A 42,928-nucleotide genomic window follows, 5' to 3' on the forward strand; every position below is an offset into this window, starting at 1 on the left:
CATACCATCTGCTGAGTTTTACCTCTAAGATGGACTTTTCGCTTGGAGATTCAGCGGCATTGACCGCTTCCGTGAACGTAAATAATTTATTCGATACATCTTTCAGGGACTATTTAAACAGACAACGATTTTTTGCCAATGGAATGGGCAGAAACATTCAATTACAATTAATATTCAACTATTAAAATAAATCATGGCTATGAAAAACATTAAATTTTTTACACTCGTACTACTTACAGGATTTCTTTTTACTTCATGTTCTGACAACGACAATCCAATTCCGGTAAATGAAGAAGAGATCATTACGACCATAACAGTTACCCTGGTCCCTAATGGAGGGGGTGACACCATAACCTTGCAAAGCCGGGATCTTGACGGTGACGGGCCAGACGCCCCCGTGGTGACTGTTTCAGGCAATTTTGTGGCGAATACGGTATACGGAGGAGCGATAGTTATACTCAATGAAACGGAGTCACCTGCAGAGAATATTACGGATGAAGTGGAAGCGGAAGACGAAGAACACCAGTTTTTTTATACGGTTAGTGGCGGACTTGATGCGACTACCGATTACGCCAATTTTGATGACGATGGAAATCCTTTGGGAACGTTATTTACTCTGAGTACAGGAGCAGCCAGTACGGGAACCCTTGGTTTTACCCTGCGCCATGAGCCTACTAAGCCAAATACAGGTCTGGCAGATGCTGGAGGAGAAACCGATTTAGCCGTTACATTTTCCGTAACCATAGACTAGTCGGTTCAAGGGCGTTTATTATCAAGGGTAAAAACCTGAATTAGCTAAACCCTTTAAATAATCGGATTTATATATCCGGTTGATTAAGAGGTTTTTAATGAGGTTTGCCTTCTTTGAGGGAAGGGGATGAGACTGTCTTTGTGTTCGCTTTTATTTTTTTCAGGATTTCTGCTATTATTATCTTGGCGTGTATCCTGGAGTTTTCTATAAACCATTTATGAGTCTCCATCCCGCCACAGATTACCCCGGCAAGATAGAGGCCTTTTATATTGGTCTCCATGGTTTCCGGATTGTAATCAGGTAGTCTTTTCTCATCTTCGGATAATTGGATGCCCATGGTCTCTAAGAACTCAAAATTTGGCATGTATCCTGTAAGTGCTAGGACAAAATCATTAGGAAGTTCAACCTCCCCTTTCGGGGTGTTGAGGATGATCACATCGGGTCTTATCTCTGAAACGGTAGTATTATAATAGGCCTTAATACTTCCTTCTTCTATTCGGTTAATGATATCGGGTCTTACCCAGTATTTTACTCTTTGACCTACCTCAGGGCCTCTAATGATCATGGTAACATCAGCACCTTTACGCCAGCATTCGAGGGCGGCATCCACTGCAGAATTACTGGCCCCTACTACGGCCAGTTTCTGGTTGGCGTAAAAGTGAGGGTCTTTGTAATAATGTGATACCTTCGGCAGTTCTTCACCGGGAACATTAAGTTTGTTGGGCAGGTCATAAAATCCTGTTGAAATGATCACTTGCCTGGAACTATACGTTTCTTTCTCAGTTTTTACCTGAAATACTTCGTTGTATGTCTTTACTGAGCTAACCTTTTCAAAGAGATGGATATTCAGCTTATTTGAGGTTACAATTCTCCTGTAATATTCCAGGGCTTCATTTCTCTTTGGCTTGGCTTCTTTGCTGATAAAAGGAATCTCATCTATCTCCAATTTTTCGGAAGATGAAAAAAACTGCATGTTCACGGGATAGTTAAAAAGGGAATTTACAATAGGTCCTTTTTCAATGATCAGGTACGACAATCCCTTTTTTTGAGCTTCCAGTCCGCATGCAATTCCAATAGGTCCTCCCCCTACGATAATCAGATCAAAATCCTTCTCCATTTTTTCTTTCGTAATCAGATAAATTATTTCAACATCACAAAACTAGGCATATTCTTATTAAAATTTCTTAATTCTGGGTAGGAGGCTTAAACCTGACAATTATCATTCTTTTCCGGAGTATTGAATCGGATATTTAGGTAATAAAACTAAAACAATTCATCATGACCATTTCTATAGACATACCCATCTCAACTATAATGACCAAGAATATTATTTCGGTTGATATAAAGGACGGACTAGACAGAGCGGAACATTTGTTCAAGAAAAACAACATCAGACATATGCCCGTCACGGACAACAAAAAGATTGTCGGGATGCTCAGTATGAACGATCTGCTGCGATTGAGTTTTGCAGACGGTGCCTTTCGGGAAGAAGACAATGTAAAGTCGGAGATATACGAAATGTTTTCCATTAACCAACTAATGGTTCGCACCCCTGAATCGATCAGTTCTAAAGAAACAGTGCGGGATGCCACGGAATTACTGGTGAAGCGCAAATATCACTCCTTACCCGTAGTTGATGATGGAGAGGTAGTTGGAATAGTGACTACAACGGACCTTTTGAAATATTATCTTTCCATGTTTTAGGAAAAGGTGGTAGCTGCCAGTTCTGCGATTGTCTTTTTGGGATCTTCGGACTTAAATACCGAACTCCCTGCTACAAGAACATCGGCCCCGGCCTCAATGAGTTTGGGGGCATTTTCAAGATTTACCCCGCCATCCACTTCAATAAGAGCCGACGCTTCCTGCTGTTTGATCATCTTCCGAAGTCTTCTGATCTTTTCATAGGTCCTGTGAATAAAAGACTGACCTCCAAAACCGGGATTTACACTCATCACAAGTACCAGGTCAAGATCATTCAACACATTTTCCAGTAATGAGACATCGGTATGGGGATTTAGCGCAACACCGCTTTTCATTCCTGCGGCCTTTATGGCCTGGATTGTCCTGTGCAGATGAGGACAAGCTTCATAATGTACCGTTAGCATATACACCCCGAGATCTGCAAAAGTTTGGATATATCGGTCAGGATCAACAATCATGAGATGGGTGTCCAGAGGCTTTGTAGCGTGTTCAGCGATTGTTTTAATTACAGGCATTCCGTAAGATATATTGGGGACAAAAAGTCCGTCCATGATATCGAGGTGATGCCATGCGGCTTCACTCTCATTGACCAATTCAACATCCCTCTGCAGATTTCCGAAGTCTGCGGCCAGGAGGGAAGGGGCAATTTTAACATCATTCATCGATCAACAGATTTTTATAAGTGTAAAAGTAAACAAACCCTTGTTATTCGGAGATAATGTGGTCTCATTTTCTGATGGTGATATTACTGAGATCGCTTTCAGCAGCAATGTAACCAAAGGAAGTCCAGCTGTCACGTTCGGTGATATCTAGCCATATTTCAATGGCTTCTTCTCCCATCCCCTCATGATAATACCAATTTGCAAGGCCGTAGGACACAGCATCTGAGGCAGCAGACATTTCTTTGGCTTTTGTGAGGGAATCTACGGGGATCAGGCCCTTGTAAAACTTGCAGAGATCATAATAATTTGTGTTTTCAATCACCTCCAATCCAGTTTTAATTGGGATTAAAAGACTATCTGCCAGAGTTTTGTTTCCGAGACGGCGCTGTATCATATACAACCAGTGGGTACTCGATACGAGGTTATCAGGGTTGGATCCGCTTTCACGGCAATTGAGATATGCCCTGTAGGCATTATTATAATCGTGTTTGAGGTAATAGGCAAGCCCCAGGTGGTACCAAATGTTGCCGTGAAGTGTGCTAACGGGGATATTCATTGCATTGGGCATCCCGTCGGGTTCTATTACATTTTCGGTGCCATGAATAAGTTCTGCTCCCTTTTCCAGGTCGGCGATGGCTTTATCAAATTCCCTTATTGAGATATATCTGTGGCCTCTATGCCTGTAGAGTCGGGCATCTTCAGGAAACCTCCTGATACCATTTGAATAGACGGCTATGGCATCTTCGTAGTTTCCCAGATAGGCGGTCCTTCTGCCATACCATATGAGAAGGTCTACATCGGTGGTATCTTTTAAATAGGCAATTCTTGCTTGCTGGAAATCTTCCAGTGCCTTACCACTGGCTATATTTCGTTGATAAACCTTGCCTAGAGGAGTAATGAAGGGGGGAGGTGTTGCCGGGATATATGCGTTTTCCTGCTTACAGGATGTAATCAGGTGCATAGATAAAATACCACCACAAACTAGCAGAAGTCGCTTCATAAGGGTTGGGATTGCAATTATTTTCTCCTTTTTAATGGAATTTACAGACATTTAAATCGGTATTAGGTTGGCGAATGTATGAAATGAAAAACTCCGGTAATCAGCCGGAGTTTATTCATCAATCAAAAAACGAACAGTCATGATACACTGTTGTTATCTTTTGCAAAATACACTAAAATCTCCAGTATTCCAATTTAAGGACTGGACATCCGTGTTCTTGCCCCCGGGGAATATTACCCCAGGTAGGTCTTCAGTATCTTACTTCTGGAGGTGTGTTTCAACCTTCGAATTGCCTTTTCTTTGATCTGTCTGACACGTTCCCTGGTGAGGTCAAAGGTCTCACCAATCTCCTCGAGGGTCATAGAATGTTGCCCTGCCAGGCCAAAGTATAGTCTGATAACATCAGCTTCTCTGGGCGTTAGTGTTTCCAGGGCTCTTTCGATTTCCGTTCTCAAAGATTCATGCAATAAATCCTTATCGGGATTTGGCGACTCTCCGCTGCGCAATACATCGTAGAGGTTAGAATCTTCCCCGTCAATCAGAGGAGCATCCATGGAGACGTGCCTTCCTGAATTCTTCAGAGATTGCTTTACATCCTCCACAGTCATATCGAGTTCCTTTGCAATTTCTTCGGCAGATGGCACTCTTTCGTGTGCCTGCTCGAGAAATGCGAAGGTTTTATTAATCTTATTTATAGAGCCGATCTTATTCAAAGGAAGGCGTACAATCCGCGATTGTTCAGCCAAAGCCTGAAGGATCGACTGGCGAATCCACCAAACGGCGTAGGAAATAAACTTAAAACCACGGGTTTCATCAAAACGTTGTGCTGCTTTGATCAGGCCCAGGTTCCCCTCGTTGATCAAATCAGGGAGTGTAAGACCCTGGTTCTGGTATTGTTTTGCCACAGAAACGACAAACCTGAGGTTGGCCTTTGTCAGTTTCTCAAGGGCGGTTTGATCGCCTGCCTTGATACGTTGTGCCAACTCCACTTCTTCATCAGCCGTGATCAAATCTACCTTACCAATTTCCTGTAAGTATTTGTCAAGTGAGGCCGTTTCACGGTTGGTCACCTGTTTTGTAATCTTTAACTGTCTCATCTAATAGGTTCCTTTCAATTTAGGGTTTATTGCATGTACTGCATATACTTATACGTATAAAAAGAGAGAATGTTACAATTAGGTAAGAAAATTTTCAATAAAATGTTAAAAAAATCAAAAAACCCCGACAAAATGCCGGGGTTTAAGCTTCTTAGGGCGAAAGATTAGTCTCTTCGCTGTCTTGAGGGTCTTCTTTGTCCTCTGTCATTTCGGTCACCGCGATCTCTCCTGTCATTTCTTGGAGGTCTTTCTACGTAACCTTCAGGTTTGGGAAGTAATGCTTTCCTGGAAACCTTATCTTTTTTGGTACGCGGATCTATACCGAGGTATTTAATGTCGAACACATCGCCCATATTTACCACATCGGAAACGTTTTCTGTCCGTTCCCATGCCAGTTCTGATACATGTAAAAGGACTTCGTTCCCCGGAGCTTCTGCATATTCTACTACGGCCCCAAAATCGAGCATTTTGATTACTTTAACCTCGTAAACGCTTCCTACTTTCGGTTTAAACGTTATAGAATCAATTTTTGCTAAAACAGCGTCTATTCCGGCCTGGTCAGTTCCAAGGATTTCAACTAAGCCTTCTTCGGTAACAGGGTCTTCATTAATTACAATGGTGGTCCCTGTACTTTTCTGTAATTCCTGGATCACTTTTCCTCCTGGCCCTATCAAAGCACCGATATATTCTCCAGGAATAGTAGCGGTAACCATTTTTGGGGCATGAGGTTTTACATCACTATTAGGTGCTGCAATGGTCTCAGTTAATTTAGATAGTATATGTAACCTTCCATCTCTGGCTTGTTTCAATGCTTTTACGAGAATCTCGTAAGAAAGACCTTTTACCTTTATATCCATCTGACATGCGGTAATACCATCCTCAGTTCCGGTTACTTTAAAGTCCATATCTCCCAGGTGATCCTCGTCTCCCAGAATATCAGACAGTACTGCGTATTTTCCAGATTCTGTATCAGTGATCAGACCCATGGCGATCCCTGATACTGGTTTTTTCAACTGTACCCCGGCATCCATAAGTGCCATGGTCCCGGAACAAACGGTCGCCATAGAAGACGAACCGTTACTTTCCAACACCTCTGAAACCACACGTACAGTATAAGGACAATCCAGAGGGATCATTCTCTTTAGTGCACGTTGTGCGAGGTTACCATGTCCTACTTCCCTTCTTGAGGTACCTCTGATTGGCCTGGCTTCTCCTGTAGAGAAAGGCGGGAAGTTATAATGAAGGTAGAATGTTTCTTCGCCTTCATAGGAGGGCATATCAATTTGATTCGCCTCCCTTGAAGTTCCCAGGGTTACAGTAGCGAGAGCCTGAGTTTCTCCTCGTGTGAAAATGGCAGAACCATGAGTTGAAGGCAGGTAATCCACCTCACACCAAATGGGTCTGATTTCGTCCGTCTTACGTCCGTCTAACCGAAGTCCCTCGTTAAGGGTAAGATCCCTGACGGCTGCTTTTTCCGCTTTGTAATAGTATTTTTTGATCAAATCACCTTTTTCCTCCTGTTCTTCTTCGGAAAAGGATGATTTTATCTCTTCTTTGATCTCAGAGAATGCGGTACTTCGTTCGTGTTTAGAAGAACCTGCTTTGGCGATGGCATATACTTTGTCATAAGCCATGTCATGGATTTTCTTAGCCAGCGCTTCATCTTCATCTTCCTGATCGTATTCTCTTACTTCTTTCCTGCCAAAAGCGTCGGCAAGTCGCTTCTGAGCAGCAACTTGTTCCTTTATCGCTTCATGGGCAAATTTAATGGCCTCAACCATTTCCTCTTCGGAGATTTCTCCCATTTCTCCTTCTACCATCATCACAGAATCTTCTGAAGCCCCGATGACCATGTCTAAGTCGGATTCTTCGAGCTGTGCTCTGGTAGGGTTGATAATGAATTTCCCGTCAACTCTTCCTACGCGTACTTCTGAGATGGCGCATTCAAAAGGGAAGTCGGATAACTGTATTGCAGCAGAAGCGGCCAATCCGGCCATAGCGTCGGGCATAACATCATCATCATGAGACATCAGCTGGATCATTACCTGCGTTTCCGCATGGTAGTCTTTGGGAAACAAGGGTCTTAATACCCTGTCTACCAGGCGCATGGTGAGAACTTCTCCATCGCTGGGTCTGGCTTCTCTTTTAAAGAACCCCCCAGGATATCGTCCGGAGGCTGCGAATTTTTCGCGATAATCAACTGTAAGAGGCAGAAAGTCTACGTCAGACGCTTTGTAATTGGATACTACGGTGCACAATAACATGCATTTACCCGATTGAACGACAACAGAACCGTGTGCCTGTTTTGCAAGTTTTCCGGTTTCGATAGAAATAGTTCTGCCGTCACCAAGGTCAATGACCTCTTTAAATGTCTTTGGAATCATAGTTTTTAGTTAATCCTGTTTCTTCAGGAATGTTAAACAATGGTCTCTGCCGCCCTCATGGTCGGCCGAAGTTGTGTTGTTGTGTTGTGGACCAATGAAAAACCGAGTGTAAGCTTTTTAATGTAGCCCTTTTCAGGACCCTGAAAATGAAAAAATGGGAAAGCTTAACTTCCCCATTTCCATTATTTTCTGATATTCAGATCTTTGATTAATTCGCGATATTTTTCAATATCTTTCTTTTTGAGGTAATCGAGAAGGCTTCTTCTTTTTCCCACTAATCTCACCAGAGATCTTTCTGTATTAAAATCTTTCTGGTTGTTTTTTAAATGCCCGGTAAGGTGATTTATCCTATGGGTAAATAAGGCGATCTGAGCCTCTGTTGCACCCGTGTTACTTTCGTCCCCTCCGTACTTTTTGAAGATGTCTTTCTTCACTTCTTTGGTTAAATACATGCCAATATTTTATTTAATGATTTTTATGTATCTGATTGATTTTCAATCGAGGCGCAAAGATAGTAATAATTTAATAATAAGAGCTGTGTGGAAATATTTTTTGGTCATACGTTAAACCTTTCTTAAAGAAATTGGTCTTAGATGGGTAATCTTTAAAAACTACATTATGAAAAAGAGTCTCAAAACATTGAACTATGCAGGTGTTGTGCTACTGGCAACAACCTTATTGATTTCCTGTGACAAGGAGGAATCAACTCCATTTGTGGAACAAGAAACCTTTGAAGTGGCCGAACTGAAGGTCAGTGATGAAACAGAAATGATCTCAGAAGAAGTTATGAATATTGCGGAAGACGTGTATATGGCTGATGAAGTCCTTGCCACTTCCAAATTTTCGTATAATTCAGATTTTCTTCCAGACTGTGTGACCATTACCACTGTAATTACTTCAACTACAAAAGAACGCACCATTGATTTCGGGGAAGGGTGTGAATTGCCTAATGGAAATGTGCTGAGTGGGATCATTTACCTCAGTTATGCCAAGGACATGGAAATGGCTACAAAGACCCTGAGTCTGTCACTGGAGAATTTTACCTTTAACAGTGTTGCCATTGAAGGCTCGGCATCTATTCTTAGAATGAGAGCCAATGAGGAGGGAAATCCTCAGTCTGATGCCGACGCCAGTTTCTCTGCAACCTGGCCTAATGGCGATACCGCTAGTTTTACAGGTGAAAGAACCAGAGAATGGATTGAAGGATACGGTACTGGCTTCTGGGGAGATAATGTTTACCTGATTTCCGGAAAAGGTACTTTTACCGGACCTATGGGGAATGTCTTTGTAAAAGAGACTGTTACTCCTCTGAGAAGAGAATTGGCATGCCGATTCATTGTAAGCGGAATATTGAATATTTCAAGAAATGATGCAACGGCTAGTCTCGACTTTGGAGATGGAAGCTGTGATGCTAAGGGACTACTTACCTATCCTGATGGAAGCAGCAAAGAGATCTTCCTCCGAAGATTCTTAAACTAAGATCAACGAAAGAAAAAGCCCTGATGATTCAGGGCTTTTTTTTATCGTACCGGATTATTTTGTATCAGGTCAAGATAGAGATTGATCTTATCTTTTAGTTCGCTGCGGTGGACAATAAAATCCAGGAAGCCGTGTTCCTTGACGAATTCGGCTGTCTGGAAATCCTTGGGCAGGTCTTTTCCCGTTGCTTCTTTCACAACCCGAGGGCCTGCAAACCCTATCAGTGCGCCAGGTTCTGAAATATTGATGTCCCCCAACATGGCATAGGAAGCTGTAGTTCCTCCTGTTGTAGGATCAGTACAAAGAGAAACATAAGGGAGCTTTGCTTCCGCTAGCTGTGCGAGTTTTGCAGAAGTTTTGGCAAGTTGCATTAATGAAAGAGCGGCTTCCATCATCCGTGCTCCCCCCGATTTGGAAATCATCACAAAAGGTACTTTCTTCTTAATGGCCATATCGATACCCCTTGCAATCTTTTCTCCAACAACACTTCCCATAGAACCTCCTATAAAACTGAAATCCATACAAGCCACAACCAGGTCTTTTCCTTTGGATTTTCCGATGGCTGTTCGTACAGCATCTTTTAAACCGGTTTTTTTCTGTGCAGCTTTGAGGCGATCTGCGTATTTCTTTGTGTCTTCAAATTTCAGGGGATCCTTGGAGCTCAATTTGGAATCGAGTTCAGTGAACTTATTGTCATCAAACAATATCTCGAAGTATTCTTTACTTCCTATCCTTACGTGGTAGTCGTCTTCCGGACTCACATAAAAATTCTTTGCGAGCTCTTCGTACTCAACGATCTTTCCCGTAGGTGATTTATACCAAAGTCCTTTGGGAGTGTCTTTCTTCTGCTCCGTAGCGGTCTGTATCCCTTTCTCTTTCCGTTTAAACCAAGCCGTCATAGTCGCTTCTTTTTTAATATCAGAACTACCTTAAAGTTATAGAGTATTCACATTGTTGAGATCTTCGAAAGCCTTTTTCAGACGCTCTACAAATGTCTTTTCACCTTCGCGAAGCCACACCCGTGGATCGTAATACTTTTTATTAGGTTGATCATCTCCGTCCGGATTTCCAATCTGAGATTGTAGATACCCTTCTTTCCCCTTGAAGTAATCACGAATCCCTTCCATAAAGGCGTACTGAAGGTCGGTATCAATATTCATTTTGATTACACCATAACCAATAGCTTCTCTGATTTCCTCCACTGTAGATCCCGATCCACCATGGAAGACAAAGTCGATATGGTTGTGTTCCACATTGTATTTTTTTGTGATGTATTCCTGAGAATTCTTTAAGATCTTAGGAGTGAGTTTTACGTTGCCTGGTTTGTAAACGCCATGTACATTTCCAAAGGCCGCTGCAACCGTAAATCTATGGCTCACTTTAGACAATTCTTCGTATGCGTAAGCCACTTCTTCGGGTTGTGTATAGAGTTTGGAGTCATCAACGTCGGTGTTGTCTACTCCATCTTCTTCTCCACCTGTTATCCCGAGTTCAATCTCCAGAGTCATATTCATCTTGCTCATTCGGGCAAGATATTCCTTGCAAATGGCAATATTCTCTTCGAGGGGCTCCTCTGATAGGTCGATCATATGCGAACTGAAGAGAGATTTTCCTGTTGCCTTAAAGTGAACCTCGCTGGCATCCAGAAGACCATCAATCCAGGGGAGTAATTTTTTTGCGCAGTGATCGGTATGAAGGATTACCGTAGCACCATAAGCTTCTGCCAGTTCGTGAATATGTCTGGCTCCTGCAATTGCACCTTTGATGGCTGCTTGCTGACCATCATTGGAAAGTCCTTTCCCTGCATTAAATTGTGAGCCTCCATTCGAGAACTGTATAATCACAGGAGAATTAAGGGCTGCAGCAGTTTCCAGAACAGCATTTACGGTGTTTGAACCGGTTACATTGACGGCGGGTAGCGCAAATCCTTTTTCTTTTGCATATGCAAAGATTTTCTGAACTTCATCGCCCGTGGCGACACCCGGTTTTATATTGTGGGACATAGTTTTTAGTTTGATTTATCTGTTAACCTACTCGGGCAAAAGTAATAAAATAATTAGGTCTAAAAGGGATAATTGATTCCTATTTGTATGACCGCATTACCAAAATTATAATCCCTGAACCATCTTTTTGATTGCACTTCAGCGGGATTGTAAGTTTTAAATCCGGTGTCGACCCGGAATACAAAATAGGTAAAATCGTACCGAAGACCAAAACCTGTCCCCAGGGCAATATCGGCAAGGGATTCGAATCCGCTGAAAGTCTTCGCGGGATCATCAACATTGTCCCATACATTCCAGATATTACCAGCATCTGCAAACAGTGCGCCCTTTATATTTCCCACGATCGGAAAACGGTATTCCAGATTAAAGGCCATTTTCAGATTTGCTTCATTAAAGTCGTTTATGTCACTTGAACTGCCAGGACCCAGGGAATACGGAAACCATGCCCGGTTGTCATTTGAGCCACCTGCGAAGTAACTTCGCACAAAAGGAACACTTTCAGAGTTGCCATATGGAATGGCGACCCCAAGGAAACTTCGGAATGCGAGAACGTTCGACCTGCTGAGATCCCAATGCTTGATAAAATCAAATTCAGTTTTTACATACTGGGAATAGGGAACGCCAAAAACCAGCAGATTGTCATTGTCATTTTGATTGAAGGGAATCACATATGACAAGCCAGACAGGAGGTTTCCAGCACTTTCCAGATTCATTCTGAACTGGTAGAAACTATTATCGTTGATTCCCCCCTTATTATTCTTTGTAAAGGTGTAATTGCTCGAAAATATCAGGTTGTTTTCTGTGAGTCGGTCTCTGCGTTCTTCAATCCGGCTCACATCGATGAAATCATCGGTATCCGTCGTTATGGTCCCGTCGAGGACTGCCTGGGTAAAACCGGTTGTTCCTTCAGGGATGATCAGGTTAGGATCATCCGGATCATTTGAAGATTCGAAGAATTCGGCCAAAGTTGGATCGTCCTCATAATTGTCGGCGATGTCATCGAGTGACTCATATGTACTGGTATAAACATTAAAAAATCGATCCGGGTTAACATTCCTCACATAGAGGATATTTAACAATTCAAGTGAATTCCTTTTAAAGGTATTCGGAACCCAGCCATACCTTAGAATAGAATTAAGAGTCTGCTTGTCCAAACCTATATTTTTCTGGAAGCTGGTACCCGCAGAAATACTGGTTTTTGGAAGCATAAAATTAGGGATAATTCGCTTGGTATTCAGCAAGGGGAACCAAATCCTGGGAAAGGTAAGGTTGATATCAGCTCCGACTTCCGAGAAAAAATCCTCGGGAAGGGAAGTGTCACTTAAAAGACCAAAAGTCCCCCGTGCAGACAGACTTAAAGTTTCTGCACCCCCGAATACATTTCTGGTAATAAGGGAACTGCTAAACCCGATTCCCAGGCGTTGAATGTTGGAGTGCGTAATATCCAGGTTAAGGCTCAGGGAATATTTTGGTCTTGCTGTTAAAAAAATATTAGAAATGAGTTTGGTCTGTGTACTGTCTTCGAGAATCTGGATATTGGGATATTTAAAGGTGTTGAGGTTGGTGATCTGCCTATAGGTTCTGAGCCTGTCCAGATCTCTGTATAAACTGTCCTTCTCAAAAAAAATGGCATCGGTGAGAGCCTTGGGTTTGTACCTTAATTTTTCTTTAAAGTAAATTGTGTAATTCTCAAATTCGGTAGATTGCAGCGTTTCTGTCTCATCTCCAAATTCGTAATCGGCATAAATATTAATTTTTTCGAAAGAAAATACCTTATATTCTGAAGTGGTTATCGCCGTATCACTTCGTTTTCGCAGGTTATCTATATTGAGTTCTACGTTCATCTGCTGATCGTCCCTTATCTCAGTAGTATCGCGAAGAATATCATAGGTGATGGAGCTCTCCTGGAAATTATATACACCCGAATTCCGGAACAACTCGGTAAGCCTTTGTCTTTCGTTGTTAAAATCGGTCAGATCGAATTGCTTCTTTTCCTTGATAAAGGAATTCTCCCTGGTGCGCTGATATAAAGAATCGATTGCCGGAGAGGCAATATTTCGGGATAACGAATCGATATAAAAGGGTTTTCCCAGTGTAACTTCATAATCGATTGCTGCCCTTTGCTCTCTTTTTTCTTCCCTGATTTTAAAGGTTGTTGAATTGTTGAAATATCCCTTACTCCCATAATAAGAATTCAATCTCTGAAGCGTTTTTCTTACTCTGGAAGTATCGATAACCACCGGTGCCTCTCCAATTTTCTTTAACCATTCGCTGTAACCTTTGACGAAAAATGATTCCCCCAAAGCGTCGACCTGTTTTTGAGACAAGAGATTGGCTAGTCGATCTTCCCTTCCGGGTTTTTTGTGCAGCCATGCCTGGAAGGTGGAATCTGGGTCCTTTTTAGCCAAATTGTAGAGATTAAGGCGCAGTGGATACCCCAAAACACGGGTATTGGGTTTCTGAACGATAAGACTTTTAATATCTTCGTCCAGGACCTTTACACCATCGACGAGAATCGTATTTTTTGTGAGTAAAAGTTCGTCTTCCCCAACCCTTTTTAATGTATTACAGGAGGAAAGCAGCGCGATAAGCAGGAAGATACCTATTTTAGCGGCGATGCCTTTAAGAGGAAAGGGGGTATTCATAAGTACCAAAAATACATTATTTGGATGGTTGGTAAAAGTCAATTAAAGTTTATAAAAAGCTTACAACTAAAAAAGTACCGAAAGGCAAATGGCCTGTTCGTGGCCGAGGGAGTTAAACTGGTTAATGAGTTATTAAAAACCGATCTGGAGTCTGAAGGGGTCTATACTACTCAGCCGGAACTGCTGCCTTCCGAATTCTCCTCATTTGAGAGAATCGGTGAATCGGATCTCAAAAGGATGAGCGGACTCAAAACGCCTAACAAGGTACTGGCAGTTTTTCGGATTCCTAGAGCTCCTGAAGCGGTCATGGAGGAATGGACAATCGCTCTGGACGGAGTAAAAGATCCGGGGAACCTGGGAACCATTATTCGACTTTGCGATTGGTTCGGAATTCGGCAACTGTTGTGTTCGGAAGATACTGTAGATTGCTATAATCCTAAAGTTCTGCAGGCAACTATGGGGTCCATCGCCCGTGTAAATATTATTTATACACCCCTGGAACCCCTGTTAATAAAATCAGGTTTACCGGTTTATGGAGCGGATATGGAAGGAGAAAATGTCTATGGACTCAACTGGCCGACAAGTGGGATTCTGGTTATGGGGAATGAGGCCCATGGAATTTCAGACGAAGTGTGTGAAGTAATGGAGAAAAAGGTAAGTATCCCTCAATTTGGGAAAAGTACAACTGAAAGTCTTAATGTGGCTACGGCAACTGCCGTATTTTTAAGTGAATTGCGAAGAAAGGATAGCTGATCTACTCAAAAGTGAAGTTTACGAAAACTCCGCGTGTGCGTAAGGCATCGATATTAGCCGTCCAGGGACTCGATGGATCATTATCGGGAACCAGTTCATCGGTTATGGCAAATACACCCCGTATGGAGGGTGAGAATTTAAAATATTCGGTGTAAAAATCGATCCCAAATCCAAGTTCGTAATTAAAAACCTGACTTTTCATTCTAAACGTTCCGCTGCTATTGTCATCAAGGCTGTCCTCATTGCTGCCCAGGTTGAGAGAGGCCGAAAATCCTCCTACGAGGAAGGGTTTCCAGTTTCCGATTCTCTTGGTACTTGCTTTCAGTAAAAGGGGAAAGTTAATGTAGGTCGATTTCACCTCTCTGATAGCATCATTTTCTTCTGAAAAACCAGGGAATCCAAGCGTTCTTGTGCCGTAGTAAAGGCCCGGTTCAAAACGAAGATCAAGGTGTTCGTGCAAGCGTAATTCACCGATGAGGCCAACATTAAAACCTATGGTCTTATTAACCAGTATGTCCTGGAGGTCATTGGTGTATTCAAACTTAAAATCATATTGATTAAAGCCGAGGAAATACCCCCAGTTCAACAAGGCCTTATCTTCATTTTCCAGGTTGAGGATGGGTCTTTCATTGAACTGTGCAAATACTCCGTAACCCGATGTACAAAGGAATAGTGCCAGTAGAATGGTGAATCTTCTCATAAATTTACTTCGAGGCGATATAAATAGAGGCTACCCCAAATGTCTGGGGCTTATTCTCCATACCTATAAACCCGATTTTCCCTAAAATATTGTTGAATTCGCGGCCATGGGGAAATACCGAAGCAGAATCACTTAAATACTGATATGCCGATCTGTCTTTGGAGAAGATTTTACCGATAGTTGGCAGAACATATTTGGAATAGAACTTGTAACCTTGTTTAAACGGTGTTTTCGTTGGCACCGAAGTTTCCAGGATCACCAGAGTGCCCTCTGGTTTCAGGACCCTGTAGATCTCGGCCAGGCCCTTCTCCAGATTTTCAAAATTGCGAACCCCGAAAGCTACTGTAACGGCATCAAAACTATTATCTTCAAATTGGAGATTTTCACTGTCACCAACTATCATTTCTACTTTTCCTTCTAATTTTTTGCGAACAACTTTTGTTTTTCCAACCTCCAGCATTCCTTTTGAAATGTCGAGACCAACAATTCTGGAAGCTCCGGTTTCCACCAGATTGATAGCGAGGTCTCCAGTACCGGTGGCAATGTCCAGGATTTTATCGGGAGATTTTGTCTTTAATATCCCGACAACCTTTTTACGCCATTTCACGTCGATCCCGAAGGAAATAACCCTGTTCAAACCGTCGTATTCACCAGAAATGGCATCGAACATAGTGGTTACCTGCTCCTTCTTGCCCTGTGATGAATCTTTGTATGGTGTTACATTCCTTGGCATTACAGCAATTTTCCTGCAAAGATAGCATATAGTTGAAGTATAACAGCTGGCAATGAGAAGAAGTATGCCTTCATATCAGAATCTCAACTCCCTATATACAGGTTTGCAATAAAAATGTGTAATTTTGCCTCGCAAACCATGCAACTCTTCCTTAGGTAAGTGCCGTGGATTATAGATCAAAATAGAACTTCCTAGACGATCTGTATAATATGTTTAAAGATCTTATTTTCTTATGAAGATTATCATTGCTGGAGCTGGCGAAGTAGGGTTCCATTTAGCGAAGCTACTTTCCTATGAATCACAGGATATCACCTTAATCGATACTCATAAGGAAAGCCTTATATATGCCGACAACCACTTGGATATTAGGGTGTTAAGAGGGGATGCTACTTCCGTATCTATTCTCCAGGAGGCTAGGGTTGAGGGCTCAGATCTCGTAATTGGGGTCACTTCTTCGGAAACGACCAACATTACACTCTGTATGTTAGCCAAGCAAATGGGGTGTAAAAAGACCATAGCCAGAATTTCGAATACTGAATTTCTGGATCATCGGGAAATGATCAAATTCTCTGAACTGGGGATAGATGAACTCATTTCTCCCGAGGAATTAGCTGCTTCAGAAATACAACTTCTTTTACATCAGTCGGCTTTCCACGACACTTACGAGTTTGAGGATGGTGCCTTGATCATGGTGGGGGTTTCCCTGCCCAAAAGCGCACCCTTTGTGGGAAAATCGGTGAAGGAAGCGGCTTCTATTTTCCCTGAACTGCATTTTATGCCCATCGCCATGCAGCGTAGTGGAACACAATTTACCCTGATCCCCAGGGGGGATTCGGTGTTTAAAGCCGATGATCAGGTATATTTCATTACCGACCGAAAGGGAGTTGATGAATTGTACAAGCTTACCGGGAAGAAGAAGGAGGCGATGAAAAATGTCATGATCCTGGGGGGTAGCAAGGTTGGTTTTAAAGCAGCCCGCGATCTTTGTGGGAAGAAATTCAATGTAAAACTAATCGAGAAGAACAAGGAAAAAGCATTCGATCTTGCCGATATTCTGCCCAACGCCCTGGTCATCAACGGGGATGGCAGGAATGTGGAATTGCTGGAAGAGGAAAGCCTGGAATCGATGGATGCCTTTATAGCGGTGACCGGTAATTCAGAGACCAATATTATGTCTTGTCTGGTGGCTAAATCTAAGAATATAAAAAAGACGATAGCCCTGGTTGAAAATATGGACTACTTTCAGTTGTCGCAATCAATAGGTATCGATACACTGATCAATAAAAAACTTCTGGCAGCCAACAATATCTTTCGGTATGTAAGAAAGGGGGAAGTAGTGGCACTTACACGACTAAACAACCTCAATGCCGAAATACTTGAATTTGAGGTAAAACCAGAATCGAGAATGAACGGGCAAGTCATTCGCGACCTCGATTTTCCAAGAAATGCCATCATCGGCGGGGTTATAAGAAACGGTCTGGGTATGATCGCCCTGGGGGATTTTGAAATTACAGCCGGTGACCGGGTTGTGGTTGGTTGCCTGCCCCAGGCGATCCAGAAAATTGAACGCTTATTTCTATAAAATGGGGTTCAACACGAAAATCATCCTTCACCTCATGGGCCTCCTATTACTTTGCAACGGAGGATTTATGCTCCTGGCGGCCCTCGTAAGTGGCATCTATCAGGACGGTGTAACCCTGGATATTACCCTGGCGGCGATTGTTACCATGATGCTTGGAGTAATGGCCATGTTTCTCACCAGAGGCCATGAAAAAGAAGTGAGCCGGAAAGAAGGGTATATTATCGTAACCTTTGGGTGGATCATAATGGCAGCCTCCGGCGTTTTACCCTACTTATTTTCAGGTGCCATACCGGGTATTACCAATGCCTTTTTTGAAACCATGTCGGGTTATACAACCACAGGAGCATCTATTATTGATGATATAGAGGCCTTGCCGGAAGGAATTCTATTCTGGAGGAGTCTTACTCACTGGATTGGGGGCATGGGAATTATTGTCCTTGCTATTGCCATATTGCCTTTATTGGGAATAGGGGGGATGCAGCTCTTCGCCGCCGAGGCACCTGGGCCAAACGCAGACAAACTACATCCAAGGATTACGGATACCGCTAAACGTCTGTGGTTGATTTATTTTGGCTACACAATGGCCGAAACCCTCTTATTGAAACTGGCAGGAATGTCGTTCTTCGATGCGATCAACCACTCCCTAGCCACTTTATCCACCGGGGGTTTTTCAACCAAAAATGCGAGTCTGGCCTACTGGAATAACCAGCCTCTGATTCAATACATCGTTATCTTTTTTATGTTCCTGGCCGGAAGTAATTTTGTCCTGAGTTATTTTGCTTTCAAGGGGAAAGTCCAGAAGGTCCTCAGGGATGAAGAATTTAAATTCTACGCCATACTTATGGGGATCTTTGTCCTAGCGGTTGGCCTTGTAATTTATTTTAAGGCTGAAGTGCCAGTCTCGGATTATCATCCCATGGTTATGGGTAATGTAGAAAGCTCATTCAGGCATGCCCTCTTTCAGGTGGTAGCTGTAATAACAACTACGGGTTTTGTTACGGCCGATTTTACAGCCTGGACACCTTTTGTTACAGTTTTCTTCTTCGGACTGATGTTTATTGGAGGTTCTGCCGGATCTACTGCAGGAGGTATTAAAATCATGCGGCATATCCTGATCATCAAGAACGGTCTGCTCGAATTTAAAAGGACCTTGCATCCCAATGCGATTATCCCTGTGCGTTTCAATCAAAAGACGGTCACCGAGCATGTGGTCTATAACGTCATCGGGTTCTTTGTACTTTATATGTTGTTGTTTATTATAGGCGCGCTGGTGTTGGGCTTTTTAGGCCTTGATTTTGAATCTTCCATTGGAGGGGCTGCTTCTTCCCTGGGTAATGTTGGTCCTGCTTTTGGCACCCTTAGTCCGTTGAATAATTTTAACAGCTTGCCCCAACTTGGAAAATGGTGGTGTGGATTTCTGATGCTGGCAGGAAGGTTGGAGCTCTTCACGGTCCTTATCCTCATGACTCCCTATTTCTGGAAGAAAACCTAATTAGGCTTAAAGTACTTTCTTTATCCTGTCTACGGCTTCGCGAATCTCAGCTTCAGAGGCAGCATAGGATATCCGGATGCAATCAGGGTTGCCAAAGGCTTCACCGGTAACTGTTGCCACATTGGCGTGCTCCAGCAGGTACATGGCAAAATCTGAAGCATTATTGATTTTGACTCCTTTCAACTCCTTTCCAAAATAACTTGAAATATTCGGGAAGACATAAAAGGCTCCTTCCGGTACGTTCAGTTTAAATCCGTCAATCGTACCCAGAAGGCCCAGAATAAGGTCGCGCCTCTCCCGGAATTTGTCAATCATGAATTGTATCTTGCTTACGGGAGCTTCTAATGCGGCGATAGTGGCGCGTTGACCTATTGCGTTGGCACCACTTGTAATTTGCCCCTGAAATTTAGTACATGCTTTCGCTATCCAATTAGCGGCTCCGATATAGCCAATCCTCCATCCTGTCATGGCAAAGGCCTTGGAAACTCCATTTACGGTGATAGTCCTGTCATACATTCCTTCAATGGTGGCAATACTGGAGTGTTTTCCCCTGAAATTGATGTGTTCATAGATCTCATCTGATACAACGAAAATTCCCGGGTGCTTTTTCAACACTTTCGCAAGCCCTTTCAGTTCTTCTTCGCTGTAAACAGAACCACTGGGATTACAGGGAGAGCTAAACCAAAGCATCTTTGTCTTTGGCGTAATCGCAGCTTCTAGCTGTTCAGGCGTCATTTTGAAATCGGTTTCTATAGAAGTCGGTACCTCAACCGGAGTCCCTTCTGCAAGTTGGACTATATCGCTATAGCTTACCCAGTAAGGAGCTGGGAGGATCACTTCATCCCCTTTGTTGAGCATAACCATGGCTACATTGGCCAGGGATTGTTTTGCACCGGTAGAGACAACAATCTGATTAGGAGAGTAGGTGAGGGCATTATCTCGTTTAAACTTTTCTGAAATGGCCTTTTTAAGATCCGCATATCCGTCTACCGGAGAATAGCTGCTGTAATTTTCGTCTATAGCCTTTTTGGCAGCATCCTTTATAAAATCAGGAATATTAAAGTCGGGTTCCCCCAGGCTAAGACCAATGATATCCTTGCCTTCGTTTCTGAGTTCGCGAGCCTTGGCGGCCATAGCAAGGGTGGCCGAAGTAGATAATTTGTTGATTCTATCGGATAGTGGGTTGCTCATTGCGGATAAAATTTACTGAAACTGCAACTGAGGATTCTTCCCCAGTTCTTTTAAATGTCTGAAGTGCGAAATTATGGCTTTTCTGGTAGTTTTATACTCATTGTAAGGCAAATTAAACTCCTTAGCCGTTTCTTTCACAATTTTGGAGATTTTTGTGTAATGGATATGACTGATGTTAGGGAAGATATGATGTTCAACCTGATGGTTGAGTCCGCCGGTAAACCAGTTGACAATCTTATTTTTGGTTCCAAAGTTTACTGTGGTAAACAACTGGTGAATAGCCCAGGTGTTTTTCATTGATCCGTCTTTCTCAGGTAAGGGGGTCTCTGCTTCATCCACCACATGTGCCAGTTGGAATACAACACTGAGAATAACACCTGCTACGTAATGCATAATAAAAAACCCGAGAAGGATTTTCCACCATGCAATATTCAGAAATATCATTGGGAGGACGATCCAGATGGTGACATATATTGCTTTTGTGGCAAGTAGTACACTCCAGTTCAGGAACGGGTTTGGAAACTTGCCATATGACAACTTCCTTTTAGTGTATCTATACATCTGCATAAAATCGGTTGTAATGGCCCAGTTGAAGGTAAGTAAGCCGTATAGCAATACAGAATAGAAATGTTGAAATCTGTGAAATCGGTGCCATTTGGCATGTTTGGAAAAGCGTAATACCCGTCCTGCTTCGAGGTCTTCATCATGGTTGTGGATATTCGTATAGGTATGGTGCAATACATTGTGTTGTACCTGCCAGTTATATACATTTCCGGCAAGGATGTATATACTGCTGCCCATGAGTTTATTTACCCATTTTTTGGTTGAGTAGGAACCGTGATTGCCATCGTGCATCACATTCATCCCTACGCCGGCCATACCAACTCCCATAGTAATGGTAAGTAATAGGTTAGCCCAGTTGGGCAGGTTTAATGTCAGGATTAGAAAATAAGGTGCGAGAAAAAGGGAAAACATAACAGCGGTTTTAAGGTGCAGCCGCCAGTTCCCGGTCTTTTTTATATTGTTCTCTGCGAAATAATCATTGACCCGTTTATTGAGGGTCCTGAAGAATTTGGCTGAGTCCTTTCTTGAAAATTTAATTGTTTGATTCTCCATAAATAGTACTAAAAGCCGTAAAGATAACGTAATATGTTACTATTTAATGCCCGTCATGTCATAAAATTAGATTAAAAAGTGATTTGAATTGTGGTATTTTTGGTCAGGAAATCACCTTATATGGATGCGACTTTAATTAGAAAATACTTCCCTGATCTTACGGCTTTACAGCAACAACAATTCGAGAAGTTAGGTGAACTTTACCAGGACTGGAATAAAAAAATCAATGTGGTATCACGTAAAGACATCGATGAGCTTTACCTGAGACATGTGTTGCATTCACTGGGGATTACCAAAGTGATGTCTTTCCTTCCCGGAGCGCAGGTCCTCGATGTGGGAACGGGTGGTGGATTTCCGGGAATACCACTGGCAATTCTCTTCCCTGAAACTCAGTTTACCCTGGTAGATTCCATTGGAAAGAAAGTTAAAGTAGTTGGGGAAGTGGCAGATGGATTGGGATTACAAAACGTCACGGTAAAAAATATGCGTGTCGAAGGACTTCAGCTTCAGTTTGATTTTATTGTGAGTAGAGCTGTAGCCGCCATGCCAACATTTGTGCATTGGGTGAGAGGAAAAATAAAAAAGGAATCGAGTCACTCTCTAAAGAATGGCATTCTGTATTTAAAAGGGGGGGATTTAGCTGAGGAATTAAAGACCTACAGAAATGCCCAGATCTTTAATCTTTCCGATTATTTTATAGAGGACTTTTTTATATCAAAGAAGGTTGTTTACTTGCCTTTGAAATATAAAGGATAACTACATAGTTAGCATAGACAGATAACAATATCTGCACTTTCGGGCGTACTTTTTTATAGCCTGGTAGTGGCGATTGAATTTCGACATAATCATTCCCTGAGAATTGTTAATGGCAACTGAATTCTTCATATGAATTGATTTTATATTACTAATTTACAAAAAAATTACCTTAAATTAACGTTAACTTTACATTAAAAGTATTCCAGCTTTATACATATTTCAAATTTTTAAATAAAAAACCCCTAAGAATCAACGCCTTAGGGGTTTAGGTATAAGAGGATTCTGTTTTTATCCCATAAATGGATAACGGTAATCTTCCGGACTAACAAAGGTTTCTTTAATCAGTCTGGGACTAACCCATCTTAGTAAGTTTTGAGCAGAACCTGCCTTGTCGTTGGTTCCTGAGGCCCTGGCTCCACCAAAGGGTTGCTGTCCTACAACAGCTCCTGTAGGTTTATCATTGATGTAGAAGTTTCCGGCGCAATTTTGCAAGGCCTTGGTTGCCTGGTCAATGGCATAACGATCCGTAGCCATCACCGCCCCGGTAAGGGCGTATGGAGATGTTGTATCAACCAGATCCATTGTCTCATTCCAGTCTTCATCCTTGTATACATATACGGTAACTACAGGCCCGAATAATTCTGTTTCCATAGTGACATAATGCGGGTCGGTAGTTAAAATAACTGTAGGTTCTATAAAATAACCCTTCGACTTATCGTATCCGCCACCGGCAAAAATGGATGCTTCCTTATCCTTTTTTGCCCTATCGATATAGGATGCCAGTTTGTCAAATGCCCCTTCGTGAATAACAGCAGTAATAAAGTTCTTCATGTCTTCAGGTGAGCCCGGAGCATTAAAAGAAGCAAGGTCTTTCTTCACTTCTGCAAGAATAGTCTCCGCGGTGGATTCGGGCAGATATACCCTTGAAGCTGCGCTACATTTCTGTCCCTGAAATTCAAAAGCCCCGCGGACGATAGCTGTCGCAACCTGTTTTGGTTTCGCTGTCGGGTGCGCCAGGATAAAGTCTTTCCCTCCGGTTTCACCAACAATTCGGGGATAGGTTTTATAAGTATTAATGTTGTTTCCTATTTGCGTCCATAAACTTTTAAAGACATCAGTAGATCCGGTAAAATGAAGTCCGGAAAAGTCTGGATGAGACAGGATGGTCTCTGTGATCATTACCGGATCTCCGTAGATTACATTGATCACCCCGTCAGGCAAGCCTGCTTCCTTAAAAACATCTACGAGTATTTTTGCTGAGAAGATCTGACTGTCACTGGGTTTCCAGACCACTACATTGCCCATCATCGCCGCACTTGCAGGGAGATTTCCGGCGATGGCCGTAAAATTGAATGGTGTAATGGCATAGACAAATCCTTCCAAAGGACGATATTCTACCCGGTTCCAGATCCCTTCCGCAGAGTCGGGTTGCTCCTGATAGATCTGAGACATATACTCCACATTAAAACGAAGGAAGTCGATAAACTCACAGGCCGCATCAATTTCAGCCTGATGTATCGTCTTCGACTGGGCAATCATTGTTGCGGCATTGATCTTAGCCCTGTAAGGTCCCGCAACTAATTCAGCTGCCTTAAGGAAAATTGCTGCACGTTGCTCCCAGCTAAGGTTGGCCCATCCTTCTCTTGCTTCCAATGCTGTTTCAATAGCCTGAGTTACATGCTTTTTTTCGGCAAGATGGTACACACCTACCTGTTTTTTATGATCATGGGGAGGAGAGAGGGGTTTGGTATTTCCCGTCCTGATTTCTCCGGATCCAATGTAAAGAGGAATGTCTTCGTTTCCGTTGTAATATGTTCTGTATCGCACAAGAACCGCTTCCCTTTCCGGAGTTCCGGGAGCATAGCTTTTTATCGGTTCATTAATAGCTATTGGTACCTGAAAAAATCCTTTACCCATGATTTAGATAGTTTAGTTTAAAATCATGCAAAGGTACTAAAAGAAGGAAGCTTTATAAAATACTTATAGAGGGAAAAATGACTTAATTTAATGCAAATGGAGCACTGAATTTAAATACGGGAACGTAGACCCTGAATTTCTCTGTGGTTGTAAAATTAACCATGTTAAAATAGCCCTTCATTGAGCCGATAGGAGATGATAGCAGACACCCGGAACTATAGGTGTGAGACTGCCCTGGTTTGATTACCGGTTTTTTGCCTATTACACCTTCTCCATCGAGAATTTCCATCTCGTTCAGGGCATCAAAGATCTGCCAATGACGAGAAGTGAGTTGTACAGAGTGTTTACTCTGATTTTCTATACTTATAGTGTATCCAAAAGCGAAATGCGTTTTATAGTTTTTAAAGAAAGTACCTTCAAAACTTGTCGCAACAGAAATTTTTATCCCTTTGGTAACCTGTGTAATCATCTTCACGTCTTCTATAGTTCTTCTGTTTGTTTCTTTAGCGATTGGTTTCCTGAGTTACACCTTTTGTAAGGTGGCAAAAGATATGGTTTTCAATCGACATAGAAATATCCTGTTAATCAGAAATCTTGTACCAGGCAAGATAATAAATATGCCCAATGGCCGGTAGATTTATAAAAAATATTCGGTGTAGCGGTAATTTTCCCTGCTCAACCTGAATATCCTAGTTTGTAATAGTGCTCGAATTTGCGGTACCTATCCCGATGATTCCGTCGTAAAGGTCTCCAAAATCCCTGTAGTATACCAGGATCAGATAACTGTTTTCGGTAAAGTGAAAATTACCGACTACCGCATTGAGATCTACCTGTCCATCTGCTCCTTTTAAAGCATAAGAGTAGTTGTAGAAACCCTGCTTAAGGAGAAGGGTGGCTTCCATATTTCCGGTGGTGTCATTATAGCTCATTTTATTTTCCTCTTCCAGGGCATAATTATTAAACTTCCCATAGATAAAAACCTCGTCAAGGCCAAGGCGTTCTGTATACGGTAGCGTAAAGTGAACTTCCGTGTATTCTGCTTCGCGTGAAACTTCTTCCCCCTGCAGGGTTCTGATGAGAAAGTCGCCATTGATATCAGGGAAATAGGTATACTCCCGATCGTACCTGAAAATATCTGGGAAGAGGTAATGCTGGTACAGATCCTCAAATTCGATCCTCGAAATGGCCGCCGTTGGAGCTCTCAGATCACTGGTATCAAAATTTAGGAATTCGTTCCCCCCTAAAAAGCTCGTCTCCTTATCATATTTATATACCAAAGAATTGCCCAGAACATACTGTGGCCTGATATTCTGTAACATCGAATGCCACTGGTAATTCTGAATAATGGCTACTTTAATCTCTTTTATAGGATTGACCCAGGGAAAGCCTGCTGAATTGATCTCAAATTGAACCGATTGACGCTCGTCAAGAAAATTGAAATCCCGCGATCTTTTGACCACAGCACCTACATTTACCAGGTCCCGATATACGACAAATCGTCTCGAAAACTGTAATTGGTATGAACTGTTATATACCTCAAGTATATAGTTCCCACTTACTTTTAGCTTGACGTTAGCATTTGGAATGGTGAGCTGGTAGTTGGAGTAGGGTTGAAGGGTGTTGTAACTATTTTCGTAATTGATGATACGTTGGTTATCCATCCCGCTCAGGTACTGGGACTTTAAAAGTTGTGACTTTGTCCAGTCATAATTACAATGCACAATAGAATAATAGTAGTCCTGTTCTGTTGCCAGAAGATCGTCGAATTCCAGGAATAACTGATCCCCTAACTGAATCACAGGAAATTGTTCTTCGGTTGCCCCTTTGAAAATAATCGTTTTTATATTTTCAGGAGGATTCACTTCCTCTTGAACCTGGGTAAAACCCTGAACTACAACCAAGCAGAAAATAAATTGTTTAAGATTTAGGCGCATTATCAGGCTAAATTTGAACCAAAGGTAAACAAAAACCATGCCCACGAAAGTCACATCGGTGTAATGCCCAAATTTATAGGCAATAATTATGAAAACTTTCTTTTAAGTGGTATTTTTGGGCAAATTTTTATAACCATAAAAGGGTTCTGTTTCATGTCAAAAGACATTCGAATTAAAAAGGGGTTAAATATCAACCTGGTAGGTGCCGCGGAACCTACGACTTCCAAAGCCGCACTGAGTAATGTATACGCCATAAACCTTTCTGACTTTCACGGCATGACGCCAAAAATGATAGTAAAAGAAGGTGCAGAAGTGAAAGCCGGCGAACCCCTGTTTTACAATAAGAAAGTTGAATCCATGAAATTCGTCTCCCCTGTCAGTGGAGAGCTTATTGAAATTGAACGCGGGGCAAGAAGAAGAATCCTGAGATTAAAAATACTTGCTGATAAAGAACAGGAAAGTATAACCCATAAAACACCTGAGCTGCATACAGTTTCAGGAGCCGAATTAAAAAGCTTTTTGTTGCAATCAGGATGCTGGCCTTTTATCAAGCAAAGACCATATGATCTGATTGCAGATCCTGAAACGACACCAAAGGCGGTTTTCATCTCCGGCTTCAACACCGGTCCCCTGGCTGCGGATATGGAATATGTACTTGCTGGACGGGAAAAAGAAATTCAGGCGGCACTTACGGCCCTCGGGAAACTAACACCCGGGTCGGTTCATGTTTCCGTAAAAGCTTCCGGTAATTCTATTTTCGCTGCTATGGATGGAATAGAATTGCATAAGGTATCTGGTCCACATCCGGCAGGACTGGTGGGGACTCAGATCAATAAAATAGATCCGATAAACAAAGGGGAACGAGTCTGGACTGTAGGTGCAGCAGACCTGGTCATCATCGGTGAGGCCCTGCTCACAGGGAAGTTTAATGCCGAACGCCTGATTGCCCTGGCAGGATCGTCGATAAAGAAGCCACAGTATTATAAAACCAGAATAGGAGCGGAGGTAGCTACTTTCCTTTATGCAAGCGGAGTCAACGATAAGAATTTCAGAGTTATTAACGGAGATGTTCTCACGGGATCTAAAACCCGGCAGGACGGTCATCTTGGTTTTTACAATTCGACGGTATCAGCCATCCCTGAGGGCGATGATTATGAATTGTTTGGATGGAATAAACCTGTGTTTGACAAAATTTCAACTACCAGAGCACTGACATTCTCCTGGTTGCAGCCAAAGAAAAAATACGACCTTGATACCAATACCAACGGAGAGCACAGGGCTTTTGTGGTAACTGGGCAATACGAAGAGGTATTTCCTATGGATATCTACCCTCTGCAGCTTTTAAAAGCCTGTATGGTTAAAGACCTGGATGAAATGGAGCAACTGGGCTTGTACGAAGTGATCCCGGAAGACTTTTCCCTGACTGAATTTATTTGTATTTCAAAACAACCACACCAGCAGATCATTAGAGAAGGATTGGACTTATTACATAAAGAAATTGGATAAGAATGAGAGACAAGAGACTGACGTTTAAAAAGAGATTGCACATCCTGAAACATCATTTCCGGGATAAAAAGATGGCACCGGCTTTTAACGCCTTCCACACCTTTTTATTTACCCCGGATGAAACTACACATTCCGGTGGGCATATCAGGGCGGCGGATGATTTGAAACGAACCATGAATACTGTGATCATGGCATTGATTCCGGTTCTGTTATTTTCCATGTTCAATGCAGGTTACCAGCATTATTCAGCTGTCAATGGATTTCCGGAAAACTTTTCAGTTTGGAACGACTTTATCACCTGGGATAACTTCTGGATCGGAATTATTAAGGTTTTACCCCTTGTAGTAGTCTCCTACGGGGTAGGACTATTGGTTGAATTTATTTTTGCTGTGATAAAAGGTCATGAGGTGGAAGAAGGATATCTGGTGACAGGTATGCTTGTGCCGCTCATTGTCCCTATCGACACTCCACTATGGATGCTGGCGGTTGCCGTAGTATTTGGTGTGGTTATTGGAAAAGAGGTTTTTGGTGGTACAGGGATGAATATCCTCAATCCGGCCTTAACCATTCGTGCCTTCCTTTTCTTTGCCTATCCTACCTGGATGAGTGGAGACAAGGTATGGGTCTATGAGGGAATGGAAAGGGCAGGAACGCCCGATGCGATTTCCGGAGAAACTATTTTAGGGTATCTGGCCCAGAATGGAGGAGACCAGTTTTCCTACACGGTTTCTGATATGTTCTTTGGTTTTATTCCGGGTTCAGTAGGTGAAACTTCTGCCTTCCTCATCTTACTGGGAGGACTATTTCTGATCTTTAGTAAGATCGCTAGTTGGAGGATCATGGTAAGTGCTGTGGCAGGTGCCCTGGCAATGGGTCTTATTTTCAATGGCGTAGTTGATGCGGGCTGGATCACGGAAACAAGTAAATTCTACGGACTGATGAGTTTTGATTTCTGGAAACATCTGATTGTGGGCGGATTAGCTTTCGGGATTGTGTACATGGCTACCGACCCGGTAACTGGTTCACAGACAAACAGGGGTAAATGGATTTACGGTTTTCTGATCGGATTTATTTCGGTTATGATCCGCGTATTTAATCCGGCTTACCCTGAAGGTGTATTCCTTGCCATTTTATTGATGAACGTATTTGCACCAACCATAGATCATTACGTGGTTCGAGGCAATGTCAGAAGGAGATTAAAACGATTTAAGAATGCAGTGATCCTGCCAAAGGATACAGAAGAAAAAGAGGCTGCACTTAAAGTTGAAACCATATAGCTCATGAATAAGGAAAATAATTTATACACTGTACTTTTTGCCTGTGCAATGGTTATTGTAGTGGGTACTATTCTGGCTTATCTGGCCTCTGCCCTTAGTGGGAAGATAAAAGAGAATGAGCGCTTCGAAAAGCAACAGAATATACTTTACGCAATGGGCGTCAATGAAAATGAAGATGAAGGCAGCGTAAATTTTGTACCGGCAGATGTGGTAGAACAGGAGTTCAAGACTTATATCACCAAACAATTAGTAATTGAAGGGGATAAGATCACGGAAAACGATGAGGCATATTTGATCGATCTCAAAAAAGAACTGGATAAATTAAAGAATGGAGCAACTCCTCAGTTGCCTGTTTATGTTGGAGATAAAGACGGAGAAACCTTCTACATCGTTCCGATGTACGGCAAAGGACTGTGGGATGCGATCTGGGGATTTATGGCTCTGGATAAAAATATGGTCGTACAAGGCGTGTATTTTGATCATAAGGCTGAAACTCCCGGTCTGGGTGCCAATATCAAGCAGCGTTATTTCATGGACGATTTTACAGGAGAAAGTATCCTGAACGGCTCAAATTATGCAGGCATTAAGGTGATTAAAGGGAATAATGATCCTGTGAATAATATTAAAGACGACAATGAGGTAGATGCTCTTGCAGGAGCGACTATAACCGGGAATGGAGTTTCCGCGATGATCTCTAAGACAGTGACACTATACAAGGACTATTTTGAATCAATAAGAACTCAATAAGATGGCAATACTTTCCAAAAAAGATTCCAAACTAATATTAGATCCTCTGGCGGATAATAATCCTATTACTATTCAGGTACTTGGTATCTGTTCTGCCCTGGCGATCACAGCGGAACTCAAAGCGTCCATTGTTATGGCCCTGTCGGTTGTATTTGTAATGGGCCTTGGGAACGTGGTCATCTCTCTGTTGCGGAATGTGATTCCATCCAAAATCAGGATTATCGTGCAATTGGTCGTTGTTGCCGCTTTGGTGATTGTCGTGGATCAGGTGCTGAAAGCTTATGCCTATACGTTAAGTAAAACCCTGGCGGTGTTTGTCGGACTTATCATTACCAATTGTATCATCATGGGTAGGTTTGAAGCCTTTGCTCTTGGAAACGGAGTAAAGAGATCCTTCCTTGACGGGATAGGGAATGCTGCCGGCTACGGTATCATTTTAATTATCGTTGGTTTTTTCAGGGAACTACTGGGTTCAGGTACCTTACTCGGATACGCCGTTTTGGGTAACCCAATTGAAAAGACCGGCCTTTATGCAATTGGATACGAAAACAACGGTTTTATGCTATTGTCCCCTATGGCCCTTATCGTAGTGGGAATTTTAATTTGGGTACAACGATCGCGTAACCCGGCCTTGATAGAAGAAAATTAAACCAGCTTTTAAACACGAAATATGTTAGAGCATACAGAATTATTTTTTAAGTCGATTTTTATTGACAACATGGTATTCGCAACCTTCCTCGGGATGTGTTCCTATCTGGCCGTATCCAAAAAGGTGACTACGGCAGTAGGTCTTGGTGCCGCCGTAATTTTTGTCCTTGCCGTTACAGTTCCTTTGAACTGGCTCCTGGATCAATATTTACTCAGAGATGGTGCCCTTGCCTGGTTAGGACCTGAATATGCAGATTACAACCTGAGCTTTCTCTCCTTTATACTCTTTATTGCTACCATAGCTACTATGGTTCAATTGGTGGAAATTGTCGTGGAAAAATTTTCTCCGGCACTTTATAATTCCCTTGGAATATTTTTGCCACTTATTGCAGTGAACTGTGCAATTCTTGGGGGGTCATTATTTATGCAGGCCAGGGAAATCTCCTCTCTCGGTCTGGCCTTTAACTACGGACTTAGTTCTGGGATCGGTTGGTTTTTAGCCATCCTCGCTATTGCCGCTATCCGTGAAAAAATCAGATACTCCAATGTACCACCACCCTTAAGAGGCCTGGGGATTACTTTTATAATTACAGGCCTTATGGCGATTGGTTTTATGAGTTTTGGAGGGATGCTAACCGGGGGCGATGAGGTTCCTGTTGCGGCTGAAGATACTACTGCACAGCAGGAGGAAAAGGAAAAGAAAAAATTGGAAGAGGAAACGGCTCAGAATACCGTTACCTATAACGCTATAGAAAAAGAATAAGCATGATTTTAGCTACAAGTACTTTAGGTACCATATTGATCACGGTAATAGCCTTCCTGGTGCTGTTATTACTTTTGGTTGCCCTTTTACTTTTTACTAAAGAAAAATTATCCCCATCAGGTCCTGTTACCATTACTATTAATGGGGAAAAACAAGTTGAAGTGGCATCGGGGAATTCACTTTTGTCCACCCTGGGGAATCAGAAAATTTTCCTTCCCTCGGCCTGTGGCGGAGGTGGAACCTGTATCCAATGTGAATGTCACGTTTTGTCGGGAGGAGGAGAAGCCCTGCCTACGGAAACGCCTCATTTTTCAAAGAGAGAACTCAATGAAGGAGCAAGACTCGCCTGCCAGGTGAAGGTAAAGCAGGATATGAATATTACCATTCCTGAAGAGGTTTTTGGGATAAAGAAATGGGAAGGAACGGTCGTTCGAAATTACAACGTGGCTTCCTTCATCAAGGAATTCGTAGTGGAAATTCCGGAGGATATGAATTACAAGGCTGGGGGATATATCCAGATTGAAATACCTCCCTGCGAGATTAAGTATTCCGATATCGATATTACCGCACATCCCGAAGAGCATGAAACACCTGATAAATTTCAGACTGAATGGGATAAATTCAATCTCTGGCCTTTGGTGATGAAGAATACAGAAGTGGTAGAACGGGCCTATTCCATGGCATCCTATCCAGCTGAGGGAAGGGAGATCATGTTGAATGTCCGGATTGCAACCCCACCCTGGGATCGGGCCAAGAATGGCTGGATGGATGTAAATCCCGGAGTAGCTTCATCTTATATCTTTGCTCAGAAAGAAGGTGATAAGGTTACGATTTCCGGACCTTACGGGGAGTTCTTTATCAATGAATCCGACGCAGAAATGCTTTACGTTGGAGGAGGAGCAGGGATGGCGCCAATGCGATCGCATTTATATCACCTTTTCAAAACGCTTAAAACCAATAGGAAAGTAACCTATTGGTACGGGGGACGCTCTAAAAGAGAACTGTTCTACATAGACCATTTTAAAAGACTGGAAGAAGAATTTCCAAACTTCAAATTCTATATGGCTCTATCCGAGCCTCTGGAAGAAGATAACTGGAAGGTAAAAGAAGACCTGGATGCTCCCGGTGATGGCTTTGTCGGTTTTATTCACAATTGTGTGATCGATAATTACCTGAGCAAGCACGAAACCCCGGAAGATATTGAACTGTATTTTTGTGGTCCTCCACTGATGAACAAGGCAGTTCAAAAAATGGGAGAGGATTTTGGAATACCTGATGAAAATATCAGATTCGACGACTTCGGAGGATAAGGTATTATTCAATGTTTACAACAAAACCGATATCCCACGATATCGGTTTTTTTATCCTGTACAAGATGAAAGAACTTACGGAACAAGAACTGCATAACCTCGCCATGAACATAGTGGGGAAGGAACTGGAGGCCGAGGGTTTTGAATTTATGGGGATTAACAGCAAACTCCGGAAAAACCCGCAATTTGTGTGCCTGAAGGATAAAGAATTGCATTTTATTGTGGTGCGTAATATACCTTATCCGGAAAACCCTTCTGAATACGATACAGATCTCATGGCTACAGTAAAAGAACACGCCCTGAAATTTGAAGCACGTACCTATTATGCAGGTGTTGGTATTTCCAATGCGGCCAACAGGAATCATCCGGTTTTGCTGAATCAAGAATACATGGTACACTATGAAGGTCTCATTGAAATATAATTCCCTTCTGTTTCTCCTTCTCGGGATAGCCCTTACCCTGATCGGCTGCGGTAAGGAGGAAAGATGGATTAAAAACACCGAATTAGGAGAGGCTTTGGGAACTACCTACTCCATTATTTATATATCAAAAGACACTCTGAATCTCCAGGGACAGATCGATTCGGTTTTTCGGGAGGTGAATCAGTCCATGTCGACCTATATTCGCGATTCTGATATTTCAAGGATCAACAGAGGAGATTCCACTGTGGTCGTGGATGAGATGTTCAGGGAAGTCCTGGCCTTATCTCGTGAAGTGTACCATACCACAAACGGGTATTTTGATCCAACGGTAGGTATCCTGGTCAATGCATGGGGATTCGGGCCGGGGCAGGCAATGAAAATGGACAGCGCCGAAGTAAACAGGCTTAAGATGTTTGTAGGCTTAGATAAGATTGAACTTACCGGAGACAATCAAATCAGGAAAAAATATCCGGAGATGCAACTCGACTTTAATGCGATTGCAAAGGGATATGCTATAGACAGGTTAGCGGTGATGCTGGATCAAAACCAGATTGAAAATTATCTCGTTGAAGTAGGGGGGGAGATCGTTTCAAAAGGTATTAACCAGCTTAAAGCGCAACCATGGGTGGTTGGCATAGATGATCCTCAGGTGGAACAGGGACGCCGACTAAAGATTACGCTCAACCTAAGGGATGAAGCCCTGGCTTCATCAGGTAATTACCGGAAGTTCAGGGTAGATTCCCTAACAGGGGAGAAATTCGTTCATACGATCGATCCTAAAACCGGATTTACAAGAAATTCAAACGTCCTCGCAGCCAGCGTGATCGCTTCCAATTGTGCTCTTGCCGATGCCTATGCAACGGCATTTATGACAATGGAACTCGACAGTTCTATGGTATATCTTGAAGGAAAGAAGGAACTTGAGGCCTATCTTATTTATATCGACCCACAAGGAGAAGTACAAGAATATTTTACCCCCGGATTTCTGGAACGCGTGAGGAAGTGATCAGGGTTTATGTACCAGGGGTACGACTTCATTGTTCGCAAGGCGGAATCGCTCCACCTCCTCGTTTGACATCTGAGAGGCGTATGGCACAGCTTCTACCTTGAATCCTGCCTCTGTAAGTTTTTGAAAATAATCCCGGCCGTAGATTCTCACATGGTCGTACTGGCCAAAAATCTCGGCTCTTTTTTTCTTATCGGTAATACTGTCATCTTCAAAAGTAACTTCCCGATCGAGGTCCTGCGGAATTTGAAAAATTCCCCATCCTCCCTTCTTCATTACGCGGAAGAGCTCTGACATGGCCTTTTTGTCATCAGGGATATGTTCAAGGACATGATTACAGAGGATGATATCAAAACTATTATCTTCAAAGGGAAGCTCACAAATGTCTGCTTTTACATCCGCCAGGGGAGAATTGAGATCTGTAGTTGTGTAATTTAGGTTCTGAAGCTTACGAAATCTCTGATAGAATGCCTGTTCAGGGGCAAAATGCAGCACCTTGTAGGCTTTGCTGAAGAAATCCGTTTCTCTACTCAGGTAAAGCCATAGTAGTCGGTGTCTTTCCAGGGAAAGCGTAGACGGAGAGAGGACATTCTCACGTGGCTTTTCATAGCCGTAGGGAAGAAATTTCCGGAAACTTTTCCCGTCAATAGGATCAGTAAAACGGTTTCCCTTAAGCGCAAATGCCAGCAAGGGCCTGACCCAGTAACTCATTCTGATCAGAAGAGGGCGGGGAAATAGTTTTAATATGTATTTAAAGACTTTTTTCACCCTTTTCCAATAGCATTAGAGCTGCAGTTTAGTGGCACGATAAGCATCTTCTTCATCATTGACGATTCCGAGGGCATCGTAGATGTATTGGAAGGTGGAAAGGAGTTCGGGTTTACCGTTTACAAGGGCAACGTCATGCTCAAAATGAGCACTTGGTTTTCCATCGGCGGTCAAAATGGTCCAGCCATCCCGGAGTTGTTTTATCCTTCGTGTTCCCATATTGACCATAGGCTCGATAGCAACGACCATTCCTTCAACAAATTTTTTCCCTCTTCCCCGTTTACCGTAATTAGGCATTTCTGGTGATTCGTGTAAATCCCTGCCCAGGCCATGGCCTACTAATTCTCTTACAATTCCATAGCCTTCGGCTTCACAATGCTGCTGGATGGCATAGGCCACATCACCAACCCGGTTTCCTATTCTGAATTGTTCAATTCCCTTGTAGAGCGATTCCTTGGATATCCTAAGTAATTTTTTTGTTGCCTCATCTACAGAACCCACTTCGAAAGTGTAGGCATGGTCTCCATAAAATCCGTTTTTCAAAGCGCCACAATCAACGGATAGAATATCCCCGTCTTTTAGCGCTTCTTTATTGGGAATTCCATGTACTACCTGGGCATTCGGACTTAGATTGAGTGTATTTGGGAAATCGTACATCCCCAGAAAACCAGGTTCGGCACCGTGGTCCCGAATAAATTCTTCTGCCCGTTTATCGAGGTCTAGACCGGTTACACCCGGTTTGATTTCCTTGGCCAGCATGCCAAGTGTTCTGGAGACAATTAAGGCGCTCTCACGCATTAATTCAATTTCTTCTGCCGTCTTTACTTGAATCATAAGCTTCTGGGGTCACAAAATGCGTTATAGTAGTGAATTCTGAGTCATCGTCTCGGGTTTTGCAATACCCATCATATGTAGAATTGTAGGTGCAATATCACCAAGAACGCCGTCTTTTACTTCTTTTATGTCTTTGTCTACTACGATTAGCGGTACCGGGTTTGTGGTGTGTGCAGTATTAGGACTACCATCCGGATTGATCATCGTATCGCAATTTCCGTGATCCGCAATAATGAGTGAGCTATATCCGTGTTTTAGTCCCTTTTTTACTACCGCTTCGGCACAACTATCTACTGTTTCCACCGCTTTGATTGCAGCTTCCATAATACCGGTATGTCCTACCATATCGGGGTTTGCAAAATTCAGACATACAAAGTCGGCTTCTCCCTTTTCTAATTCAGGAAGAATAGCATCCCTGATTTCATAAGCACTCATCTCGGGCTTAAGATCGTAGGTAGCTACTTTCGGCGAAGGGCACATAATGCGTTTTTCACCTTCAAATGGGACTTCCCGTCCACCATTAAAGAAAAAGGTAACATGGGGGTACTTTTCGGTCTCTGCTATGCGGATTTGTTTTTTTCCAGCCTTGGAGAGCACTTCGCCCAGGGTGTCCTGGAGATTCTCTTTCCCATAAACTACTTTGATGCCTTTAAAAGAATCATCGTAATTAGTAAGGGTAACATAATACAGATTCAGGGTCTTCATCTGATGGTCTGGGTGATCTTTTTGTGATAGGACTTCAGTAAGCTCTCGCCCTCGATCGGTCCGGAAATTAAAAAATATCACAACATCATTTTCTTTAATGGTTGTGAGCGCCTGGCCACCCTTGCCTGTAACCACAATGGGTTTGAGGAATTCGTCTGTAAGGCCATCGTCGTAGCTTTTTTGAATTGCAAGCGAAGGATCGGCAGTTTTTTCGCCTTTCCCATGTACCATCAGATCGTAAGCCAGTTTTATGCGTTCCCAGCGCTTATCACGGTCCATGGCATAGTAACGCCCGATCACAGTGGCCAGTTGAGTATTTTTTTCTTTGCAATAATCCCGCAGGTCCTGTATAAATCCTTTTCCACTTCTGGGATCTACATCACGTCCGTCAGTAAAGGCATGGATATAAACGTTTTTCAAATCATGGCCTTCTGCTGCGTCGATTAGGCCTTTTAAGTGATCCGTGTGGCTATGAACCCCACCATCGCTGACAAGTCCAAGGAAATGGACACATTTTCCGTTCTTTTTGGCATAATCAAAAGCTTCTCTGATTACAGGTTCATCCTTCATACGGTCTTCTTTCACCGCCTTGTTGATCTTGGCCAGGTCCTGATAGACAATTCGACCAGCTCCTAGATTCATGTGCCCAACTTCACTGTTTCCCATTTGTCCGTCGGGCAATCCAACATTCATTCCATCCGTCAATAGATTACTATTGGGATATTTTTTGTAGAGGGAACTGACAAATGGGGTATTGGCCTGATCCACTGCCGAAACTTTGGGATCAGGGGATTTACCCCAGCCGTCCAGGATCATTAGGATAACCTTTTTTTGCATTTTCATGGAGATACTTCAATTATGTGGCAAAAATAGCATGATTTAGCGGGGATTACCACATTTACGCGTCCTTTTTCCTTGAAGCTCTTGCATTTGAGGTTTTAACAATGCATCTTATCACAACTGAGCAATAAAAAAAGAAACCCCCGAAAGAATACGGAGGTTTCCCATAGAAAATAATAATACCCTAGTGTTCTCGAAAAAGGGTTTAGAATTCAAAGCCTGTAAAAGCTCTGTATAAGAATGCATAAACTGCCATCAGCAGCATTAATGCGCAAAATGCCGAATACACCTTTAAAAGTAAGACCACATATTCTGGTTTACAGTCATCAAAGGCTTGCTGGTATAAGTTTTTAAAGTGTATTAGTGTTCCCATATAGTTTTAGTGTTCTTAAAGTTATAAGGGGTTAAATCGGGGGCAAATTATGACTTGGGAGAAATCCAAAGATAGAAAAAAAAGGACAGGAACCTAATTTTGGCCGATTAATTACCTCAATTATCCGCCTTCGTATTTTCTGATCGATTCTTTAATCTTTGCGATGCGATTGTCGGGATCTGGATGGGTACTCTGAAATTCCGGTGCCCGGTTAGGTCCGGCAGCTCCTTTTAAAATTTCCATTACCCTGATCATTTCTTCGGGCTCATATCCGGATCGTATCATAAAAAGTACGCCCAGATCATCACTTTCCAATTCGTCTCCCCGGCCATTCTTAAGCAGTGTATTCTGTCCGATACTTCCAACGATATTTCCTGCATCGGCACCTACCTGGGCTCCCATGCTTACCGTTTTCCAGAAATTACTTTCCGCTATGCGTTCTGCTGAATGCCTGCCGATAACATGACCTATTTCATGTCCAAGGACCCCGGCTAACTGGGCTTCATTAAGTTGAGAAAAGAGGGCATAGGTAATAAAGATCTGCCCGCCCGGCAGGGCAAAGGCATTGATAGTTTTATTGTCGGCAAGGAGGTGGAATTCGTATTCGTAAGGGGTTTCCCTGGCGATGCTATTTCGCACGAGCTTATCGCCAACCGCATCTACATAGGCCTGCATGCGGTCGTCTCCGTATAGTCCGCCGTATTGCTGAGCTATCTGAGGGGTGCTTTGCAAGCCAATAGCAATTTCCTGTTCGGCAGTCATGTTGATGTTCTGAACCCTGCCTGTATAAGGATTTTTCTCTTTGTTACTACAGCGTTGAACCATTGCAAAGGCAACGATGGCCAGGCCGATGAATATTCTTAATTTCCAGTTTGCCCTTCTCATGTTCTGTAATTAAGCCATCCTTTTATCTCATTATAAGAGTGTCGGGTTGATGTCGAGAATATTGTCCCGGATATAGGTTTTGATAAACCCGGTGGTCAGGAATTCATTTCCTATAAATTCCTCTTCAATGAGAAGTTGAAGGATGTTCTTCTTTCGAAAGACCTCTAACATGGGAACGGAAAGAGGCGCATAGCTGTAGTGCCAGGGTTCATATTTAAAACCTCTGCGTTTGGGTTCTTTAGTGTAAACGAGGTAAAAACCATATTCACTTGCGTGTTCGTCCATCCAGAGTTTAAGATCTTCAAAAGGTCCTCCCTCTTCAAATTTCGAAGGGACAAGAACATCGCCTTCGGTGGGTTTACTTCTGTCGATGATATCGATATCCGTACCCCAGTGGTGCCTGCTGGTACCCGGGATGGTGGAGTATTCTATGATCTTATCGATGGCCTGCAAAGGCTCCATCCCTTCATCTTCGGAAAACTGCAAATACTTCCGTTCGTAAATTGCGAGTTGCCTGTCAAAACTCCTGAAGCTTGATACAATTTCTATGTCAATGCCATCCTGATAGGCCGCTTTTTTCATGGCGAGGAAAGCATCGTGGGCTTCTTTTCGAAGATTAATGCCTTCGCCGAACAATTCAATATCTGCTTTCCCCATCAACTCTTCTATGGAGTATTTTTCATCCTGTGCAAAGGTTTGGTGATAAGCGGAAAACAACAAGCAGATACTGATGATGAAGCGTATATTAGAAGTGAGTTTTTTCATAAATTTAAAATCAAAAACAATTTGAAAGAGCTTAATCTACTCCTTTATTATTATTCCCTAAATTAAAACAAATTCGACAGTTTTCAGCTGATATCACTCTTGAAAAATTCCTGAGCGACTCATCTGTCGTACTATTTCGTTATCAACTAAAGGTCCTTGATGGCCAATTTTTTAGTTTGATATATATAAATAGCCCTGGTGTTTCTGGCGAAGGTCGTGCATGGTGATGATGTAAAAGTAGATGCCTGATGCCAGGCCTGTTCCCCTTTTAACCACACTTTCGCGATTCGACTGCCCGTCAAAATCATTTTGATAATTGGCTTGTGAATAGACCAGCACCCCGTATCTGTTAAAGATTTCCAGTACGTTGTTGGGCGAATTTTCAATTCCGTCGAGTATCAGTATATCATTGGCGCCGTCTCCATTGGGGGTCATGAAATAATTATCGAGATCAATTGTAGCGTAGGTTTCGAGACGGTCATCATTTCCGCCAATGGTAAGGATCTCATAGTCGCTGGGGACAAATACTTCAGAGGTCACAGAACCGTATGCCATACCCCCTTCAACCTCTGAGTTACCTAGGTTAACCCATTGGTTTTCAGTTTTGCTCCAGCCCACCACTTTTAGGTCGCTAAGGTACTCTCCCAGGCTACGAACATCGCTGTACATATCCCAGGTCAGGGTCACTTTGGAAGGGACGTCGCTTTCCAGACGCCAGAATTCGGTGTCACTTATGGAAATAAACTCAGTTGCTTTATTCGTAGTATTAAAATCCGCGTTAAGCGTTTTGGAATTATTTGGGTCTTCAAAGAAATAAGCACATTTTGCCATGGCGTTGATAGCCACAGATTCTATCATCAGGGGTCTCAACCGATCTTCATTCCCCACCGGGAAAACAAAAGACGCTTTGTTGGTCATGGCCCCATATCCGTCAATTTTGGATACGCTGCTCTCCCCGATATAGAAGGCATCATCCAGGAAGTTGGAATATATAGCTGTACCCGATTTTGAGGTTTTTATATCTCCTGTAATTAGGTTTACATTGTTGAGTACGTTAACCGTGGTCTCCAGCACCAAACCGCCACCTACATCCACTTCAGTATCAAATAGATTGGGCATATAGGCTCCGGAAATTGTTAAAGCGTCCTGATCGCTGTAAAAACCAACGAGGCCGGTGTTCTGATCAAAAGTACCATCGTTTACAAGATCCATATGGAAGCCAACATTGGTGTCGCCGTGAATTTGTATGCTACCGAAATTATGTACCGCTTCCTGGCCCTGTATCAGGGCAGTAAAGAGTAAGAAAGAAAGAAGATAGTAGTATCTCATCTTTTTATTTCAGTTTATTGATCATAAAACTGGATTCACCACTTCCGCTAAAATGGACAGCACCACTATTGGCTTCCCTGAATGTAACAATGGTAACTACATCATTCGCGTTGAGTTGCAGGATTTCACTAATGTGGATACTTGAATGATTGTGATTGCTTGCCCACCTTATATATCCTGAAGCTCCTATTGCACCAACGACCGTTCCATTAACGGCTATTCTGGCATTTACATTCGTCCTTTGTTTACTGTTGCCACTAATATTTATGCCTTCTAAAGACAAATTGGCCCTTATGTCGTAACGTCCTGTTTCCTTTACAATCATCAGATTCCCAATTACTTCGTAAAAGGTATTTCCTCCATCCTTATAATCTTGATTTCCGAAAATAGGAGCTATAGTATTATTGTTGTTAAGATTGGTACTCGTATCAGTATTCGTCCATCTTCCACCAAGATTTATTTTTAGAAAGGAACCTCCATCTGATCCAACGGTTATGCTGTTATTACTATCCGTGGATATCACATTGGCAGTCTGAATTGTAGTATCCTCATTTGTGTAAGAAATAATACCTGATGTTGTGTTCTGACTTAAATTAGTTACGGTATCTGGTCCTTGCGGTCCTTGCGGTCCTTGCGGTCCTTGTGGTCCTTGTGGTCCTGCGGGTCCGATTGGTCCCTGAGGTCCTTGCGCTCCATCTGCTCCGTCGGCACCTGCTGGCCCAGGGTCTCCTTGTATTCCTTGTGGTCCTTGTGGCCCTGGATCTCCTTGTGGTCCCTGAGCACCGTCAGCACCATCAGCTCCGTCTAATCCTGCTGGTCCCTGAGGTCCTTGTGCACCATCAGCGCCATCAGCTCCGTCAGCTCCTGCGGGTCCCATTGGTCCAGCTGGCCCTTGCGGCCCGGGATCTCCTTGAGGTCCTTGAGCACCGTCTACGCCGTCTGCACCGTCTGCTCCTGCAGGTCCGATTGGTCCCTGAGGTCCTTGTGCTCCATCAGCACCATCTGCTCCGTCGGCACCTGCTGGCCCTTGTGGTCCTGGATCTCCTTGTGGTCCCTGAGCACCGTCAGCACCATCAGCTCCGTCTGCCCCTGCAGGTCCGACTGGTCCCTGAGGACCGGGGTCTCCCTGTATTCCTTGTGGCCCTGGATCTCCTTGTGGTCCCTGAGCACCGTCAGCACCATCAGCTCCGTCTGCCCCTGCAGGTCCGATTGGTCCCTGAGGTCCTGGATCACCTTGTAATCCTTGTGGCCCCGGGTCACCTTGCGGTCCCTGAGCACCGTCAGCACCTGCGGGTCCCATTGGTCCGACTGGTCCCTGAGGTCCGGGATCACCTTGTATTCCTTGTGGCCCTTGTGGTCCGGGATCACCTTGCGGTCCCTGTGCACCGTCAGCACCATCAGCACCATCTGCGCCGTCTGCTCCTGCGGGTCCAACTGGTCCCTGAGGTCCCTGAGCGCCATCAGCTCCGTCTGCTCCTGCGGGTCCGACTGGTCCTTGAGGTCCAGGATCTCCCTGAGGTCCCTGTGCGCCATCAGCGCCGTCTGCCCCTGCGGGTCCCATTGGTCCATCAGCTCCGTCTGCTCCTGCGGGTCCGACTGGTCCCTGAGGTCCTTGTGCTCCATCAGCACCATCTGCTCCGTCTGCTCCTGCGGGTCCGACTGGTCCTTGAGGTCCAGGATCTCCCTGAGGTCCCTGTGCGCCATCAGCGCCGTCTGCCCCTGCGGGTCCCATTGGTCCATCAGCTCCGTCTGCTCCTGCGGGTCCGACTGGTCCCTGAGGTCCTTGTGCTCCATCAGCACCATCTGCTCCGTCTGCTCCTGCGGGTCCGACTGGTCCTTGAGGTCCAGGATCTCCCTGAGGTCCCTGTGCGCCATCAGCGCCGTCTGCCCCTGCGGGTCCCATTGGTCCATCAGCTCCGTCTGCTCCTGCGGGTCCGACTGGTCCCTGAGGTCCTTGTGCTCCATCAGCACCATCTGCTCCGTCGGCACCTGCTGGCCCTTGTGGCCCTGGGTCACCTTGTATTCCTTGCGGTCCCTGTGCACCATCTACACCATCTGCTCCTGCGGGTCCGACTGGTCCCTGAGGTCCGGGATCACCTTGTATTCCTTGCGGTCCTTGTGGCCCGGGATCTCCTTGCGGTCCCTGAGCACCGTCAGCACCATCAGCGCCGTCAGCTCCTGCGGGTCCGACTGGTCCCTGAGGTCCCTGAGCACCGTCTGCACCATCTGCACCATCTGCACCATCAGCGCCATCAGCGCCGTCTGCCCCTGCAGGTCCTTGTGGTCCTTGCGGTCCTGGATTTCCTTGAGGTCCTTGTGCTCCATCGACACCATCAGCGCCATCAGCGCCATCTGCTCCTGCGGGTCCCTGCGGTCCGGGATCTCCTTGCGGTCCTTGAGCACCATCAGCACCATCAGCGCCATCTGCTCCATCCGCTCCTGCAGGTCCTGCTGGCCCTTGTATTCCTTGCGGTCCTTGCGGTCCGGGATCTCCTTGTGGTCCTTGTGCGCCATCAGCACCATCAGCTCCGTCAGCCCCTGCGGGTCCTATTGGTCCGGTTGGTCCTTGCGGTCCGGGATCACCTTGTAATCCTTGTGGTCCTTGCGGCCCTGGATCACCTTGAGGTCCCTGAGCACCGTCAACACCATCAGCGCCGTCTGCTCCTGCAGGTCCAACTGGTCCCTGAGGTCCTTGTGCACCATCAGCACCATCAGCTCCTGCGGGTCCCATAGGTCCGATTGGTCCCTGAGGTCCGGGATCACCTTGTATTCCTTGCGGTCCTTGTGGCCCGGGATCTCCTTGCGGTCCCTGAGCACCGTCAGCACCATCAGCGCCGTCAGCTCCTGCGGGTCC

40 protein-coding genes and 1 pseudogene (1 of these 41 running past the window's edge) are annotated in these 42,928 nt (G+C 43.7%); 16 read left to right on the forward strand and 25 right to left on the reverse strand.

The features are described 5' to 3' along the window. Positions 1-185: the 3' end of a TonB-dependent receptor domain-containing protein gene (locus AB8P51_RS02015; protein WP_369747099.1), read on the forward strand. 2,194 nt of this gene lie to the left of the window's left edge; only the last 185 of its 2,379 coding nucleotides appear in the window; the start codon falls outside the window, past its left edge; its stop codon occupies positions 183-185. A 14-nt stretch (positions 186-199) separates the two neighbouring features. Further along, positions 200-751: a type 1 periplasmic binding fold superfamily protein gene (locus AB8P51_RS02020; RefSeq protein WP_369747100.1), complete on the forward strand. Its 552-nt coding sequence runs from the start codon at positions 200-202 to the stop codon at positions 749-751. A 94-nt stretch (positions 752-845) separates the two neighbouring features. Here the strand turns inward: AB8P51_RS02020 and AB8P51_RS02025 are convergent, their stop codons facing one another. Further along, on the reverse strand, positions 846-1,868 hold the full coding sequence (locus tag AB8P51_RS02025) for a YpdA family putative bacillithiol disulfide reductase (RefSeq protein WP_369747101.1): 1,023 nt from the start codon (positions 1,866-1,868) through the stop codon (positions 846-848). Between the two features lie 161 nt (positions 1,869-2,029). On the opposite strand from AB8P51_RS02025, the gene AB8P51_RS02030 reads away from it, so the two are divergent. After that, positions 2,030-2,455: a CBS domain-containing protein gene (locus AB8P51_RS02030; RefSeq protein ID WP_369747102.1), complete on the forward strand. Its 426-nt coding sequence runs from the start codon at positions 2,030-2,032 to the stop codon at positions 2,453-2,455. On the opposite strand, the gene rpe is transcribed toward AB8P51_RS02030, so the two are convergent. The 5 genes from rpe to rpsO form a co-directional block, all read right to left on the reverse strand. After that, entirely contained in the window at positions 2,452-3,114 is a 663-nt protein-coding gene (gene rpe, locus AB8P51_RS02035) for a ribulose-phosphate 3-epimerase (protein ID WP_369747103.1), read from the reverse strand. The genes AB8P51_RS02030 and rpe overlap by 4 nt on opposite strands. Before the next feature lie 64 nt (positions 3,115-3,178). Beyond that, complete coding sequence (locus tag AB8P51_RS02040; RefSeq protein WP_369747104.1) at positions 3,179-4,165, reverse strand: hypothetical protein; 987 nt, start codon at positions 4,163-4,165, stop codon at positions 3,179-3,181. Positions 4,166-4,347: 182 nt separating this feature from the next. After that, the gene (locus tag AB8P51_RS02045; RefSeq protein WP_266011705.1) at positions 4,348-5,211 is read right to left on the reverse strand and encodes an RNA polymerase sigma factor RpoD/SigA; all 864 of its coding nucleotides are present in this window, start codon (positions 5,209-5,211) and stop codon (positions 4,348-4,350) included. Between the two features lie 164 nt (positions 5,212-5,375). Then, entirely contained in the window at positions 5,376-7,595 is a 2,220-nt protein-coding gene (locus AB8P51_RS02050; RefSeq protein ID WP_369747105.1) for a polyribonucleotide nucleotidyltransferase, read from the reverse strand. Between the two features lie 182 nt (positions 7,596-7,777). Further along, positions 7,778-8,047, reverse strand: coding sequence for a 30S ribosomal protein S15 (rpsO, locus tag AB8P51_RS02055; protein WP_369747106.1), 270 nt, complete (start codon positions 8,045-8,047; stop codon positions 7,778-7,780). Positions 8,048-8,213: 166 nt separating this feature from the next. Between rpsO and AB8P51_RS02060 the strand changes: the two genes are divergently transcribed. Beyond that, positions 8,214-9,074 carry a hypothetical protein gene (locus AB8P51_RS02060; protein WP_369747107.1) on the forward strand — a complete coding sequence of 287 codons (861 nt, stop codon included), beginning with the start codon at positions 8,214-8,216 and terminating at the stop codon, positions 9,072-9,074. 41 nt (positions 9,075-9,115) lie between these two features. Here the strand turns inward: AB8P51_RS02060 and accD are convergent, their stop codons facing one another. Genes accD through AB8P51_RS02075 form a run of 3 tightly spaced genes read right to left on the reverse strand, consistent with a single transcriptional unit; the run spans position 9,116 to position 13,722 of the window. Beyond that, complete coding sequence (accD, locus tag AB8P51_RS02065) at positions 9,116-9,973, reverse strand: acetyl-CoA carboxylase, carboxyltransferase subunit beta (RefSeq protein ID WP_369747108.1); 858 nt, start codon at positions 9,971-9,973, stop codon at positions 9,116-9,118. Between the two features lie 36 nt (positions 9,974-10,009). Further along, entirely contained in the window at positions 10,010-11,077 is a 1,068-nt protein-coding gene (fbaA, locus tag AB8P51_RS02070; protein ID WP_369747109.1) for a class II fructose-bisphosphate aldolase, read from the reverse strand. 59 nt (positions 11,078-11,136) lie between these two features. Then, positions 11,137-13,722: a BamA/TamA family outer membrane protein gene (locus AB8P51_RS02075; RefSeq protein WP_369747110.1), complete on the reverse strand. Its 2,586-nt coding sequence runs from the start codon at positions 13,720-13,722 to the stop codon at positions 11,137-11,139. 24 nt (positions 13,723-13,746) lie between these two features. On the opposite strand from AB8P51_RS02075, the gene AB8P51_RS02080 reads away from it, so the two are divergent. Continuing rightward, entirely contained in the window at positions 13,747-14,475 is a 729-nt protein-coding gene (locus tag AB8P51_RS02080) for a TrmH family RNA methyltransferase (protein ID WP_369747111.1), read from the forward strand. A gap of 1 nt (position 14,476) precedes the next feature. On the opposite strand, the gene AB8P51_RS02085 is transcribed toward AB8P51_RS02080, so the two are convergent. Continuing rightward, the gene (locus AB8P51_RS02085) at positions 14,477-15,175 is read right to left on the reverse strand and encodes a porin family protein (protein WP_369747112.1); all 699 of its coding nucleotides are present in this window, start codon (positions 15,173-15,175) and stop codon (positions 14,477-14,479) included. 4 nt (positions 15,176-15,179) lie between these two features. Next, positions 15,180-15,908 (reverse strand): bifunctional demethylmenaquinone methyltransferase/2-methoxy-6-polyprenyl-1,4-benzoquinol methylase UbiE, encoded by a 729-nt coding sequence (gene ubiE / locus AB8P51_RS02090; protein WP_369747113.1) that lies wholly within the window; start codon positions 15,906-15,908, stop codon positions 15,180-15,182. Between the two features lie 232 nt (positions 15,909-16,140). On the opposite strand from ubiE, the gene trkA reads away from it, so the two are divergent. After that, a complete protein-coding gene (gene trkA, locus AB8P51_RS02095; protein ID WP_369747114.1) occupies positions 16,141-17,490 on the forward strand; it encodes a Trk system potassium transporter TrkA in 1,350 nt (449 codons plus the stop codon). A gap of 1 nt (position 17,491) precedes the next feature. Continuing rightward, entirely contained in the window at positions 17,492-18,982 is a 1,491-nt protein-coding gene (locus AB8P51_RS02100) for a TrkH family potassium uptake protein (RefSeq protein ID WP_369747115.1), read from the forward strand. A gap of 6 nt (positions 18,983-18,988) precedes the next feature. On the opposite strand, the gene AB8P51_RS02105 is transcribed toward AB8P51_RS02100, so the two are convergent. Beyond that, on the reverse strand, positions 18,989-20,173 hold the full coding sequence (locus AB8P51_RS02105; RefSeq protein WP_369747117.1) for a pyridoxal phosphate-dependent aminotransferase: 1,185 nt from the start codon (positions 20,171-20,173) through the stop codon (positions 18,989-18,991). A gap of 12 nt (positions 20,174-20,185) precedes the next feature. Beyond that, the gene (locus tag AB8P51_RS02110; protein ID WP_369747118.1) at positions 20,186-21,289 is read right to left on the reverse strand and encodes a fatty acid desaturase; all 1,104 of its coding nucleotides are present in this window, start codon (positions 21,287-21,289) and stop codon (positions 20,186-20,188) included. A gap of 120 nt (positions 21,290-21,409) precedes the next feature. Between AB8P51_RS02110 and rsmG the strand changes: the two genes are divergently transcribed. After that, the gene (gene rsmG / locus AB8P51_RS02115) at positions 21,410-22,045 is read left to right on the forward strand and encodes a 16S rRNA (guanine(527)-N(7))-methyltransferase RsmG (RefSeq protein ID WP_369747119.1); all 636 of its coding nucleotides are present in this window, start codon (positions 21,410-21,412) and stop codon (positions 22,043-22,045) included. Here the strand turns inward: rsmG and AB8P51_RS02120 are convergent, their stop codons facing one another. From AB8P51_RS02120 to AB8P51_RS02135, 4 genes are all read right to left on the reverse strand, one after another. After that, positions 22,046-22,174, reverse strand: a complete 129-nt coding sequence (locus tag AB8P51_RS02120; protein WP_369747120.1) for a hypothetical protein — start codon at positions 22,172-22,174, stop codon at positions 22,046-22,048. Positions 22,175-22,333: 159 nt separating this feature from the next. After that, positions 22,334-23,962, reverse strand: a complete 1,629-nt coding sequence (gene pruA, locus AB8P51_RS02125) for an L-glutamate gamma-semialdehyde dehydrogenase (RefSeq protein ID WP_369747121.1) — start codon at positions 23,960-23,962, stop codon at positions 22,334-22,336. A gap of 82 nt (positions 23,963-24,044) precedes the next feature. Beyond that, positions 24,045-24,431 (reverse strand): Co2+/Mg2+ efflux protein ApaG, encoded by a 387-nt coding sequence (apaG, locus tag AB8P51_RS02130; RefSeq protein ID WP_129606892.1) that lies wholly within the window; start codon positions 24,429-24,431, stop codon positions 24,045-24,047. 220 nt (positions 24,432-24,651) lie between these two features. Continuing rightward, complete coding sequence (locus AB8P51_RS02135) at positions 24,652-25,896, reverse strand: DUF5103 domain-containing protein (protein WP_369747122.1); 1,245 nt, start codon at positions 25,894-25,896, stop codon at positions 24,652-24,654. 153 nt (positions 25,897-26,049) lie between these two features. Here AB8P51_RS02135 and AB8P51_RS02140 point away from each other — a divergent pair, with 153 nt between their 5' ends. The 8 genes from AB8P51_RS02140 to AB8P51_RS02175 all read left to right on the forward strand — a co-directional run bounded on the left by AB8P51_RS02140 (position 26,050) and on the right by AB8P51_RS02175 (position 33,575). Next, the gene (locus tag AB8P51_RS02140; protein WP_369747123.1) at positions 26,050-27,402 is read left to right on the forward strand and encodes a Na(+)-translocating NADH-quinone reductase subunit A; all 1,353 of its coding nucleotides are present in this window, start codon (positions 26,050-26,052) and stop codon (positions 27,400-27,402) included. Positions 27,403-27,404: 2 nt separating this feature from the next. Continuing rightward, on the forward strand, positions 27,405-28,679 hold the full coding sequence (locus tag AB8P51_RS02145) for an NADH:ubiquinone reductase (Na(+)-transporting) subunit B (protein ID WP_369747124.1): 1,275 nt from the start codon (positions 27,405-27,407) through the stop codon (positions 28,677-28,679). Positions 28,680-28,682: 3 nt separating this feature from the next. Continuing rightward, a complete protein-coding gene (locus AB8P51_RS02150; RefSeq protein WP_369747125.1) occupies positions 28,683-29,426 on the forward strand; it encodes a Na(+)-translocating NADH-quinone reductase subunit C in 744 nt (247 codons plus the stop codon). Position 29,427: 1 nt separating this feature from the next. Next, positions 29,428-30,075 (forward strand): NADH:ubiquinone reductase (Na(+)-transporting) subunit D, encoded by a 648-nt coding sequence (locus AB8P51_RS02155; protein WP_369747126.1) that lies wholly within the window; start codon positions 29,428-29,430, stop codon positions 30,073-30,075. 21 nt (positions 30,076-30,096) lie between these two features. After that, positions 30,097-30,837 carry an NADH:ubiquinone reductase (Na(+)-transporting) subunit E gene (gene nqrE / locus AB8P51_RS02160; protein ID WP_369747127.1) on the forward strand — a complete coding sequence of 247 codons (741 nt, stop codon included), beginning with the start codon at positions 30,097-30,099 and terminating at the stop codon, positions 30,835-30,837. A 2-nt stretch (positions 30,838-30,839) separates the two neighbouring features. Next, positions 30,840-32,147 carry an NADH:ubiquinone reductase (Na(+)-transporting) subunit F gene (gene nqrF / locus AB8P51_RS02165; protein ID WP_369747128.1) on the forward strand — a complete coding sequence of 436 codons (1,308 nt, stop codon included), beginning with the start codon at positions 30,840-30,842 and terminating at the stop codon, positions 32,145-32,147. A 65-nt stretch (positions 32,148-32,212) separates the two neighbouring features. Then, positions 32,213-32,569, forward strand: a complete 357-nt coding sequence (locus AB8P51_RS02170) for a Na(+)-translocating NADH-quinone reductase subunit F (protein ID WP_369747129.1) — start codon at positions 32,213-32,215, stop codon at positions 32,567-32,569. After that, complete coding sequence (locus AB8P51_RS02175) at positions 32,547-33,575, forward strand: FAD:protein FMN transferase (RefSeq protein WP_369747131.1); 1,029 nt, start codon at positions 32,547-32,549, stop codon at positions 33,573-33,575. The genes AB8P51_RS02170 and AB8P51_RS02175 overlap by 23 nt, the downstream gene beginning before the upstream one ends. On the opposite strand, the gene AB8P51_RS02180 is transcribed toward AB8P51_RS02175, so the two are convergent. From AB8P51_RS02180 to AB8P51_RS02215, 8 genes and pseudogenes are all read right to left on the reverse strand, one after another. Then, entirely contained in the window at positions 33,576-34,343 is a 768-nt protein-coding gene (locus tag AB8P51_RS02180; protein ID WP_369747132.1) for a class I SAM-dependent methyltransferase, read from the reverse strand. Positions 34,344-34,358: 15 nt separating this feature from the next. Next, a complete protein-coding gene (gene map, locus AB8P51_RS02185) occupies positions 34,359-35,177 on the reverse strand; it encodes a type I methionyl aminopeptidase (protein WP_369747133.1) in 819 nt (272 codons plus the stop codon). 24 nt (positions 35,178-35,201) lie between these two features. Continuing rightward, positions 35,202-36,719 (reverse strand): 2,3-bisphosphoglycerate-independent phosphoglycerate mutase, encoded by a 1,518-nt coding sequence (gene gpmI, locus AB8P51_RS02190; protein ID WP_369747683.1) that lies wholly within the window; start codon positions 36,717-36,719, stop codon positions 35,202-35,204. Between the two features lie 208 nt (positions 36,720-36,927). Beyond that, positions 36,928-37,095, reverse strand: coding sequence for a DUF6747 family protein (locus AB8P51_RS02195; RefSeq protein WP_369747134.1), 168 nt, complete (start codon positions 37,093-37,095; stop codon positions 36,928-36,930). Positions 37,096-37,215: 120 nt separating this feature from the next. Continuing rightward, positions 37,216-37,980, reverse strand: coding sequence for a M48 family metalloprotease (locus AB8P51_RS02200; protein ID WP_369747135.1), 765 nt, complete (start codon positions 37,978-37,980; stop codon positions 37,216-37,218). Positions 37,981-38,010: 30 nt separating this feature from the next. After that, positions 38,011-38,637, reverse strand: a complete 627-nt coding sequence (locus AB8P51_RS02205; RefSeq protein ID WP_369747684.1) for a M15 family metallopeptidase — start codon at positions 38,635-38,637, stop codon at positions 38,011-38,013. A 279-nt stretch (positions 38,638-38,916) separates the two neighbouring features. Continuing rightward, the gene (locus AB8P51_RS02210) at positions 38,917-40,074 is read right to left on the reverse strand and encodes a gliding motility-associated C-terminal domain-containing protein (RefSeq protein ID WP_369747136.1); all 1,158 of its coding nucleotides are present in this window, start codon (positions 40,072-40,074) and stop codon (positions 38,917-38,919) included. A gap of 4 nt (positions 40,075-40,078) precedes the next feature. Beyond that, positions 40,079-42,928 (reverse strand): annotated as a pseudogene (locus tag AB8P51_RS02215) (hypothetical protein); the annotation flags it as partial.

The sequence above is a fragment of the Muriicola sp. SD30 genome (assembly GCF_041205185.1).
Taxonomy (GTDB): Bacteria; Bacteroidota; Bacteroidia; order Flavobacteriales; family Flavobacteriaceae; genus Muriicola.

Bases quoted from the DNA above. Each gene is read 5' to 3' on its own strand.
- AB8P51_RS02020 (WP_369747100.1), top strand. From the start codon at position 200: ATGAAAAACATTAAATTTTTTACACTCGTACTACTTACAGGATTTCTT.
- AB8P51_RS02025 (WP_369747101.1), bottom strand. From the start codon at position 1,868: ATGGAGAAGGATTTTGATCTGATTATCGTAGGGGGAGGACCTATTGGA.
- AB8P51_RS02030 (WP_369747102.1), top strand. From the start codon at position 2,030: ATGACCATTTCTATAGACATACCCATCTCAACTATAATGACCAAGAAT.
- rpe (WP_369747103.1), bottom strand. From the start codon at position 3,114: ATGAATGATGTTAAAATTGCCCCTTCCCTCCTGGCCGCAGACTTCGGA.
- AB8P51_RS02040 (WP_369747104.1), bottom strand. From the start codon at position 4,165: ATGTCTGTAAATTCCATTAAAAAGGAGAAAATAATTGCAATCCCAACC.
- AB8P51_RS02045 (WP_266011705.1), bottom strand. From the start codon at position 5,211: ATGAGACAGTTAAAGATTACAAAACAGGTGACCAACCGTGAAACGGCC.
- AB8P51_RS02050 (WP_369747105.1), bottom strand. From the start codon at position 7,595: ATGATTCCAAAGACATTTAAAGAGGTCATTGACCTTGGTGACGGCAGA.
- rpsO (WP_369747106.1), bottom strand. From the start codon at position 8,047: ATGTATTTAACCAAAGAAGTGAAGAAAGACATCTTCAAAAAGTACGGA.
- AB8P51_RS02060 (WP_369747107.1), top strand. From the start codon at position 8,214: ATGAAAAAGAGTCTCAAAACATTGAACTATGCAGGTGTTGTGCTACTG.
- accD (WP_369747108.1), bottom strand. From the start codon at position 9,973: ATGACGGCTTGGTTTAAACGGAAAGAGAAAGGGATACAGACCGCTACG.
- fbaA (WP_369747109.1), bottom strand. From the start codon at position 11,077: ATGTCCCACAATATAAAACCGGGTGTCGCCACGGGCGATGAAGTTCAG.
- AB8P51_RS02075 (WP_369747110.1), bottom strand. From the start codon at position 13,722: ATGAATACCCCCTTTCCTCTTAAAGGCATCGCCGCTAAAATAGGTATC.
- AB8P51_RS02080 (WP_369747111.1), top strand. From the start codon at position 13,747: ATGGTTGGTAAAAGTCAATTAAAGTTTATAAAAAGCTTACAACTAAAA.
- AB8P51_RS02085 (WP_369747112.1), bottom strand. From the start codon at position 15,175: ATGAGAAGATTCACCATTCTACTGGCACTATTCCTTTGTACATCGGGT.
- ubiE (WP_369747113.1), bottom strand. From the start codon at position 15,908: ATGCCAAGGAATGTAACACCATACAAAGATTCATCACAGGGCAAGAAG.
- trkA (WP_369747114.1), top strand. From the start codon at position 16,141: ATGAAGATTATCATTGCTGGAGCTGGCGAAGTAGGGTTCCATTTAGCG.
- AB8P51_RS02100 (WP_369747115.1), top strand. From the start codon at position 17,492: ATGGGGTTCAACACGAAAATCATCCTTCACCTCATGGGCCTCCTATTA.
- AB8P51_RS02105 (WP_369747117.1), bottom strand. From the start codon at position 20,173: ATGAGCAACCCACTATCCGATAGAATCAACAAATTATCTACTTCGGCC.
- AB8P51_RS02110 (WP_369747118.1), bottom strand. From the start codon at position 21,289: ATGGAGAATCAAACAATTAAATTTTCAAGAAAGGACTCAGCCAAATTC.
- rsmG (WP_369747119.1), top strand. From the start codon at position 21,410: ATGGATGCGACTTTAATTAGAAAATACTTCCCTGATCTTACGGCTTTA.
- AB8P51_RS02120 (WP_369747120.1), bottom strand. From the start codon at position 22,174: ATGAAGAATTCAGTTGCCATTAACAATTCTCAGGGAATGATTATGTCG.
- pruA (WP_369747121.1), bottom strand. From the start codon at position 23,962: ATGGGTAAAGGATTTTTTCAGGTACCAATAGCTATTAATGAACCGATA.
- apaG (WP_129606892.1), bottom strand. From the start codon at position 24,431: ATGATTACACAGGTTACCAAAGGGATAAAAATTTCTGTTGCGACAAGT.
- AB8P51_RS02135 (WP_369747122.1), bottom strand. From the start codon at position 25,896: ATGCGCCTAAATCTTAAACAATTTATTTTCTGCTTGGTTGTAGTTCAG.
- AB8P51_RS02140 (WP_369747123.1), top strand. From the start codon at position 26,050: ATGTCAAAAGACATTCGAATTAAAAAGGGGTTAAATATCAACCTGGTA.
- AB8P51_RS02145 (WP_369747124.1), top strand. From the start codon at position 27,405: ATGAGAGACAAGAGACTGACGTTTAAAAAGAGATTGCACATCCTGAAA.
- AB8P51_RS02150 (WP_369747125.1), top strand. From the start codon at position 28,683: ATGAATAAGGAAAATAATTTATACACTGTACTTTTTGCCTGTGCAATG.
- AB8P51_RS02155 (WP_369747126.1), top strand. From the start codon at position 29,428: ATGGCAATACTTTCCAAAAAAGATTCCAAACTAATATTAGATCCTCTG.
- nqrE (WP_369747127.1), top strand. From the start codon at position 30,097: ATGTTAGAGCATACAGAATTATTTTTTAAGTCGATTTTTATTGACAAC.
- nqrF (WP_369747128.1), top strand. From the start codon at position 30,840: ATGATTTTAGCTACAAGTACTTTAGGTACCATATTGATCACGGTAATA.
- AB8P51_RS02170 (WP_369747129.1), top strand. From the start codon at position 32,213: ATGAAAGAACTTACGGAACAAGAACTGCATAACCTCGCCATGAACATA.
- AB8P51_RS02175 (WP_369747131.1), top strand. From the start codon at position 32,547: ATGAAGGTCTCATTGAAATATAATTCCCTTCTGTTTCTCCTTCTCGGG.
- map (WP_369747133.1), bottom strand. From the start codon at position 35,177: ATGATTCAAGTAAAGACGGCAGAAGAAATTGAATTAATGCGTGAGAGC.
- gpmI (WP_369747683.1), bottom strand. From the start codon at position 36,719: ATGCAAAAAAAGGTTATCCTAATGATCCTGGACGGCTGGGGTAAATCC.
- AB8P51_RS02195 (WP_369747134.1), bottom strand. From the start codon at position 37,095: ATGGGAACACTAATACACTTTAAAAACTTATACCAGCAAGCCTTTGAT.
- AB8P51_RS02200 (WP_369747135.1), bottom strand. From the start codon at position 37,980: ATGAGAAGGGCAAACTGGAAATTAAGAATATTCATCGGCCTGGCCATC.
- AB8P51_RS02205 (WP_369747684.1), bottom strand. From the start codon at position 38,637: ATGGGGAAAGCAGATATTGAATTGTTCGGCGAAGGCATTAATCTTCGA.
- AB8P51_RS02210 (WP_369747136.1), bottom strand. From the start codon at position 40,074: ATGAGATACTACTATCTTCTTTCTTTCTTACTCTTTACTGCCCTGATA.